Raw genomic sequence first — 57671 nt, forward strand, 5'->3', positions numbered from 1 at the left:
CGCCACGGCGCAACTTCTTTTGCAAAACCACGACGCCATTCGTGTCAATGCCGTGAAGTTGAAAAACAGACTTGGTGAACCTCTCAGCGATTGCTATGCAATCACCTGCCGGTCAACGGATCAATTCCGAGTGTTGTAATATCCATTGTGGATGGCTCCTTCTCTCTGTTGGGTCGTAACAGCACCAGCATGACACATTGCGATGCCGTTCGGGTGGAGCCGTCCACACCATCAGACAAACTCGAACTCGTCTCTACTAGGACTGTGATTTACCACGCCAAGCAGGCGTTATTCTCTAAGAGCGGCGGTGACGTAGCTTTCTAAAACCTCAGCCTCGTAATCAACGGCGCGCCAAAGATAGGGCCGCGCGCCGATTACCCTTAAAAAAATTCCTTCATGTGCCACTGCCAATTGGAAAAAGCACTTAGTTGTGGTCCGTGCCGTCGGCGGATTTCTGAAGCAAACAATGGGCCAAACTGGTTCCACCAAAAACGCTCAGGTCAGTCTCCTCTGACTCCGCCGTTTTCCCCTATGCCGCGCCGGGAATTTGTACTTGGCGTCCGCCCTCTTGAAAATGGTCAAAGCTTTGTGCCCACGTCGTACCCGGCCAACGAACTTGCATTTCACCCAATCGAGGTCGATAGACCGCCGTGTAGATTGTGCCAAAACCTGCATCAAATGCGGTAGAATAAAGGGGGGGTCGCAAAAAAGCGCCGACGAATTTTTCTTCGGGGTCGCGGTGCAAGGTGAGACGTTGCAGCAAGTAACGTTCCCTCTCAACCGTCGCCGTAAACCGCGCATGGCTGACCCATTCAACATTCTGCTGATGGTTCGTCGCAACGGCGGCATGTGTGATTATTGCAGGCCGATCAGGGGCCATCATGGCCGTCAAATAGTGGCGTTTGGCATCCAATACCGTAACATTATAACTCATATGGGTCGGAACGCGGGACAACACCGCTCCAGCCTCTTCCGCCGTGGTGCAGGTTTGCAGGACATAGCGCAGGATCAGCGGTACGCCGAAGCCGTTGCCAACGACACGGCGACCGCCAAATGTCAACGAAATGGCAAGACCGGCATCGTTCATCCCGTCAACCAGCCCCCACAACCCGTCTGACGTACCGATCACCTGCCGCCCCTGCCAACCTGTACGCAGAATCAGGCTATCAAAGGCGTTGGGGTCATAGTCGTAGTTGCGCACCAGCACAGGCTCTTCTCCTGGCCAGATCGCTTGACTGCATCCAGACAAATACGGAGGGGGACAGTAGAAACTTAAGAAGCGTGCGGCCTGATCGCCACCGCCTGCCAGATCACACAAATCATCGTAGAGCGGTATAAGCTCTGGCATGTATTCCTTCAGGGCACGCCGACTTTCTAAATAAGTCGCCCGCGCAGAGTCGCCTTCCTTCAGCCACCAGCGTTTATAGCTGGGCCAATATTCGGCGAAAAGCCCGGCCCATTTAGGGCCGGGCAAATCTTCACTAATAGCACGCCAAATCATGGCTGTTCCTTACATGATCTTGAATGCGGGCTCCGCCAACACAGGTCCAGCACTCGCAACTGGGAGCGGCGTTCCCTCAACGGATTTTTTGATGCCGTGAATCCACTTTTTCGCGCGCTCATTCAACTGAAAGCTTTTCGTCATTGAGCGTCCTCGAGTCACAAGGATGCCAATGTCCGCGCCTTCATAGCGATAATCGCCCGGTTGTAGAATTCGCAGGAAAAACGCTTCGTTTTCGCTTTCAACTGCCCGCCTGTGATAGTCGAACCGATCATAAACGACACTCCCATCTTCCAGCATTTTGTAAATACCAGTTTCCGGACTTGCCGTACAGATATCAACACTATCATCCGTGTGCTTAATCACCATCTGAGACCAGCTATCAATCATGTTGGGATTGGCCCAACGATCATTGAGTTCCGTTGTGTCCAGATCGAATTTCTTTTTGGAGAACTCGAGTAAGTGGAAAAGGAACAAGGGCGCGTCGGCGTGGGCAAACGCCGCATGGTTGGTCATCGAGGACGCCCCTGTGATGCGCGGGTTCAATTCTCCCAGCCAGATATCGCCCGTCTTTTTGTCGATCAAGAAATCAAGCTCGAAGTAGCCGCGATAGCCTTCTTTGCGCAACTGTTCGCCGAATTTGAACGTCAACTCGCGCGCTTTCTGGCGGACTTTTGGTGGGAAAGCTGTGGACAGGATTTCGTTGCCACACCAACCGCCACGATACGGCGTCAATTCACCAAAGCCGACAAGTTCCGTCATCAACGGGCCAACAATCGTCCCTTCCTTGGTCGCGCAGGCCTCGATCGCCGATCCACGGCAATCAATCCGCTTCATGATTTTGATTTCACCTTCACCGATGATTTCGTGTTCGTGACGGCGGAAATCGGCCTCGGTCTTGATAAAGAACGTCGTGTGGCCGCTGTCGCCAAAGGCCGATTGCAGCACCAGATCGTGCCCGATCCCGCCTTTTTCACAAACCTCCCGTAACTGTTCGTAGCTGGTGACCTCGGACAGGATATTCGGAACGGACGGAACCCCCGCCTTGTTGCCAATACGGACGGTTTCGATCTTGTTGTCCATCGCCGTGCGCAGTTTTGCCTTGGGGAACCAGACGTCCGCCCCCAACTCTTTTGACAACCGCTCGGTTTCCTCGTCAAACATCAAGAACACAAACTTGGGCTTGCCACCGCGCCGCTTGATAAAGTCGATGACCTCTTTGTGCTGGAGCAGATAGTTGTTGATATCCTCAATGGATTGGAATTCCGCGTGTGGCTGCTCAGAAGGGCAAAACACATTGGGATGCTTGCCGCCATAACAGTCGATATAGCAGATATACTTGAAGTTTTTCACCCATTCGTCGAGGCCGAGCAGATTGAAATTCGTCGCCGAAATAAAGTAGATTGGGTCTTCGTTACGGTGAAAGAAGCGTCGAATTTCTGAGATATTCTTAAGCACAGTAGGCATAGTGTCGTCCCTTCATTAATTCGGTTATTTCTTGATTTTTTTGGCTTGCGGCAAGGCGGCCAAGGCCTCGGGTGTGAAGACGCGCAGACCGAGATCGGCGCGATACCCGTGTATTTCATTGACATCGAGCGCCAGCATAAACGCGAGAATTTCCTTGCTGATGACCTGCCCTGGTACAAGGATTGGAAACCCTGGGGGATAGGGAATGATGAAACTGGCGGAGACAACCTCTTTCCCTGCCTGAAGTGCATCATTCAGGGAGCCCTCCAGTTCCAGATAGTCACAATTTTTTTCATCGTAGCTGAGGTAATATGCCGTACGAATATCTCCCTCTGGCGTCACATTGTCAGGACGGAAGGAATCGTGGAACCGGCTGAAATCGGGCAATGGCGGATAGTTTTCCGTCAGATTTTTAACGCGACGATCAAAGGATAGCCGCTCCATTTTCGACGCATCATCCAGCAAGTCATCAAGTTCGTTGGCGATCTCAACCAGCACTTCGATCAGATAGGCAACAGAAGACCGCGTTGTGCCGATATTGGTCATGAACAACACAGTATTGCGGGAAGTTTTGTTGATTTGGATGCCGTATTTATCCATAAGAACATCGTTCTTGAACGTGTCCCCATCCCACCCTGTGCCGCCAACGGCCAAGGTCACGCGGGTGGCATCCAGAACAAAATCGTCCTGCTGCCAGCAGTCCCACATGTCGGTCCAGCCTTGCTCATTGTCAAAATAGCTAACCACTCCACTCTGGCGATGGTGCTCGGGGATCATGTCGCCCGCCGTCAGAACCTTGAAGTATTTCTGCAAACGCGGATGCGTGCTGATCGCGCGCCGCATAGACATAGCGGCCTCTATCTGGCGTTGCACAAATTCAAAGCCTTCCAACTCAACCTGACGACGTCCCACATCAAGCGAAGCGATGATCTGGTAGTTGGGTGAGGTGGAAGTGTGGGTCATATAGGCTTCGTGGAAGCTCTGCTCGACCTCGCCCTTAAAGTCCTGATCGCTCACGTGGATCATGGAACCCTGTCGCAGCGACGTCAGTGTTTTGTGGGTCGACTGGGTGGCATAAACACGGATGCGCGCAGTGGGCGGCGCAATAAGTCGTGCGTCCAACAGCTCTTCATCAGTGGCATCGCCAAGGATCTTTTGCTGAGCCTCATAGGCTTCCCTATGTTCGTCCGTCTTTAGGCGCTTGCGCAAATTATTCGCGGTGCGCATGCCCGTACGTTGGCGGTATGTCGGGCTGAATCTCGCGAAAGCAAACCATGCTTCATCCCAAAGGAAGACAAGATCAGGCTTGATCGCCAGACATTCCTCCATGACCCGCTCAACATTATAGACCAGTCCGTCAAAGGTACAGTTGGTCAGCAAAAGCATGCGAACGCGATCAAGCTTGCCGGCGGCTTTTAGCGCTAGCAATTGATGTTTGATTTCACGCAGCGGCACAGCACCATACATGGAATATTCGTTCAGAGGGTAGCTATCTAGATAGACCACCTCAGCCCCCGCAAGGACCATGCCGTAATGGTGCGATTTATGGCAATCCCGATCGACCAGAACGATGTCACCCGGGCGCACCAGCGCCTGTACGACAATTTTGTTACAGGTTGAGGTTCCGTTTGTGGCAAAAAACGTCTGTTTTGACCCAAACGCGCGGCTTGCCAGCTCTTGAGCTTCTTTGATCGGACCATGAGGTTCCAGCAAGCTATCAAGCCCGCCAGATGTCGCAGAGGTTTCGGCCAAGAAAATATTGGGGCCATAGAACGCCCCCATATCCTGAATCCAGTGGCTGCGCGTAATCGATTTCCCCCGACTGATCGGCATCGCATGGAACACGCCTGTCGGTTGTTTGGAGTAGTTCACAAGGGCCGTAAAGAACGGCGTTTTGTTGCGTGCTTCAACACCCCGAAGGATATTCAAGTGCAGCTCCATAAAGTCTTCTTGGTTGTAGAAAACACGGCGACAGATACCCAGTTCAAGCCCTGCGATATCTTCAACCGACCGGTCGGTGACCAGATAGGCATCCAATTCTGGCCGCACCCGTTCAATGAGACGGCACAGTTCTGGGCCATAGTTTTCCGGCAGCATCGCGTCAATTGCGTCGCTTCCCCCTGCTCGGCTCAGGAAACTATGGAGAATTTCATTGTCGAGCTTTGACTTTAAAACAAGGCCGGGACGCACTACGATGGCCTGAATGTTATGATTAAACAGGACTGCAATGAGGGCGTCTTCTAAACTAGGAACAACGACAGCTTCATAGGTGAATGGGTCTTCTGGACGACGCATGCGCGTGACATTGTTTTTCAGCCAGCGCTCCTGTTGGTCGCTGACGTTATCAACGATCAACACCTCAAAATAGGGTTTGGTCATGGCGCGCGCTTCGGGTGACAGGAGAGACTCGTCGTCGTACTCTTCCTTGTCGATACTGTCGCGTTCCAAGGGAATGGAGCGACGTCGATAAGCGCCCGTTGTCAGAGCCCGCGTCACACGGTGAACTGCAAAGGCCAATTCTTCATAGCTATTGTGTTCGAACAAACGACGAAGATGAATAAAGGCCGCCATGCCTGGAAAGGCCCAGTATGGCTCGATCAATGCGAGGGACTCGAATAATTCCTGTGTTTTCGCGGTGTCTTTGGCCGAGATTTTGTTCGGCATATTTCTGGCGAAGGACCCTGTTATCTCCCTAAGCGCACTCCAGTTATCTGTGCGCAGTTGCGTCGCCGAATAATAGTCGCTGACGGAATTCATCGATCGTTCTCCCAGTTGTAATTCGATGTGCGAAGAAGGGTCCGCCGGCCTCCTGCCAACGGACCTCGCAGATCAGCCGATTATTTTTTTGTCAGTAATGGCCGGTTCGACATATTCCGGTGTGGGCATAGCCAACTCCGGTTCCACGTCGAGAATTGCGGGCTCATCCACATACAAGCCCGAACGAGAGCCTTGGAGTGGCACTTCCAGCGGCCCAAGCGCTTTCAAAAAGTTATCGGTTCCGCTGGTCCGGTCATAGACCGAGAAATCCACCGAACGATCGCGAAAACTTTTCAGCACTTGACCCAGGCCTTTGAAGCCGGTTTCGCGCTGGCGGCGCACCATCGACATATCCACCTCGATTGGGAACATATCTTCTTGGCCGCCGGATTGGTGCAGCACCTGAGACGTAGGATCAACAACGCAGGATTTACCGATACCGCCCGCGCCCAAACCATTCACATCAATGACATAGCACTGGAATTGAGCTGCGGTCGCCCGCGCGATCGACAGTTCAGCGTCCCTGTCTGTTGTGCCCGTTAACACTGGGTGCAACAGCACCTCAACGCCTTGGCTGGTCAGTTGCCGCGTCGTTTCCGGAAACCACATGTCGTAACAGATCGACAAACCAAACCGACCCACATCAGGCACGTCGAAAACGCAAAATTCCGTTCCGGGCGTGACGCCTGCCTCGTAGGGTAAAAACGGGAACATTTTGGCATAGCGCCGTACGACAATCCCATTGGGGTCAATCACTAGCGAAGTGTTATAAACCCCACTGTTTTCGGGGTGAGTTAGGAACATCGACCCCGGGATCAACCATATTTTGTACCGACGGGCCGCCTCACAAAACCGGTCAATAACAGCGTTTTCTTGCGGCAGTTTGAATTTTTCCAACGGGCCAAAAGGCGCAAGTTCACTGAAAAGAACCATCTGTGTCCAAGGGAAACGGATCATCAACAAATCCAGACGATGCATCATAGCATCGACATTGGAGTGAAGGGCATTGACGTGCATTTGAATGCCAGCAATAGCGAAAGGGGTCATAGGGATAGTACTCCTTGCAGATAGAGCAGCCCAGGATGAGCTATTAAAGCCTCTGCGATTGGCATGTATTTATGCTCTTACTACCAAGACTGAAATTGGTGATCTGCGCACAACTCTGTCAGCATTTGACCCAATTAGGAATTCCCGCACGCTATCTGGCTTGTGCGACGCCATAACGACCAGATCGCACTGTGTTTCCTCGATCGCCTCCAACACTTTATGGTGGATATTGCCAAAAGCGAGATGCTGTTTGACCGACACGCCCTGAGGGACATTCGCCTTCACAAGCCCGTCCAGCGCTGCACTTGCCGCAGCGATCGCCTTGGATTCAAAGTCGGAGGGAAAGAAGCTTTCAACCATCGGCGTGCCCAAATCCGGAACCACCGACATGACATGCAAAGTGCCTTTTGAAGCCGTCACCAGTTCCAGCGCTTGAGGCAGTGCCTTTTCCCAAGACGCCTTGGTATTCAGATCAAGTGTAAGCAATACGTTTTTAAACATGGTCTGTTTCCTTTAAGCGGTGGCTTGTTTGCGGATCGGGTGCCCAGTGCGGCGGCGTTGCAAGAAGACAACCAAGCCCAAAAGCAGTAAGGCTGGTAAGAACATCAGGTATTTAGAGGGCTGCCCCACGGGGCGCAGCACCTGTAAAACTGTCTGATCCCAGTCTAGACCTGCCGTGGCAGCCGCGCTGCCATACGTCACATCGTCAATCATAAGCGTGTCGCCTTCGTTGCGGAACACAAGTCCCGCATTTTCCAACCGTTCTTCACCCGTTGCCCCGTCTTGAATGGTCAACACGGCAACAAATTCGATCGGATCCCCAAGGTCGTTCACACCAGCCACACGCAGGCGCAAATCATCACCGATCGGCGTGTTCATGGCTGCAGTAGCAATCTCGGACGGTTGCTCATCAACATAGGGGGGAGCGACCATGTCCATCCAGAACCCGGGGCGAAACAGCGTGAACGCGATGAGCAACAAGGCGGCAGTTTCATAGAAGCGGTTCTTCGCCAAGAACCAACCCTGTGTCGCGGCCGCAAACAGCAGCATCGCAAAGGTTGCCACGATAAAGACAAAGACACCTTGGCTCCACGTCACATCAATCAGCAGCAGTTCCGTGTTGAAGATGAACAGGAAGGGCAAAGCGGCCGTCCGCAGGCTATAGAAGAACGCAATCACACCCGTCTTGATCGGATCACCACCAGAAACGGCGGCGGCGGCAAAGCTGGCAAGCCCCACCGGCGGCGTTACGTCGGCCATGATGCCAAAGTAGAACACAAAAAGGTGGACCGCGATCAGAGGCACAATCAGCCCATTTTGCTGGCCCAGCGTTACGATGACAGGGGCCAACAAAGCCGAAACCACGATATAGTTGGCCGTCGTTGGCAGGCCCATACCAAGGATGAGCGACAGGATTGCGGTTAGGAACAAGATCGCAAGGATATTGCCGCCCGAAAGCACCTCAACCACATCCGCCAAGGCCGAGCCAACGCCCGTCTGGCTAACAGCGCCCACAATGATACCCGCCGTCGCCGTAGCGATACCGATGCCGATCATGTTGCGCGCGCCGGTTTCCAGACCGTCGATGAGGTCGAAAAATCCTTCTTTCACTGCGGCTCCAAGACCACTTTGTTTGCGCATCATTGCAGTGAGTGGCCGCTGCGTTAAAAGGATGAATACCATGTAGGTTGTCGCCCAAAACGCCGACAAACCAGGTGAAAGGCGATCAACCATAAGCGCCCAAACCAGCACAACAACCGGCAGAATAAAGTGCAAACCCGACCGGATCGTCGGACCCGGCAACGGCAAGGCGGTGACGGGCGCGTTTGGATCATCCAATTCCAGCGGCTCTTCCTTGGAGGACACATAGAGCAGACCAACATAGATCGATGTAATGAATGCAAAGATGATATAGGCAGCGGTCTCGGGGAAGGCAGGACGTATCCACCCCATGCCGTAATAAACCGCAAAGGAAATGGCGCAGATCACGGCAATAGTAAAAGCAATACCAATCAGGCGTTGCACGATGGGTTTTGGCGTATAGGCCCGTGGCAGGCCTTCCATGCCCGCTTTGAGCGCCTCAAGATGCACAATATAAACAAGGGCAATGTAGGAAATAACCGCCGGAAGAAAGGCGTGCTTGACCACATCAAAATACGGGATACCGACGTATTCCACCATCAAGAAGGCCGCAGCCCCCATAACGGGCGGCATAATCTGACCGTTCACCGAGGACGCAACTTCAACCGCGCCCGCTTTTTCCGAGGAAAAACCAACCTTCTTCATCAGCGGAATGGTGAATGTGCCCGTGGTGACAACGTTGGCAATCGAAGACCCAGAGATCAAACCCGTCATCGCAGACGAGACAACCGCTGCTTTTGCAGGGCCGCCCTTCATATGCCCCATCAAGCTAAAGGCGACTTGAATGAAATAGTTCCCCGCGCCTGCACGATCCAAAAGCGATCCAAACAAAACGAACAAGAACACAAAACTCGTCGAAACCCCCAGCGCGATCCCGAACACGCCCTCGGTGGTTATCCACTGGTGGTTCACGATCTCTGAAAGGCTGTTGCCTTTATGAGCGATAATGCTGGGCATATTTGGCCCAAGCACAGTGTAGACAAGGAAAACCGTGGCCACGATCATCAGCGCAGGCCCCAAGGCGCGACGGGTCGCCTCTAAGAGCAGCATGAGACCAATCACAGCAACCACGAAGTCTTGCATGATTGGCGCGCCAACGCGGCTGGAAATATCACGGTAATAGACGAACAGATAGAGTGCTGCGAGCGCCCCAATAACGGCCATCGCCCATTCCCAAACCGGTACGCGGTCTTTGGGGGACCCTAGGATAACTGCGGCCACAATGGCCAATGCGATGATGGGTATCCACCACGTCGCTGTGCCGTCTTTGGCCCCTGTCATAAACAGGAACGCGAGAAAAAGGGGAACGGTGATCCCAAGTCCGACTTGGAATTTCGTCCTCGCCGAAGGAAAGGCTGCGTAGGCGAGGAAAAGGGCAAAGGCCAAATGGATTGACCGGCTTTCAGTATCGTTGAAGACACCCCAGCCAACAATAAAAGGAATAGGCGAAGCGATCCAAAGCTGAAACAGCGACCAAGACAGCGCCACACATGTTAAGAAAGTCCCAACAGAACCAGTCGAACCGCGACCACCCGTGTCCGAAGATGCGACCAGCGCGTCCAGTTCGGCTTGGCTAAGTCCACCGCGGCTTTCGGCTTCGGCCTCGACGCGCGCATTTTGCTGCTGGTTTGGGTCATTCGTCATGTCGGTCCCCCGTCACCTGCACACGTCAGGTAAAAAATCTGTTGACTAATTATTATAGGTCTCGTTGTGAGATTCCGTAGCAGCAGCGGCCCTTTCAGGCCGCCGCCATTTTGCGCAAGAGTGGATTACATCCAACCGCGTTCTTTGTAATACCGTTCAGCACCGGGGTGTAGCGGAGCGGACAAACCATCGGCGATCATGCCTTCTTCGGTCAGATTTTCGAAGGCTGGGTGCAGGCGCTTAAACCGGTCAAAATTGTCAAAAACAGCTTTGACAACTTGATACACGACCTCATCATCGACTGTTGCCGACGTAACAAACGTCGCCTTTACACCAAATGTGTTGATGTCATCAGGAGACCCTTCATACATACCGCCAGGGACAGTCGCTGCGGCGTAGAAAGGGTTTTCTGCGATCAACTCGTCGATCTCGGGACCCGTCACAGGGATTAGGACCGCATCAACTGTCGACACGGCTTCTTGGATCGAACCATTCGGATGACCCACCGTATAGATGATCGCATCAACCTTGTTGTCACCGAGTGCGGCGGCTTGCTCGGCTGGCTTCAACTCAGACGCTAAAGCAAAGTCGTCCATTGTCCAGCCAAGTGCATCCATGACCACTTGCATCGTAGCATATTGGCCCGAACCGGGATTGCCGATATTGACGCGTTTGCCTTTTAGGTCAGCGAAGGTTTTGATACCTGAATCCGCGCGTGCGATCACTGTGAACGGCTCGCCGTGCACAGAGAATACAGCCCGTTCATCATCGAACTTATTGCCTTCAAACTCCGACGTGCCGTTATAGGCGTGGTATTGCCAATCGGACTGGGCGACGCCCATATCCATATCACCCGCCATAATCGCGTTGATATTGGCAATGGATCCACCTGTTGAGGGGGCTGTGCACTTCAGGTTGTGTTCAGCGGTGCCGCGGTTCACCAGACGACAAATTGATTGGCCTACAACAAAGTAAACGCCAGTTTGGCCGCCGGTACCAATCGTGATGAATTGCTCCTGCGCGGTCGAAGCGGTCCCGGCCATCATGGCTCCGGCAAACGCCACGTACTTTAAAAAACTCATAGTTATCTCCCAATTCTAAAGTTGTGTCACGTCCTCCTAGAAAGAGGATCTGATTTTGAACGACGAAACCCGACAACGATTCCGCACCTAATTGGGACCTAGTAACGGCCCCTAATTCAATTAATTCCCAGTATGTTTGATCACACTAACGAGCGAATATTCCCTGAGACTGACAAAATCGCGCGATTCCTGCAACTGAATTCACAAAAAATCGCCAATTTTGTTTATTATTTTCAACAATCCGATGAATATTGAGCAAAATTCAGGCGCATTCAGCCCGTTCTTTGTCGATATGTTCGTCTGCTATGCCATCGCAATAAGTGTCAGGCCAAAATAACACTGAAATGGTGTAAGTTATTCGTAACATACTGACGATAATCAACGAATAGATCGGATGACCAGCCTTTGCGATCCTGCTGATTCTCAAAATCCACAACAAATGATCCGCCAAACCAACCCATAATCGATCACCAGTGATGCAACTTTTGCGTGCAGCCCTACCCGGACGCGACCCAAAGGGCATCGATGGACACGGTTGTCCATGGCGCCACGAGACAGGTTATCCACATAGCTGATCAATTTAGGCGGACGCAAAAGCCCGCCTAAATTGAATTCTTTTGTAACGCTTATCCGTGCAATTCAGCCATTGCGTCGGTTAATGCAGCTTCAAAGATTGAAAGACCTTCGTCAATGATCGCGTCCGAGGCGGTCAACGGCACCATAATGCGCAACGCATTGCCGTGCATGCCACAGGACAACAGAATTAGGCCCCGTTTGAGTGCGTGTGCGACCACAGATTTCGTAAGCGCCGCATCTGGCGTTGCCGTTTCAAAATCTGTCACAAATTCAACCGCCAACATTGCGCCAAGACCGCGAATGTCCCACATCCGGTAGGGCGAAACACGTGCGCCGATATCCGCAAAGCGTGTCCGGAAGTATTCTCCAAGCGCAGTGGAACGAGCCAAAAGACCTTCTTCCTCAATAGCTTCGATCGCGGCCAAAGCGGCGGCACATGCAACGGGGTTACCGCCATAGGTTCCCCCCAGACCACCCGGAATTACTGCGTCCATCACCTCTGCGCGGCCAATGACACCTGCAATCGGATAGCCACCAGCCATCGATTTAGCGACGGTAATCAAATCGGGTACGACGCCAGAATGCTCAATCGCAAACCATGTGCCTGTCCGACCAAATCCCGCCTGAATTTCATCCGCAATCAACATAATTCCGTGCTGGTCGCAAATTGCGCGAAGCGCTTGCATCATTTCGAAGGGAACGGGCGTATAGCCACCCTCCCCGAGGACGGGTTCAATGATAATCGCTGCGATCCGCTCGGGTTGCGCGTCAGTCAGGAAGAGGTTTTGCAATCCGGTCAGTGCATCCTGCACAGTGATACCGTCGCGAAGGCTTGGAAAAGGCGCGCGGTAAATATCGGATGGAAATGGACCCACATCCTTTTTGTAAGGTGAGATCTTACCCGTCATCCCCAGTGTCAACAGCGTGCGACCATGATATCCGCCTGTGAAAGCAATCACACCCGGCCGCCCTGTTGCCGCCCGCGCAATTTTGACCGCATTTTCGACGGCCTCGGCACCAGTCGTGACCAACAGCGATTTTTTGGCATGATCGCCCGGAGCAAGTTCATTCAGCTTTTCGGCCAAGGCAATATAGGGCTCATATGGCACAACTTGAAAACTGGTATGCGTATAATGATCTTCTTGCGCTTTGGCAGCAGCGACGACCTTTGGATGACGATGGCCCGTGTTGAGAACGGCAATGCCACCCGCAAAATCTACATAGCGATTGTCCTCTACATCCCAAAGTTCCGCGTTTTCCGCATATTTTGCAAAGATCGGTGCCGCAGAAGCCACGCCACGCGCAACGGCGGCCTCTCGTCTGGCAATCAACGACGCATTGGATTGCTTCAGAGGAGCGGCATCCGGTACAATTGCGATAACCGACTTGCGTTTCATTGCCGTTCTGGTCGATTTATTTTTGACTGTATTGGCCATTTAATGACGTCCTTTCCAACGAGTCACCGCTCTCCCAACGAGGGGTGTTTAATATTTCCATACCCTGTTTAATTTAACTGTCAATATCTATTCGCCAAGAAGGAATGGATCGCCTAGGATCAATTGGGCGCATATCATTTTTTTGACCGCTTGAGTTTGTACGCGCAACCGTTGTAGGAAGTTGATCTTCTTAGATAATTGCGGAAATCTGCATAGGGATAGCAAAATGGACATTGGCGACCGGCTGCAAGAGATTCGAAAAGCACACGGGTTGTCGCAGCGGGAACTTGCCGCGCGTGCGGGTCTAACAAATGGCACCGTCAGCCTGATTGAGCAGAACAAAACCAGTCCCTCTGTCGCTTCACTCAAGAGTTTGCTAGATGCGATTCCCATAAGCATTGCAGAGTTTTTCACAACTATTGAAGAGCTTAGCGAACCAAAGATTTTTTTCACTTCTGATGAGTTCGTCGAAGTCGCGCCGCAATTCGGGCCCTCAGCCGTGTCGCTTCGACAGATTGGAGATGCCAGCAGGCATACCCTGCAAATGCTGGATGAGACCTATCCAGTAGGTGCCGATACAGGCCCCGAATTTCTGGCGCATGCAGGGGAAGAAGTCGGGGTTGTTATTCAAGGCCAAATCGAAATCACTGTCGGCGATCAGGTTAAAGTCCTTCAAACTGGCGAGGGATACCTATTTGACAGCCGCAAACCACATCGCTTCCGCAATGTTGGAAATGAGACGTGCAGAGTTATCAGCGCCTGCACCCCTCCAACGTTCTAGATTACAGCACTCGGATCCCACGTTCCAAACTAGTTCTATGTTTGAACTCAGACAGGGACCTTAAATGGGCGAGTCTTGTCACGGTTCAGTTCGATCTCTTTCGAGCACTGTTAGCTATGAAGGAGATAAGAAATGGCACCGAGATACACAGACGTGTTTCGGCGTGATGCGGTCCGCATCGCAACCACTAGCGGCCCGACGCGGCCACAGGTTGCATCAAATTTAGGCGTGGGTTTGTCGACACTGAACAAGTCGGTTCAGAAGCACCAGCACGATGACCTTATGTCTGGGCCTCATCAAGATATCGACAAAGAGAACAAGCGCCCCCGGAAGGCCGCGGTCAGCAATCGCATGAAGCGAGATCTGGCAATGCGCGCGTTGGATATGGCCAGGCATTACGGCGGCCACCCCGTTCATCATACGGCTCGCAATTCCGATCGCATGATTACCAGAAATGCCTGATAAAAAACGGCTTCAAATTATCCATGAGCGGCAAAGGGAATTGCTCCTCCTCTCGGGATCATGCTGCGCATAACCCTGCCGGGCAAGCGACAATTCCATGGTGGAAACATTCTTCAAATCCATCAAGGCAGAAGCCCCTTGGCATTTGAACGAAAGGCCGCATAAATGAGTTGAGAGACCGGAACTGAACAGCCACAAGACCAATACTATTATGACCCGCCTCTTTCCTGTCGCGCAGTGCCCCGGAAAGACGACGCTTACCTGCCTCAAGAAATTCTTTCGACCAGCGGTCATGCAGGCTCACAGGGATGCCTTCGCTGCGGCACAGCACCGAGACGCTTTACTCGTCGCAGACCCGCCAATACACTTAACCACCTTCTCAGCGGCGTCTTTCGATGTCTGTGGCGTCTTCGTCATCTCGATCGCCTAATCGATAAGGTGAACAGAAACTCTCGGTTGTTAAAATACTCAAATCTGTTCATCAGGCGCTGACGTCAGACAATTTTGCCTCAAACTCGATTTTTTCCCAACTTGGGAATTCTGCGAAAGGGTGCCAGCCAAAATCACTTCAGCCATAACTTCACCCATCTCAGGTTGATTTGATGTGGGCTGGAGATTTTGTTCGCTTTTGGGCCACAGTTCAAAGGTAATTCCACCTGCTATCAAAATTACAGCAACGGCTATACTTAACCTCATTTAAAACCCTTACTTTCTCCTAATTCTGGTCCGCTTGCCCCTTCCACAAAGGGGAAGGACACCTTGAACATGACTGCGCCAAATATTGTTTTCAGATGTGCAGGCGCCTTGAAGGTTGCGCGTTTTGAGTTGATGTCAAATCGCACCCGTTGGCTTATTCCCGCCTGAATAGCCTAGTTTGCGGGACCTCCTCTAGGCAGTTTCGAATTGTCGATATATTCATCCATAATGGAATTCCGCAAATCAGACACAGTATCCCGCAAACCGCCATTCCACTGGCTCAGGTTATTTTCGTTGATTGCTATCGGATCGTTTTTGCTGGCGTTGCCACTGCATGCCCAGACCAAAACCACGTCCGAGGAGACTACGGCAAACGTTGAAAAGGTTGATGACGTCTATTTGGCACCTGTTGTTATAGAGGGCGATGAGTTGTTTTTCCTGCGCGGTTCAAGCGCGCAGCCCGCGGTTGAACGTGCAGCAATTGTTGAGACGAGAATACTTGACGTCGCAGGATCCAGCGCAATTAAGAATTTAAAAATGGACATCCGCGAGGATGCGCTTGGACATCAAATCTTTGCTGGCGTAAACCTTATTTCGACTGTGACCCAAGCCGATTCAGATATGGAAAAACTGCCGTTGCCCGTGTTGGCGGGGCTGCATGCTGATGCTATTTCTGAGGCAATTTCAAATTACAGGGCAGACCGGACCGACGACGCGCGTGCTGACAGCGCAATTGAAGTCGGGATGTGGACCTTGGTGTTTCTGGTATTTTGTGGAGCCATGCTGTTGCTGCGTAAAAAAGGCAACAAATGGATCAGTATCGTCGTTCAAAGGCAGTTTTCCTCGTTTGAATTGGCAACCAACAAGATGGTTCAGGTTCGCGCCATTGCCGCACTCATCCTCTTTGGTTTTAAGTTTATCCTACTGATCATGTTTGTTCTGGGCTTATATTATTATCTAACTTTCGTACTCTTTGCCGTTGCCGAAACCCGCCCGATGGCGAATCTTTTGCTAACTCATGTCACGGGCCCCGTCCTCAGAATTGCGCTCGGAATTGCTTCGGTCGCGCCGAACATCGTCACGATCTTGTTGATTGCACTATTGGCACGCTTCCTAATTCGCGGGCTTCGGGTGTTTTTCGATGCGGTGGCCGCAGGTAGTATTACGCTCGGGGATTTCGAAAAACACTGGGTCGATCCGACATTTAATATTCTGCGAGTGGCCGTAATCTTGATCGCGATTGTATTTTGTTTTCCTTATGTCCCGGGGTCGGATTCTTCGGCGTTTCGAGGGCTGTCCCTTCTCGTGGGCGCGATGCTGTCCCTAGGCTCCAACTCGGTGATGAGCAACGTGTTGTCCGGTCTGTTCGTGATCTACCGTCGCAGCATGAATATCGGTGACCGGATCAAAGTTGGGGCCCATGTCGGCGACGTGGTCGAAATAAAGTTGATGGAGACACATATCAAGTCCGTCAAAAACGAGTTGATCAGCATTCCAAATGCGAAAATGTTGAATTCTGAAGTGATCAATTATACAAAGCGCGTGCATGGCAGTGGCCTGCTTTTGCACACCACGGTGGGGATCGGCTATGAAGAGACCCCTGAAAAAATCGAGGCGATGCTGATTGAGGCCGCGCAACGAACTGATGGGTTGAAAAGCCGCCCAGAGCCTTTTGTACTTTGGACCGAACTTGCTGACTTCGCTATAAATTATCAGGTCAATGCCTTCACCACACGAGGGTCGAGCATCCCTAAGATTACGTCCGACCTTCACCGGAATATCGTTGCCGTATTCAATGAAAACAAGGTACAGATCATGACCCCGTCTTACATCGCCGATCCTATTGATCCAAAAATATCGGCCGAGATTTGGGACGGAAAATTAGCACACGCCAGTTGATACTAAATGGCGGCCAACTAGGCGTTAGAAAATAAAATCACGATTGGTTCTGCCTCCCTTGAATGTAGATCGATATTTTCAAAGCCACTGCATTTGTTCAGTCTCGCAGTCCGGTCACGGATCGATGAATCGCGGTGTCGTTTCACGGACATTGTCGTAGGACGCATTCGTTCCATTTGGCGGCGAAACTCTAAACGTGGAGGATGCGGTTTTGGATAAGGTGTCACAAAACAACACCTCTTTTATCTTGCTTTTCAGGAGGCTCCATCCGATAGGGTGACATGTTCAAAAATCGTGCCTTAGTCTTCATTCTCATAACGCTGATGATCGACGCCATCGGTATCGGTATCGTATTCCCCATCATGCCGGACTTGATGGAGCGCGTGGGTGCGGGTGACACCGGACAAGGCGCTTTGTGGGGCGGGTTGCTCATGGCAGCCTATGCAGGCGCGTTGTTCCTGAGTGGGCCTATTGTGGGCAGCATTTCGGATGCTGTTGGCCGCAGACCGATACTGATCGCCGCGCTCGTTATGTTGGCACTAGATTATGTGATCATGGCCTTGGCCGATAGTTTCTGGCTGCTCCTTCTCGGACGGTCCCTCGCAGGCCTCGCTGGGGCGACCTACATTACCGCGACGGCCTATATTGCTGACATGTCTTCCCCGCAAGAAAAGGCTGCGAACTTTGGCCTCATCGGCGCAGCATTCGGGATCGGCTTTGTCCTTGGCCCCGCTTTGGGTGGTATTGCCGCTGAAATCAGCCTCTCTGCTCCGTTCTGGATCGCCGCGGCCTTGGCGGCGGGCAACGCATTGTTTGGGTTTTTTGTGCTGCCAGAAAGCTTGACGCCAGAAAAACGCCGCCCTTTTGGCAAGCGCGACCTCAACCCGTTCAAATCGATTTTCGATGCTTTCCGCTTGCCGGGGCTTGCTGTGCCACTGGTTTGCATTTTCATCTTCGAATTTGCCAACATGGTTTATCCAACGCTTTGGGCTTTCTGGACCCGCGAAGTGTTCGATTGGCCGACACTCTATATTGGGCTTTCGCTCGCGGCCTACGGCGTGCTTTTGGCTTTGGTACAGGGGGGATTGATGCCGGTCTTTATCAGGTGGATCGGGGATTTCCGCACCTTGATGCTGGGCATGATTTCGGCGCTGATCGGGATGATTGGATTTGGCTTCACGGGGTCGATTACGGCTCTGGTGGTCTTTCTTATCCTTGCTGCGTTGTCGGATCTTGTGCCTGCATTGATGACAGCCATGGCATCGAACCAGACGGATGACGATCGGCAGGGGGTCGTGCAGGGCGTTATCGCTTCGCTGTCATCCCTTGCCGCAATCCTGTCGCCCCTTGTAATGACTGGGCTGTTTCAGGCATCCGTGGACGCCGAGGGCACTTACATGCCGGGTGCCCCCTTCTTCTTCGCGGCCGTTCTCGTTCTTGCTATGATGCCGTTGGTCTTTCGCCTACGGGGGCACGCCTCCGTCTGAACGTCGACGTGGTCCAACAAACCGTTAGCCAACCCAAGCTTCACAGATGAAAATGCTGCGCGTCACACGAACGCCCGCTTTTGAAGCAACAGGGTTCACAGGCAGTATCAATTTACACAGAAACCTGGACTGTAACTGACACTTATTGTCGGAGGTGACCATGATCCAGTCGCGAAGGCGGTGACCTTCACAGATTTTGTGTCCAATGAGGAGGTGGTCGATCTGGATTTCGGTCATTGAATTCAGCAGAAAACGCCTGAAGAAACGAACCAGGCGATGTTTGGATTGCTGGGACGGCAGGGTGTGATCTAGGCCCAAGAGCGTTTAAAGAACAAGGAACCCCTTCCAGCTTCGCTGGGGCGATGAACCACCGATGGAGACAAGAATGGTCGATGCAGTTTTTTTCAAAAACCAAGAAGAGTTTACCGATTGGCTGGATGAACATCATGCCCAAGCCAGTGAGCTTTGGGTGGGCTATTTCAGGAAGAAAACTGGACGCGAAAGCCATACGTGGTCTGAATCCGTTGATGTCGCTCTTTGTTATGGGTGGATCGACGGTATTCGAAAAACCATTGATGAACAAAGTTATAAGATACGCTTTACCCCACGCAAATTAACAAGTGTGTGGAGTGCGGTGAACGTAAAGAAGGTCGAAACACTTCTGCAACTAGGGAAAATGAAACCCGCAGGGCTGCACCTCTTTAATAGCAGAACCGATATGCAAGGCTACTCCAGTGAGCACAGAAACGTTCCGCTTGACCGTGAGTATGAGGTGCAGATCGAAGCGAACCAGTCCGCCTGGTCATTTTTCACCAGTCTCGCCCCCTCCTACAAAAGAGACACTATTTGGTGGGTCATGAGCGCCAAGAAAGAAGAAACACGTCTAAAAAGGCTTGGCGTACTAATTTCTTCGTCAGAATCTGGACAAAAAATACCACCCTTTAGAAAGAAGGCATAGTCTCTACAGAATAGTTGCAGAGGTCGCGGGCGCAGCGGCCAACGTTGACCGAAACACAGGCCAACCAACCTGAACGGCCCATTGCTGACCTTGAGCCGTGCGCCTTCGTTTCTGCGCGGCAGTCACATTGCGGACATTCGCGGGGACCACTTCGTTCTTTCAAATTCGGTATTTTACAGCGGCCTTTGTAGCGCTCACTCTTGCGGTCACCCAACCCAAGTTAAAATTTGGCGGTATCAATCAGATCACATATCTTATATCTCAGGCCGAAATCCGGAAAGGATACTAAATGCCTAAACCCAAAAAGCCGAAAGTGAAACGCCCGGGAGCAAATCCTGTCCAGAAACCTGCTTGGTATCAAGCGCTCAAAGGTTCTGGTGCGCAACATGGCGAGCGACCAACCATGACTGGTAAGAAGGCGAAAAATAAATCTGCATAAGCTGGCTACTGTATTTCAAAACTTTTTGATATCAAAGCGGCGTTGGCAAGCCGTGCTGCTAAATGCACTTTATACGCTTCCGTTATGAACGGCCCTAACCGGACTTTGGACTGGTATATGCGATGCCGCGTTGGGCATTCGCGCATCGTGTAGCATCTTCACGGCGGGAAGGTCTACTCTGCGAGAGCAAAGCCGCCGTTCAGAATTTATCGGCTAGGATTGGTGAGCCCACTTAAATTAAGAGATCCAGCAACCAAAGCCAAAAACAATACCGATCATAAGCCTTCCAAGAATGGGGTGTCTTTTCAGCGTTATGTGGAGCCAGTCAATCAATGAGCTTAAGATGATCTCCATGCAGCGCCTGCCAATAAGGCTCCTATTTTGACTGGGCTTGTCACGGGTTTGTGCCGCTCCTCTGACCGCATATTATGCGCAAAAAGAGACCCCCTATGGGAACGAAACGCACAGCAGAATTTAGACAAGAAGCGGTACGCGTTGCTCTAACGAGCGGCTCACCCGAAAACAGGCTGCCGCTGATATTGACGTTGGGTTTGCAACCTTGAGCAAATGGATTCAACAAGAAGGCAAAGACCATGAGAAACCTGCGGTGCAATCTAACCTTGAACGCAAAGTCGCCGAACTGAGAAAAGGGAAGTCCTAAAAAGGTAACAAAGTTCTTCGCGAGCCAAACCAAGAGGCTTAAGTTTATCGGCAGCCCAGCAGTGGATAAACGGTAAGGGAAATTGATACGACAATGCAGCAATGGAAACCTTCTTTAAAACCATCAAGGCTGAACTGGTCTGACTGCATTCATGGCAAACCCGTCGTGCTGTCTAACAGAAAGTAGCCTAAACGAGCACTTCGGGCGGCACATTAACAAAAAAGAGGCTAGAAGATTGCGCCCCTAGCCTCTCCGTAATTCACTGGTGACTGCCTAGCCTAGCAATTATAGACGCCGACTGCGCATCTGCGGACGGTTCTGCGCCCGACACCTGCAATGCTTACTGGGGTCAGGGGACGACCAATTCTGGCTTCCGCTTGGGTAGCAATGCCTTTGACGCCTGGAACATCAAAATGCGCGCCCAGTTCCAATGTTCCAGCAATAAGAACCGCAGAAACGCCAAGTGTTAAAATACGACGACCTAGTTTCATTGTTATTCTCCCATTCTGATGAAGTCTGGCAGTTCGCTGACTTGCTCTTTGTAGTCCTCAATGCTGACTTCGGTGGCCCCATCAGGCGCCATAAAAGTAAACGCATCATCAGCCAAGGTTTCGCCAGTGCGCCAATCGCGGATGTTCAAGCTATATTGCAGCCCTTGTTTTTCACCGCGCGTGGTAATCACATACCGACAAGGATAAGGCTGATCGCCTTGCGCAATCCAAATTTGCAGATCAACTTCATCGGTGCGAAGTCCAAGATGGTCGCACTCTTGGCCAGCAAAAACGCCACTGCCAAAGTCTTTGACATCCGTGACATTCCCCATCAACGCGGCATATGTATCCGTGGTGAGCAAGTCGGCTGCGGGTAATGGCTGACCATAACTTTCTCGCAGGGTATCGACCAATTGATCAATTGACCCTGAAATGGGCAGTTGGGTGTAAACACCCGCATCTTTACCCAAAACGCTGAAATTCGAGCCGTCATAGTTCATGACAATGTTGGTAAACCCACCCACTCTGGTCGCATGAAACTTGTCTGGACGCGCCAAAGCAACCTCGCCAGAGCTGGCAAAGCTGATGATTTGATCCTCGACGGAAACAACATCAAGTGTCGCGTCATAGTCAAAGCTAAACTCTGTGGTCGCGGCAAGATAGTCCGACATCGCCTTGAGAAGGCGATCCGCATCTGCTTCATCCGCCATCGCCGTGGGTGCCAAGAATGCAAACCCCAGCCCCGCTGCGGCAACACCTATGCGCAAGCGTTTAATTTTGTCAGCCATTTATCACTCCTGATTGGTTCGTTAATTCATTGAGCGCGAGTTCAAAAACCGTACGCTCTCCCTTCGTAATTGCAAGGGATTTCCAATTGATTTTCATATCACCTTCGAAACCGCCGATGGTGCCCATTTGCCTGAAATGACATCGGAATAGGGCGCTTATAAACGCATGTTCAATCCATATCCAGCTTTTAGAGAAGGCAACCAGCCTGTTTCTTCCGCAGCTTCGGTGCCTCAGAACGAATGCGAATATCAAGTGACCCGTCAGAATTATACGTTAGCGGCATCCAGCTTGATACTGCGTAGCGGTTCAACGGATTGGCGGTGGGGAAGCCGTCGTTGTCAAAGAGGGAAAGCGACCAAAAAGCTTCGGGGGGGGGGTAAGTCTTCCTTATCGACATGAAGGACATGGGCGTTATGTCCGTCCAATGCATTGCCAACTGCGTCGCTACACAGCGAAATGATCTTGCAACGCATGAACGGCGTCAAAATCCTTTTCACCGTTGGTTTGTGCGCGATCCAATCGATGCAAAGACCATACTCCACATGCCCGACAGGTCGCAACGTAGTATCTTTCATCCGTATCGGGCGCTTGAATGAGGACCGCCCCCTGTGTCAGATCAAGCCACGCCAGGGAATGCAGCGTGTCAAAATTTGGTCGCTAAAGTGTTTATCGGCGCCGCAAGTCCGTTCGCCGCATCCGCGGAATTGAGCATGTTATTTTCGGGTTCGCCACCCGCTTTGGGAGGCGCAAAACTGATTTCGCCCGCGGCGAGTATATCGCCAAAAGGGTAAATGACTGCCCGCTTGTTTGAGCCATTTTTGTTCACCACGGCAACGCTGGAGGCAGTCTTGGTCGAAACCTATCCACTCGTTTGGACAGCCCCCCAATCGCCCATGATCATGAGGGCAGTTAACGCGACTTGCCCCTCGGCCAAGATACTTGAGGCGTCCCAACTCTCATCTTCACTCAGTTTTTTGGCGGCAGGATCCCAGAACTACCTGAACATTCTTTCACTCGACCCAAAATAAATCGCAATCATATCATTGAGCATCCCAATGGTATGAAGCGACGGAATTGGTGCTGAAATATCCATATCATCGAAAATTTCCGACATGTTTGGATCGACCTCTGTGAGAAGCGAATTTGGCATCGTCATCTCACCGCCACCATCAATTGCCGCCTGCCACTTGAGTTTGGCGCATTCTTCAGGGGTCATGAACGCCCCATGATGGAATGCCCAAAGGTTCAGTATTTTTCCCAATGCCCGTCCAGACGGTCGGTGCGGTGGCTGAATCCAAAGTGGGGTCGTTTTTGGGGGAATTGGCCGTTGCGATCCATAGTTTATCCGTGAGCGGGGTCGCAAGCGCACCCTCAAAAGGACGGGCCAAGGTTTTGATGACATCGTTGTGTTCAAGCTGGGTTCCATTCGCAAGTTCACCCGACAGTTTTGGGAAACCGGTTTGCGCGGAGGACGCATCATTGACGGCCCATCCGGGACCATTTCGGGCAAATAGAGGCGCAGTTTGCCCTGCAATGCAATTAGTGGGAACCACTGTAAATGTACTATTTTTGCCCATCAGCTCGGCTGATCAACGTTCTGTTGCGAGATAAATGATATCCGCACGGCTTTTGAACGGCTTAGCTTTGTACGCCACAATTTAAAAAAGCGGGTTAAAAATTGCGTCCAATTGCACAACCCGCAACCGAAATCCAGACCAACCTCTCGCGCGCAATTTCGCAGGAATTTAATGTGGTCGGTGATTGGGGTCGGATTTTTTGGACAAAACCAATCCCCTAAATTTACGTCATCCAGATATCATAGTCTCCGCGTCTCTGTTTAGTCCGTGCATACTCTAAAAAATGCCGCAGCAGCCAAATAGCAATAAACACCCATAGTTTATGGCAAGGGACGACGTTGCCAATAGCCGCAAACCCCATCTGGTCGAGAAAATCACAGGCTCGAGTTGATTCCTATCAATCGGACGATGTTTTTTCAGGCTAAACCTTTGAAAGGAAGCGAGAGTAAAGATATTCACTGTGACTGATGTGAAAACCGCGGTCTGAGCCTTCGTTTTTGTCAGTCTCCTCGGCCAAAACCCTGCTGACACTACTGACCACATGATTGGCAGTTACATAATGACAGAAAATGTCTCTGGTACTGCGCTTTAAATGCCGTGGCGGTATATAACGGCGGCGTTTCTTGAACCGATGATTGGCCAACCGTAAACGCACGCCCGCAACAGTTAAAACACGCACCAAAAAGGGAGGACACGATGTCGGCTCAAGGACTGGAAGTGATCGACCATACAGTTCAACTCACCCATGAATGGATCAACGAATTGCGCGATAGACTAGCTTGGAGCAGCAGCCGCGATGCCCTGCGTTTGCTGCGCGCAACAATGGCGCAAATTCGCGATCACCTGCAACATGAGGAAGCAGTGCAGCTCTCGGCCCAGATGCCTCTGCTGGTGCGTGGCATGTTTTTTGAGGGGTGGAACCTCGCGCATACCCCCCTACGTGACCAAAAGGCGGAACATTTTATCGCGTCAATCGAAGCCCAAGTTTCGGAAGTTCAGGATTGGCGTGGCGCGCAAGATATTGTGGCCGTCTTCAGGACGCTGAACAACAGGATTTCCGAAGGCGAGATCAGGGATGTGAAAGCTGGACTGCCAAAATCTATCTGTGAAATGTGGCCAGACTAACGGGGTTTGAAATGGTTAACAATTTGACAATCGCACCGGATTTCTTGCGCCGGCTCCTCTTCAAGATGCGCGCGGAAACGTTGGGCGATGAAGACACGCCGCGTGATGCCCGCGACAATGCACTCCCAGAATCGCATCATATCACTCTGAACGAAGAAGTTGGTACGGAGCCGTCCCACGAGGAACTTATTGAGGAAATAGACGCAATGATCCTCGATCACCAATACGAGTTGGTTGCGTTGATGTGGGTCGGGCGCGGCGATTTCGGTGAAGCGGACTGGGAGGAGGCCTTGTCCCTCGCAGCAGAGCGCTCCTTCCGACCAACCTCCCACTATTTATTGTCCCACCCTTTGGCCGCTGACGACATCGCCAATGGCCTTGAGAAATTAGGACATGATCACTTGCTCCAAAATGGGATATATTAGCCCGCAAGCTAGTCGGACTGAGAGGCGTCGGTGAGGGCTTCCATATCCAGAACCACCACGGTTTGCGGCGTGTTAAGGGCAATCGTGCCCTCTTTGCGCAGAAGGCTAAACATCCGACAGACGGTTTCGATGGTCAGACCCAGAAAATCAGCGATATCGGCGCGACACATCGGCAGCGAAAAAACGGTATAATTACTGCTCGGCGTGCCCGTCCGCAGAGACAAGACACAAAGGAACGACGCGACCTTTTCCATCGCTGACTTGCACGCGAGCATCATGACATGGTCTTGCATGCAGCTAATTTCACGCAAGGCCGCCTTCATAAGGCGACGGTGTATTTCTAAATCACCCTTGGCACTCTCAAGCTCACTGAGTCGGTGTGCGATGACCTCCGCTGACGAAACCACGTCGCAGTCCGTATGATGAAAATCACCATTGGGAAATCCAACAATGTCACCCGGCAATCCAAAGGCTATAACTTGTCTGCGGCCGTTCGCAAGCACGCGGGCCAAACGCAAAACCCCAGACTTAACCTCATAAACATGCTCAGCTTTATCCCCTTCCCGAAATAAATTCGCACTTGATGGATATCTTCGATTATTTGGCGCATTCGTAAGAATTTTGCGCGGGACTTTGAAAAACGGTGTATATGAAAACGGGTGTTGTTCCATGGAAAATGTAACGTACATGCTAGTTCCCCCCAAGAGAAATGACTTCCCATTTTCGCAGAATATCGTCGCATCCAATCCCGCGGCTTCGTAACGGTTTGTATCAAATTGTATCAAAACCTCGGAAAAACAACCTATAGCTAGCTATTTTCCAGCGTTTTCAGTATTGTCGGTTAATATTCTCAGTCCGAATTATTATAGGGCGTTCTCTGTGATTTCAAAAAATATCCTCGTTGTTGATGATGACCCTAAGGTTCGTGCACTTCTTCGACGTTGCCTCGAAGAGGGTGGATATTCTGTGCGCGAGGCGAGCGACAGCGACGGCGTTCGGGACGCTTTCTTAAAGAGTACCCCCGATTTAATGACGCTGGATCTGAACCTTGGCGCAGATGACGGGTTGGATATTGCGCGCGACATTCGCCGCTCGCACAACGTTCCAATCATTATGGTGACGGGCAAAGATGATGTGATCGACCGCATTGTCGGGCTAGAGGTTGGCGCCGACGACTACCTGGCTAAACCTTTTCATGTCAGGGAAGTCTTGGCTCGCGTGCGCTCCGTTTTACGCCGTTCTGATGGGCAGGTTCCAAGTCATTTGACACCAGAACCGGGCGCGTCATCAAGCACCGCGCCGCTCAACCTTGACGGTTTGACCGTTGACCTTGATCATATGATCCTAAAAGACCGAGATGGCGAAATCTGCGATCTAACAACGGCCGATTTCAAACTCCTCGTCGCCTTTTTGAACCACCCAAAACGTCCTCTATCGCGGGATCGCCTGATGGACCTCATTGACGGGCCACAATGGGCGCCCCTTGATCGAACGATTGACAACCAAGTTGCGCGTTTGCGTAAGAAAATCGAGCGCGACCCCGCCACTCCACTCCTCATAAAAACAGTGCGCGGAATTGGCTATACTCTAACGGAAACTCCCACAGGTAAGAGTTAGTCGTTCTCCAGTACCGCCTGAAGTGCTTCGACTAGCTCGGCTTGACGATAGGGTTTGCGTAGAATTTTAAATTCTTCACGAACCCGCCCCCCCAATAACACGCCTTCCGAGAAACCAGACGTTACCATCACATGCACATCAGGCCTGTGTTTTGTGACGTTTTTAGCAAGGTCATATCCCGACAGTTTCCCGGGCATAACAAGGTCTGTAAAAACCAGATCAATATCGTCTCGGGCCTGTAAAATATCCCACGCGATATCACCCGAAGTCGCGGTAATACATTCAAAATCAAGCGCCAAAAGACGTGTTTGGGACAAACGCAGCACACGCGGATCATCCTCAACCACAAGCACACGTCGACCCGCTCCAATATTTTGAAATTTATGATCAACGGTTTCTGTCAGAGTTTTTAGCTCATCCGCCCCAATCAACGCAGGAAAGTAAAGGTTGATTGTCGTGCCTTTTTTGACCTCACTATAGATCGTCAGATGCCCACCCGATTGCTTCACAAAGCCATAAACGAGTGAGAGTCCCATGCCCGTCCCTTTGCCAACGGGCTTAGTCGTAAAGAACGGATCAATAGCATGGCGTTGCGTTTCGCGCGACATACCCTCGCCGTTATCACTGACAGACAAGCGGATGTAGTTGCCAATTTTCACACCGATTTCCTGCGCCAAATAAGTATCGTCCAGCGTAACATTCCGCGTGTCGATATGAATCCGCCCCCCCTCGGACAGCGCGTCACGCGCATTGAGGGCCAAATTCAAAATCGCAGTCTGAAATTGTGTCTTATCGGCGACCGTGGGCCATAGATTTTCTGCCAAATCCGCTTGGATATTGATGCGCGCAGTGATGGTCCTTTTCAGGATTGCAATGGAGTGTTTGACGACATCGTTCATCGCGATCACTTCGCAGGTCAGGGCACTTTTGCGCGAAACCACCATCAACCGAGACGTCAGGTCCGCCCCCAGTTCAGCGGCCTCTAGCGCATCCGAAATCAACGCCAAACCTTCCTCATTTTCTGACTTCATTTGGAGCAGTTCAAGATTGCCGATCACGACCGTAAGAAGGTTGTTGAAATCATGCGCAATACCTCCCGTCATTTGGCCGATGGCTTCCATGCGTTGCGACCGCGCCAAGGCCTCTTCGGTCGCCTTTCGGCGGGTCAAATCATGCACGATTGCAACGAAAGCGACATCGCCTTGGATATCGGCCTTTCCAATGGAAACATGTAGTGGGAAAACGGTTCCGTTCGCGCGCAGCCCTTCAACGTCGCGGCCAGAGCCAGTGATCTCCTTTTTGGCAGTCTGAAGATAGGTGGTAATAAAATCTTCATGCCGTGCCGCCGTGCCGCCGGGAACAAGAATGCGGGCGTTTTGGCCGATCAGTTTGTCTATAGGCCAGCCGAACATTTCTGCCGCTGCTTTGTTGAGGCGCAAAATGACACCTTTGCGGTCGGATACAATGATTGCATCAACCGCAGCGTCCAGCGTCGCAAGCAGCAAGGCGTGGTCATCTATTGTCAAACTGGGGTACCCCCGACAAGCTTACTGTTAATAAACCAGTGAATAAGCATTTAACAAATCTGCCACGAGACCACCTAGCTTACTAGCCAATTTCTTGCGAAACACGCAAATAAGCGAGTAAATCGGAAAGCGTAATCACACCAACAAGGCCATATTCGCCTGCAACAAGGAATTTGCGGCGACCCGTTTTCAGGATCCGCTCCATTAAGTCGCGCCCCTGCATCTCGGGTAAAACGGTGTTTTCTTCTCTGGTACTTTCGATCACATCTTCCACCGTTGTGTTGGCCCAGTTTTCGCGATCAATACGCTGAACCAACTGAAGATCTACATAACCAAGAAGGGTGTTGTTCTCGATAACGGGCGCAAAGATGATTCCGTGTTCCAAAAAGACGCTATCCACCACCTCCGACAATGTTTGATAGGGCCGCGCCGTCCAAGGGGCGCGGGTCATCAAATCTTCGACCGTCCGCGCGCCCAGTGCAATCTCGGTTTCAAGCCGCGCAAGGGCCGCGCGCGATGTCGCCAGCAAGAAAAGCCCGATCAGGATCGGCCAGAGACCCACAGCCAAATCACCTGAGAAAGCCGCATAAAAACCAAGCATCATAAACATATAGGCAAAAACGGCCGAAACCGTTGTGGCATATCGGGTCGCCGCCAACAGATTGCCTGAGCGTGTCCAAAGCCAAGCGCGGTACACACGTCCGCCATCCATCGGAAATGCGGGCAGTAAGTTAAAGATCGCGAGGACGAGGTTGACGGTCGCCAGATACTGGAAAACCAACTGCGCCGCCTCAGGAAATCCAACAACAGTCAAAAATTGAGCGCCTCCCCAGAACCCCAAGGCGATACACAGACTCGCGATGGGACCAGCAATCGCGATCCAAAATTCACTCCGACCATCCGTTGGCTCGGTTTGCAATTCGGCGACCCCTCCGAACAAAAAAAGCGTAATCCCGTGTATATTAAGGCCAAAGCGTCTTGCGACAACCGCGTGAGCGAGTTCATGAAGGATCAAGGAGCCAAACAGCCCCAGCATTGCGATCACTGCCAGACCCACAAGTGTTGATGGGTCCGCCAAGGGAAGTTTGCTTGGAAAATAGCCAGTCGCAAGGCTCCAAACGATCAATGTCGCAATAAGAAGCCAGCTTGCATCCACTTTGATATCAAAGCCATCGATGCTTGTAATCTTAACACCCTTACCCCACATGCGCGCGCCCTCTCGACCTCGATCGCACAATGGATCTCAACCAATTGGCCATCGTTTTTCGGGCGCATGCGTTCAGTGGCGAGCCTGAAAGCGCGCTAAATCCGACGAGAACACTCATCGACGTTTTCTGGCCCTGCAGAGTTCTCAATCCGTTTTGCATCTGTTTTCTTCCCCGCCCATTGTCCACATGAGCGCGCTGATTTTCGCCTCGCAGTTTGCGCAGGTTTTTCAGTGCCGCAATTGAGCGAGATCAAAACTTTGAACTTTCTGCACCAATACGCGCGAGGAATGAACTGATACAAGAGATTTGAAAAAAACAGGTTTCTTTTGAACTGCGCCCAAATTTGGCGGGCAGTCCTTAAACCAAACCCATAGGTTTTTGCAGGAGATTTGACACTGATCAAGACGAAAACCCAATATCGCTATATTCTGCATTTGCTCGCAACAAAACCCGAAGGAGACCAAAATGGACCGCAAGACCGAAACCTCGAAAAAAACACCAGACGCCTTCGATCCGCTTGCTGCCTTTAGGCCGCTGACCCCCATCAGCTGGATGGGAACGGCATGGTTCGAAAATCTCGCCAGTTTAGGGAATGAGATCACTTCTTTTGTGGCCGAACGCATCAAAGAGGACGTGCAAACGCAGCATGCTTTGTTGCACTGCAAATCAATTTCCGAAGCCCAGCGCGTACAGGCGCAATTTATGCAAAAAGCTTTTGATCAATATCAAGTCGAGACTGGGAAACTGATCGAAATGAGCGGAGAGATGGCCGTAAAGGCGCGCCCCAACAGTACGTCTAAAAACTAGGACCATCGCCGCCACTCCACGCCCCAGATCGAAACGACGGTTGATCCATGTCATAAACGGAAACCTCCGCAGCGATATGGTGAAAGGGAAATGAGGAGTAGGAGACCTGCCATGAAACCCGTCGTGACTTGGGCCGTTCTTGCAAATGCTGAGATCGCGCATGTTATGAAAAACAACGGCCCGGGAAAAGGGTTTGTCAGTGAGGCTGGCAAGACATGGCACGCCGATCCGCCCCTAGAATATAGTGACGCAGCGGGTATGGGCCACAGCAGCCACGGGCATGCTAATGCGGCAAAAACCCGTCGCGATCCTGCGGCCTTGGCGCAGGCCAAATTTGCAACCTTCATTGCCGCCCAACTGGCCCATGGGTATCGCGACCGGAGTTTTGATCGGCTGATCCTTGTAGCAGCGCCGCATATGCTCGGGTTATTACGTGCAGCCTTGCCAGACACCATCAAAGAAACGGTAATGGGGGCGGTGGACAAAGACCTTACAAAAGTCGCGCCCAAAGACCTATCCAAACATCTTGAAAATATCATTGCCGCATAAAGCGAAAGGGCGGCCATTTTCCAAGTATGATCAAGCCTGTAACAGTTGATTTAGATCAACGCCTCAATCCTGTGAAGCGGCATGATAAAAGCAATCCGAATATAAGGAATGCCACCATGAAAAACGCCACACTCCTCGTGGTGGTTGGTAGGTCGGCCTCGTCTGTCGATCTCAAACCGCTCACCGACCCCGCAAGGGAGCATAACCTGCATCTGAGTGTGTTGGTGTTGGGAGCGGTTCCGCCAATTCCCCTTTATACCTATGAGGTTGGAGCGTTTAGCGGACAATCCATCGCCTATGATTGGCATGGCGAAGTCGACAAAACGAATGCCGAACTGGACCAAACGCGCCTACAGATTGAAGAGTACCTCGCGACACAAGGGGTGAGTGCGGATGTGAGTATAGTGAGCGGCGAAGCGGTCACATTGCCCGACACCGTAGCCCGTCGGGCGATGGCTTGCGACCTGATGGTTTTTGCCAATGAATTACGACAGGACAGCGATCTCTTTAAGGGGTTGCTCCGTGTTACCCTTTTTCAAGCGCCAACGGGTGTATTGCTAAACGGGACAGGGAACGCGTCCTCCTTGCAACCCGAAACAGTTTTCGTCGCGTGGAAAGTTGGACTTCCCGCTGCGCGCGCCATTCGGACCGCCCTCCCGATCCTGCGGGCAGCCAAGAACGTGACCGTCGCGATTTTCGATCCAATGACCAATCAGTTGCGCGACGGTGAAAACCCCGGCTCTGACGTCGCGCGTTGGCTCAGCCACCAAGGGTGCAATATTACCATCATGCAATATCCAAGCGGCGGGGAACCCGTCGGAACCGTTCTTCTCAAACGGGCCAAAGAAGCAGGGGCAGACCTGATTGTCATGGGGGCCTACGACCATTCGCGCCTGCGCGAGGAGATTTTGGGCGGTACGACGAAAACCCTAATTGAACAACAAGATTGTGCCGTCCTCCTGAGCCATTGATGCAACCCGCGCACGAAAGGCGACCCACCGATGAAAGACCCTGAATTAGACATTCTCATCAAGGAACTTGAGACGCAAACCGATCTCACCGTGGCCGATTTCGATGGTGTGGCGCATGGGATGGCCTATCTTTTGCCGGACGCCGTTGACACGGATATTAGGCTAGCAGAACGCATTGGAACCACGGATGAGGCGATGCGTATCGCGGATGACGCCTTTCCCGACTGGTCCATAAATTTCCAGGGACCAACGAATGACAAAGACGGCCATTGGACCTGCACATTGCGCGAAAATGATCCGCAGGGCGAGGCACCTATGACCACGGGCCGATCCCCCATTTTGGCGCAAGCGGTCCTTGCCGCGACAATGCGTCTGGCAATGACCCTCAAAAAGGGATGACCCCTCGAAAAACCCAATTCATATTCTGAGCATCAATCGCCGTGAAAAGACCTGCACTCATTGTGCAAATCTTGGGTGAACCCCAATGTTGGGTCTTTGACATACACTCTCGCAAGAGGCCTGCCTCCTTAATTGGCCGTTCTATAGGGGAGCGACGGCGCGTTCGCGGATATGTCACAAGGCCTAAACCTGTGTGAAGCACGGTCAAAGTCGTTCAGCTTATTCTCTTCGGGCGTCCTCCCCAACCTTCCAATCACATCGTTAGCCAACTCTTTCCTGCCATCAGCACTTCCGACAGCTCCGTTTCATCTTTGGACCAACGGAACGGGTTTTTCCGTTGGCTGTCTATGACCATCCCCGGTGAGTAATCCCAATCAGAGGCGCAGAGGGTCGGTAGTCATCCTTGAAGGCACTGGGATATGATTCTTACAAAGGGCCAGTTTCGAACCCGGTAGTTTTGTCGCTCCCTTGCTAGAGGGTTTTTACGCGCGTGGTTCGGGTCATTTCGAACGAAAAACCCAGTACGTTTATACTAGCTGATGGGTACAAAAATCCAATTTTGCCCCAAAATGCTGACCGCGCGGTAGACACGTAAGTTTTGTGGACCGTTTGCTTGTTTGGCCAGCCGTTTTCGCCATTTCCTCCGCAATTGGTCCCAAGCAGGGACAATTGGCTAATTCGAAGTATAGGCGGCTGAATTATATAGAAAAAATGTAGATTTTCGTGGCACTTTCCAACGGGATTCCCGCCGTTTTCCAAGCTAAATTTATGAGGCAGATCGGGGAGGAACCCGCAACGCATACCAAGTTCAACACCTTAATTATCAACTCTATGGAGGAAATTATGAAAAAGATTTTTGCAACCGTCGCTGTTTCCGCACTTCTGTCAGGCGCAGCTTACGCCCAAAACGTGTCAATCGTCGATCAGGGCGGTTGGTTCAACAGCCAAACCACAATGCAGGCTGGGTCTAACCTCGCGATGACAGGTCAGTACGGTCTCGCCAATGGCAGCTTCACTGGTCAAAACGGTTCCGGAAACTTTTCTGGCACATTGCAAGACGGTGCATTCAACGGCTCGGTTACGACTCAAGCTGGTCACCTAAATGCTGCGGGAACCGGCCAGTTTGGCACAGGCCACTATTCCAACACCAATCAAGTTGGTGTCGGCAACGGCTCCCTGACTGTTCAAGTGGACGGCGTTTCGCCACACTAACCGTTAAAATGCAGGGGCGGCATTAAAAATGCCGCCCCGTGTGACCCTATACAAACACGTTTGCCATGCCGAATCGGATCTCTTTAAAATTTTTTTGTTAGGTAGCCAGGCTTTCTAAAGAGAACTGTTCAAGTCAGGCTAACCACAAATTTTATTTCTTTGAAAAAAAGGGAGGATTGACGATGCTCAGGATCTTTATCACTGCGGCGCTGATAAGCGCCCCACTCTCCGTATTTGCACAAAACACGTCAGACACAAATCAGACCGGAGACAACAACGAAGCAACAACAACGCAAGCTGGTGACAATGACGCTCACACAACTCAGGTTGGAAATAATAACAGTGCGGCCATTGGTCAGAACGGACGCTGGAACACAGCATCTATCGCCCAAGTTGGGAATGATTTTAGCAGAAGCGTAGACCAGACTGGGAATTATCAGGGGTACGGAAGTTTTCAATTCTCCGCGCCACAATATTCCGGTTCGTTTTCTACGTACTCTCAAACATGGGGGAGTGGTGGCGCAACGACGACGCTAGAATTCGGAATCAACAACTAGCAGGTCAATTTGATCATTTCTCTAGGCATTTGGTGCATACAAACGAGGTGATCGGTAGGCCGCGTCGGTAAAACTTCAACCGGCGGACAAGTTATGAGTTACCTGGGCGAGCGAATAACAGTGCAAAAACCGTTGCGCCTCGTTAACCCAGGAACCAAATTATCCCGCAAAAAGGGGAGCAGAGAAGATGCCCGTATCAGTTTTGGATATTAACGGCGCTCGTCACCCTTCGTGGCACAAGGCGCTGGTTCTTTTTTTGGTTATCGGCGTATCGACACTTTGCATGATACAAAGGGCAAACGCCATGAGCCAAACAGAAAAATCGGCCTTGGGAGAGGTACAGACAGAGAGTTCCTCTGGGAAACTCCACTGTGAGATAACTACCAAAACGGTGTCGCAGAATCTTCAACTCCGTGGCGTGGTTTGGTCGGGGGACAAGGCCGCGGGGAGTTACAGTTTTGTCGTTACAAAACAGGGAGTAAGTGGCCGCTCCAACATCGCGCAAAGTGGCTTGTTTGACGTCGCACCGGACGAGCGAAAGATTGTCGGAATGGTCATCGTCAATGCCTTGGCCGGAGATCGCTATCTGGCGCGACTATCGGTTCGCTCAGGCGGAAACGAGGCCGCCTGCGACACCGCGCTAGACTAGCCCGGACTGTGATAATCAGGACGGGCTTTCAGCGTTTTAAGGGACGTTAAAAGAGAAAAACAAAACTCAGATTGAGACCCGAGCCGATCATCTTCTTTTTTTGGATCGAATGTGTACGATAGGTATCGCCGTTCCCTGACAAACCAACGGATGATCCCGCCGTGGTTATGTTGGGACTGCCAACCGTTTCAAATTGTAAATACGGTACATCCGACATGTAATCCAAATAACCACCAAAAACGATAATCGCGCCGTTCTCGGCAACATGGGTTAATGCGCCCGTAATCCGACCAACGCGTGCGGTGCCATTCAAGGATTTGCGCTCGCCGGGAATGGCCGAAGCAGACCCCGCGAAATTCACCAGCTCCATCGTTTCAGATTTGGCATTGAACTTTGTCAGTCCAGCTTCCGCCCCAAAATTGATGCTCCAAGCGTCGTTTATTTTTCGCGTGAGGCCCGCCCCCAAAACGGCACCATAGTATTTCCCGTTTAGCTTCCAGTTATCTTCCATTGTTACTGTCGGAATGGAGGAATCCGATCCGCGACTTCCGTCAATATCAATGGTCGTGCGCGTTGTATTGCTGCGATCAAAACTACGATAGTTCGGCCCGATTTTGGGCGACAAAATCCAGTTCTCATCCAGTGAAAAACGCTTACTCAGGTAAAGCACCTGATTGGAAAATTTGATATTTTCCTCAACCGTGGTTGTGATGGTCGTGGTATTGCTTTCATTGCCCGACCCCATGAACGAAACGCCCGTCGAGTCAAACATTCCCCCATAGGACGTGGCGGTGATCGCCTCGCCGTCTGTGGTTAATGCCGCATAAATACCGCCCGCATCCGTCATCGTTGTGGCAAACTGCGCCACTGAGTTTCCGGTTCCGAAAGGCGAAAATGCAGAACTGAAAATGGTCGCCGTATCCCCTGAATTATCTGTGATTTGCACCGTCGCCGCCGCGGTGGGGCCAGTGGCACTGATCTCGGTTGAGAGGTCGATTGTGCCCACGGGGCTTCTTCTGGGCGCATAAACGTAGGCATCGGATCCCTGCATTTCGGTGCTAGACGTGAAATTCGACCCCCACGCCCACGATCCACTCCACTCCAAATAAAACGGTGCAACGTCGTCACTGTCGATTTTAGCAGCAAGTCCGAACCCTACACTGGGGCCCGTCACGTTGAATTCGTCCGATTGGGACATATCCGCAAACCCAAACGTCACGCCGCTTCCAAGGGCTGAAAAGGGACTCAGGAGGTCTTGATCAAAGGTTTGAGAATGGGCCACGGAGCCAGAACAGATCATCGCGAGGACGAAAAATGGGAATTTCAACGATCACTCCTACAGTATCAGGTCACATGCCATCACCAAGGTCCCGCAATGCGATGGACCCAAAGTGACGCCTGCGAGAGGCATTCTACCTCTAGAGTGTCGTCGTGAGTGCCAATCGAGTCAATAACGCAACGAGTTGTGGTTGCCGGTTCGTCTTGGTTTTCTTCATTATCGAACCGAGGTGATTGCGCAGCGTTTGTTTCGCCAAACTCTGCTTTTGCGCACAGTCCCCGATTGTGCACCCCTCCAACAACAGCGAGGCCAATTCGGCTTCGGCATTGGTCAGTTTGAATGCATTCCAAAGTGCGCTGTGACTTAGTTTAAGCGCCTCCGTTGTGTCCTGAATAATCAGAGCCAAGCGAGCACCTTGCTTTTCATACACGTTACGCGGGTTTAGGCGCTGCGTCGAGTTCGCTCCGAGTTTGGTCAACGAAAGAAAGATCTGTTGTGACTTTTCGGCATTGGGCAGGGAAAACAGTTCGGTGCTGTGCTGAACTCCGGCTCCCATCCGGTTCACCATGGCTCGAAACTCCAACTCGGCGTCCAAATTGGTGGCATGAAAGATGCTGTCGGCACTAATGAAAAATGTATCCATCCTGTTGGCCAAAAGTTCGGCGCGCTCATTCATACTGCGAACGCGGCATTCCGTGTCAACAATCAGAACCGGAAACGGAAACAACTCAAGTACATCATTGGCCATTTGTGTGCTCAACGGAAAGCGGCTTTTGAGATACATAATTTTTGCCGCCCGCACGAGATGCGGACCTAAAGTTTCCAGCAGGGCCGTCGCGTCGCGCCGTGATTTCGCGTCTGTTGTTTCTGGAAACCGAATTTCCAAAACCAGTTGTCGGGTGCGCTGTCGATGAAGAACGATCCCTGACGCGTGGACCATTACCCCCATCGTCGCATTCCATATGGTCAATCCACGTGAAGCGATTTGCTCCTCTCGCGACATGAGTTCTGCGTCTTGGTATATCTCTCCGAGCCGTTGGTGCCACTGGCGCTCAAACCACGGATTATCAACGGCCAAGTTCGCCATCGACGCCACGACAGCATTCGTCCCCAGCCCCTTGTGCAACATGAAATTTCCCGGCAGACGCACAGTATCCTGTCCGAACAACACAACCGCCGTCCCTGGCAAGAAATGAGAAACGACATCCAAAATCGTTTCTAAGAGCGTGTTTCGAAGCGCCGAATCGTAAATGCGTTCGAGCGTATCAGATGTGTTTAGAACTAATTTTTTCACAATACATTCCACTTTTTGAACATTTAGAAATGTCGCTCGACACGCAAAAAATAATGTTTCTGAAAACATTGCTATCGATCGTACGCGAGATTTCCCCCAGACTTGCGGGTAAAACCGCAAGCTCCTATATCCGTCAAATAGTTGGATTCATGGGCACATATCAAAACCACCAACGTGCAATCAATGAAAAACGCCGCAGGTTTTCTATGTGGTTACTGTATGAAAAGCTGATTTCGGTTCGAACGTCCCTTGGCCCGAAACACGTTTTCCCTAATCCCCCTTTCCCAATCACCCCAGTACAATCCAAATCCCCTTCAAACCAAAATGGATTCCCCTCCCTTGGTTGAAGCACCTTATTTAACTGCCCTATTTTGACGCGGTCGAATTGATTTGAGTCAACCAAATCGTCTAGATGCCTGCACACGCACCACTCTTTTTTTGAATCTCGACGCGCCAAGGCGATACGCGCGCTTTTCCGCGGGAATCAAAGACAGGGGCACTCAATCGATTCTGAGGCAATTCCAAGCCCGAGAATTAATCGCCCCGGTTGAGACATATCAATCGGCATTCTGATCCTTTCGTTACTCTTAAACCCACAACAATTTGAACGTACCCGCCCATACGCCACACCGCGCCTAATGGTATCATCGGCAAAAGAGAGGCCGCCTAAATGTCTGCATTCATCCAACGACAGGATCACTTAAGCGAGACTTTGAACAAAAATCGTTTTGTTGCCGCGCGGCTCAACGAGGTCGCCGATTTGCTGGATCAACAATGCGCATCGCTGTTTCGCGTGCGGGCCTATCGCGAGGCCGCACATTATGTCGCGGACTTAGCGCAACCTCTTCAATCTATTATGGAGAGGGCTAGTCCGGATCGGCTTCCCAACATTGCTCCTCCCGTCGCAAAAGCGATTGCCGAGCTGCACGAAACTGGAAATCTTAACTTAATAGATAAGTTGCGCGGGAACCATGGCCCAGAAAAGCTCTTTCAAACGATCCCTTTGATTGGCCGACGACTTGCGAAATCCATCCATTCCCAACTGAACATTGATACGCTTGAGGCGCTGGAAAAGGCCACTATTGACGGTCGCCTCTTGGCGCTTAAAGGCGTAGGCGAGCGGCGGGTAAATGCCATTTCACATGCATTAACTGAAATCCTCTCTCGGCGTCGGCCGACGCTGCACAAGGCGCTTGAAAAACAGCCCTCCGTTGTTGATATCTTTGAGATTGATCGCGCCTACAGAGCGGCTATCGACCAAATGCCGACGCTTTCGTCACGTAGGATTCACGCTTCGGGGTCGTTAAATCTCCCGATCCTGCATATTGAGCGCAACAAATGGCATTTGACCGCAATCTTTTCCAACACACCAGCGGCACAAAATTTCCAACGGACGCGCGATTGGGTTGTGGTTTATTTCGAACAAGAAAAACGCGCCCAAGGGCAATGTACTGTGGTCACCGAGCATCGCGGCCCTCTAAAAGGAAAGCGCGTCATTCGAGGGCGAGAAGCTGCCTGCGACGCGTTTTATCCTTGTGAAGCGGAATCCAGATGACGCGCAGAGATTGATGCAAATCAATCGCTTCTCCCGCCTTTGTGCCATTATCTCCCTAATTACACGCTAATTAAAAACAAACTGTTTTTACGCCACCCGAATAAACAACAACTTGGACTTTATGACCACAGCCATTTCTCAAAGCACGTTAAGGCGTGGTCTGTCCCCAAAGCGACCCGTATTTCGAACCAGTTCCGGATTAATCAACACCCCAGTTAGACCATGGAGGCCGCCCCCCCGTCCCTGCCCTGACACCGCGCCCTTCATCGGTCTTTACTGGCGGCCTAGAAAGTCTATTCTAGGCCGCCACGTTATTTAAGGGCCCCTGAAAATCGACAAGAAAACACGGATGCGCTCCCTTGGGGGCTTTATTTCATGGTAATGACAACTTTTCGTGTTTGTCCCTTTCCCGGATAGGTCACCGTCGAGTATATCGTGTCGCTGCCGTCTACACAGAGCAACCCTTGACCATGGGCGAGGTGATCGGGGTTCTCGATAACCACTTCAAGGCGGCCATTTCCGCAATCGAGCACGACTTCGGCGTGCGCCCATGCCGTCGGTAGACAAGGGTCCATTCGCACAGCCCCCCGTTCAGGTCGCATGCCCAAAATACCTTCGATCCCGAGTTGGAATGTCCACCCCGCGGCGCCTGTGTACCAAGACCAACCTCCCTGCCCAGTTTGAGCGCCCACGCCCGATACATCCCCCGCCAGCACATAGGGCTCGCGCTGATAGAGGTCTGCCGCTTGCTGGTTTGTGGCGCGTCGAATGGGGTTGATAATGTCAAAAACCTGATGTGCGAGGTCGCCCTCGTTGATCGCTACATAGGCCACGCCAAGCCAGACTGCCGCATGCGTGTATTGCCCCCCGTTCTCACGAATACCCGGTGGATAGGCGCGAATATATCCCGGATCACGGTCGGTTTTGTCAAAGGGTGGGGTAAGCAGGCGGATAAGCCGGTTTTGGACATCGACAAGGTTCTCATCTGCCGAAGTCAACGCCTTGAGCGCTCGCGCATCCGCAGGGAGACCTGATAAAACCGACCACGCCTGAGCAATCAAATCAATCCGACATTCCTCATTTTCGGACGCCCCCCAAGGCAAACCCTCATCATCAAAAGCGCGTCGATACCAATCTCCATCCCATGCCTGCGTGGACAGCGCGTTTTCCAAATGGCTGGTATGCACACGCCAGCGAGCAACGTCCTCTTCCCGCCCTGTTTTCTGGGCCACAGGAGCAAACGCGGTCACGGTGGCGATTTGAAACCACGCCAACCAAACACTTTCGCCACGCCCCTCGTCGCCAATCCGGTCCATGCCATCATTCCAGTCGCCCGTTCCCATTAACGGCAAGCCATGGGCTCCTGTCTCCATCATCCGGTCCAGTGCGCGGGCGCAATGCTCATACAACGTTCCTATCTCGCCGTGCTCAAACAGGGCATAGCGATCATGCTCTTCGGATCTCAACTCCGGCGCGCTAAAAAACGGAATTTTGACATCCAAAATGGCCATATCCCCTGTCGCGGCAACATAACGCGCGGTGACATAGACCAACCAGAGATAGTCGTCCGAACAATGTGTCCGCACCCCCCGCCCCTCGGGTGGGTGCCACCAATGCAAGACATCGCCCTCTTCAAACTGGTAGCGTGCCGCCAATAAAATATGCTGACGCACGCGTTGGGGTTCGCTGAGTAACAGGGCGAGTACGTCCTGCAATTGATCGCGGAAACCGTAGGCTCCGCCAGCTTGATAGAACCCCGCGCGCGCCATAATTCGACAGCTTCGGTTTTGATAAGGCAACCACCGGTTCACCATCAAATCAAACGCGGGATCAGGGGTTTTCACCTGAACACTCCCCAACCTTTTAACCCAAGTGTCTTGTAATGCGCGCCACGCGTTTTCGACCTCGGTTGGGTCTTGCCAGCGCTCCACCGCTTGGGCCAAGGCGGCTTGATTGGCGACCTCCCCCAAGGCAAAAACAACCTCGGCCTGCGCTCCTGCGGGGATATCAAGATGCACCTGATACGCGCCACAGGAGTCGCCTCCGTGTACAAAACGCCCGCCTAAATCCCAGCGCCGCAAACCGTCTGGGTTAAACACATCGCCTTCGTGGCCCAGAAAATCACTGCGTGACCCCGTCACACTGTGGGGGCCTAACGAAGCCGTCAGGAATGCAACACGTGCGCCGAATTCCGCATTCCATCGATTACGCCCGATAATGGCCTTTAGGGCTGGATCGTACCGGCTGGAGACATGCGGGCGCGCAACGCTGTCGAGGGCGCCGAGCAACCATTCCGCGTAATAGGTCGCCGAGATACGGCGCGCTTGGCCGGACTTGTTGTTAAGGTGCAATCGCACAAGCTTGACCGAACCGTCGACCGGCACAAAAACCGACACCTTTTGCTCCAGCCCATGACTGTTTTGGCGCCACTGCGTAAACCCTGCGCCATGTCGAATTTGACACGTCGCATCCATCCCCATCGGCATGGGCGTCGTGGTCCAAACATCACTGTTTGCCTCATCTCGAAGGTAAACCACTTCACACGGGACATCCGCCACTGGATCGTTGGACCAAGGCGTGAGGCGATGCTCGCCGCTGTTAATGGCCCAAGTTGCGCCCAGTCCTGCTTCGCTCGTAAGGCAGCCAAAATCGTCGTTAGCCAAAACGTTACACCAAGGGGCTGGAGTGTGCATTTCGGGGGAAAGATGGATCACGTAGTCACTTTTTTTAGGATCAAACCCACCATATGCGTTGTCAAACAACAGGTTTTTCGGCCTAGGGATCGCGGATACGGGTTTGTATTCTGGGGCTGGAACGGGTTCGAAAGGCGGCGAAGGATTTCCAACGTTCAAGGCGCGATCCAGCAACTCACCGAGAGATTTGTTTTGATCGCGCAACACCACATGCGCAGCCGCTTCCACGCCGCGTCGAAGCCCCGCTTCCAGTTGGTCCGCCGCAAGCAGATGAACTCCGCCGCGCATCCCCAACAGGCTCGTCGCATTGGTATCGCTCAGGATCGACAAAACCTTCTCCCGCAGCGGCTCTTCGTAACTCGTTGTCGCGTCGCGCAGAATTACGAAATCAACGTGCAACCCAAGATCATGCCAACGGCGATGCCCCCGTAATAAAACATCCAAAAGCGCTGACTCTTCGGGGTGTGAAATCTCAAGGAGAAGGATCGGAAGATCACCCGAAATCGCGAACCGCCAAAGGTCTGATTGCCCCTTCCAAACGTCTGTGTCCTGCGGCGGTGGTGCGCGGAATGTCTGGTGGGCATGCACCAGCAACGAGGACAGCAATTGCAACTCCGGCAAATGCGCAGGTTCAATCCCCAGCTTGTGAACCGCGCGCGCCGTTTCAAACAAAGCGTCGCGGAACGTGCGTTCAATCGCGATCACGGGATAGCGTTTAGCCACTTGCACCACATCCTTACGGGACGTCCCTGCGACGGTGAGGAAGGTCAGCTCCTTTGTCTCCATGGGCTTCAGGCGCACACGCACTTGAAGGGCCAATACCGGATCAAGCGTCCACCCTGTGGTTCCACTTAATCCCTCGCGCAACCCTTGCGGCTTCTGTTCCCTCTGATTGCGGCCCAGAAATCGGCGGCGGTCGGTTTCCCATGCCGCGACTTTGAGGTCAGGATCGGTACTAATCAACTTGTGCAGCAAGGCGGGGGGCCGGGCTTCGGGGCGGCGCGGACGGCGTTTGAAAAACAAGGCCTGCTCCTCTGGAAAATAGGTGCTTTTCACAAAGAGTTTGCTGAAAGCTGGGTGGCGCTCGTCTTCCAGTGGGGGCGCCAAAACCACCTCAGCGTAGGTTGTCAGGTTAATCGTTCGATCCTTATCCCCCTCATTCACCAACGTCACACGCCGAATTTCCACGTCATCATATGGCGCAACAGTCACGTCCATACGCGCAACGATACCCGCGTGCCGGCGCAGGAATTCAACCATGTGCTGGTGGAAAACAACTTTGGTTTCCGCTGTGGTATGGCCCGACGGAGAGGTGCCAAGCGACCAGATTTCTGCGCGATCGGCATCCTCAAGGTAACACCACATTCCGGTTGCTGTGCGGGTAGAATCCGCGCGCCAGCGTGTCAGGGCAGTTTCGCCCCAGCTAAGCCCTCCTCCCCCTTTATCGGTGATCAACGACGCCATGCGCCCGTTGCCCAATAGATGCACCTGCGGAACAACAAAGTCCGGCGACGGCAGCCATGGGGCAAGGTCTGGTGCAGACGGCACATCAGCCTTGTGAGCCCAACCTTCATCCGCACGGCCACGTTCCAAGGGTTCATCCCATGGCACGCGTTCCTGCAAGAGAAGATCCATGGATTTAACCGCTTTTTCCTGCAGGAACCGTTTCACCATAATATCGTCCCGCAACGCATTGACGATAGCCACCTGTACCATCCCCTGATGGTGCGCCATAAAGGTTTCCACAGGCACAAAATCGGCATTTCGAGGGGCGCGATCCGGTGTGTAATCCAAAGCTTCGATGAAGCCATATCGGGTTAGAACCCCGAGTTTTGAAAGCGCGCGCAAGTTTTCAGCCGCCGCTTGCGGCCATCCACACAACGCTAAAGCCGAGCCGTATGGTGCCACCACAAGGTCCTCGGTCAGACCCCTGCGAATACCCAATCCCGGAACCCCGAACGCACGATATTGGTACGTGCCCTGTGCATCAGTGATACCAAAAGCGGATTCCGATATCCCCCACGGCACGCCGCGCGCCCGCGCATACTCCCGCTGAAATTCAACCGCCGTCAACTCGCTTTCTCCCAATAGAGTATCGCGGTAGCTGGGCAAAAAAAGCGGCGGCATGAGGTATTCAAACATTGACCCGTTCCACGACAGAATGGACGGTTTTCCCTGAAGGCGGGTGATGGGCCGCGTGAACGCAAACCAATGCTCAATAGGGGCATCATGTTTGGCAATGGCGAAATAACTGGCCAAGCGGGCTTCGGTCGCCAAAAGGTCGTAGTGGCTGCTGTCCATTTTTCCGAGACTGTGATTGTAACCAATGAAAAAAAGGCGCGACGCAGAGTCATACAGAAATGTGAAATCCATGCCGTAGGCCATCTCGCCAGCCTTTTGGGCCAAATCCCCCAACGCGGCGTGCAACGCGTTTTCCTGCGCAAGCCCCGCGTGAATAGCCTGCTGCATCTGATCGAGCCACGCTTGGGTCTTGGGGTCAACATTCGGGTGCGCCGATCGCCACGCCTCCAAGAGATCGGACAGGGCCTTTGGTGCATGCGGTTTCCCATTTTGCCCTTTTGAGGGGTACATCATTTCCGCCACTTCCTGTGCACTGGGCCTAATTTTCGCGGGCACTTCGGCAAGCAAAGAAAGCCACGGCAGGAAGGTGTCGATATCGCGCGCAATCGCGTGCAAGTCGTGGTGGAACCGTTCGAGCCACGTCGTAATTTCGCTCACTTGCGTTTGGGGCAAATCAGTCGCGTCCTCGATCGTATCGCGCACAGTCGTTTCCAATTCCTGCCAGAGCGGGTCACCGAGCGTGTCGAGGATGGTTTTCCAAACCAGCGGAGATGAAGCGGTCTGGGCTATCAGGCGCCGGATGGCCCGCTCAGTATCGCGCAGCGCGCGCTCATTTACGTCTGGCACCTCGCGGAGGGCCTCGCACAAAAGGTCGAGGGTTGTTTCAAGAGAGCCAAAACTACTGCTCTCAAATGCTGGGCGCGCCACAAGGTCCAGACAGCCTTGTTTCAGGGCGATTAACGCAACCGCAAGATTTCCGCTATCGACGGTCGAAACATATTGCGGCTCAAGGGGGGCAAGGGTTTGGGTGTTGTACCAATTCAGCAGATGCCCGCGATACCGCGTCATCCGCTCCAGCGTGTCGAGGGTGTTGCGACTGCGGGCCACGAAATCGCTGACGGTGATAAAATTTAGATCACGTGCCGCCAGAGCGGAGGTCAGAAACATGCCGATATTGGTGGGCGAGGTGCGATGCGCGATCTCTTCTTTGTCGCCAAATTGATAGTTATCAGGGGGCAACCAATTGTCGTCTGGCCCAACAAAGGTCTCAAAGAAATGCCATGTGCGCCGTGCGACCAACGTCAGGAAGGCACGTTGGGTGGCCTTTAGGGACTGGGTGCGGAAATACCGCGGGCGTGCGGTCCACACAGAGATTTCTGGTGCAAGTAACCATAGGATTAGAACCGGTATCGCAGACCAGAAACCACTAGGATTATTGAGGGCTAGATGTCCCGCCAAAATCGCCGCAAGCGCCGAAGAGGGCCACATCAGGTTCCAAGAGGCCCTCCGAATACTTTGGCCATAAAGCCTGCTGGACACATGCGCCGCCGAGGTCCATTCAAGCCGTTTTTTGCCCGTCACATAGAGCCGCCAAAGGGTGCGAAAAATCGCATCAAGCGAGATCAAGGTGTCGCTGACCAGAAACGTGATCGTAAAAAACCAGCGCCCACCCGTGGTCTTGATTTTATGGATCGCGGTGCCCATCGCCCCCCGCCGGATTCCCCCTGTTGCGATGGCGAATAATTCTCCGGCCAGATAGCTACCCGGGGCCGCAATAACCAAAACGGTCCAAACCAACGCACTACCCGGCAAGACCAGCCACGCCCCCAAAAAGAGCAACAACAACGCGGGCGACGTCAGACTTCGGCGTAAATTATCAACCATTTTCCAACGATCCAGCGCCGTCAACGTCGTGCGCATACGTCCTCCCTGCGCATCGGGGACGCGGCGCCCGAGCCAAGGGACAAGCTGCCAATCCCCCCGCATCCAACGGTGCTGACGCTGCGCGAATTCCGGATAAGTCGCGGGCATGTCTTCATACAAAACCAAATTACTCACCAACGCCGCGCGCGCGTGCAGCCCCTCAAAAAGGTCGTGACTGAGAATGGAATTTTCAGGAACCCGCCCCGCTGTGCTGCGATGCAGGGCCGCAATGTCATAAATCCCTTTGCCGACGTAAATGCCGGTTCCAAACAGGTCTTGATACACATTCGACACCGCACGGCTATAAATATCAACGGCGGTATCTCCACCATAAAGGTGACTAAAATGCGTGTTTTCCTCAAGTTTAGGGAGGATTTCGATCCGAGGTTGCAAGATGGCATAGCCTTTGGTCACGCGCCCGCTTTGCGGATCAATGACGGCTCGGTTAAGGGGGTGCGCAATAATTCCAATGAGACGCGATGTGGTGCCTGGTGGTAATTGGGTGTCTGCGTCAAGCGTGATCGCATAGCGCAGACCGCGCAGGCTTTCGACGGGACCGGCAACCAAGTTGAAAGCATCAACACCCTCCCCCAACACGAAGCGGTTAAACTCCTCAAGCTTGCCGCGCTTGCGTTCCCACGCCATCCAGCAGCCTTCGGATGGATTGTGCTGACGTGCCCTGTGTAGCAAAATGAAAGGGGCTTTGCCCAGTTTTCCATACCGAAGATTGAGCGCCGCGATCCGGCTTTGAAATGCGATTTCGATCAGGGGGTCGTCGGGCATTGTTTGTGTCGGCGCGTCGACCGGATCGGACAGCACCACAAAGGTGAGGGCCGGATCGGGATTGGCGAGGCGCAATATCTCCAGCTTTTCGGCAATCCCCTCGACCTCGGCCTCAGACGCGACAATTACAGGAAGCACGATGGCCGTGGAAAATTCTGAGGGAATGGCTTTTGAAAAATCCAGTTCAGGGAGCGGCTTGGGGCGGCTCAGACGGGTGATAAGCCAATGCCCGACCCACACGCTTGGGATTGTGGCGGGCAACAACGTTGCCGCGACACCGATAATCCATTGACCCCACGTTGCATCATTGACCCACAAATAGACGACGGACACCATTAAGGCGGCCACCACAAGCAGCGAGAGCCCCAAAGCATAGAGCGCGCCCCTAAATCCGGACAATTGGCGCTGAAATGCAGAAATGAGGGGCGGGCGATACTCAATTGCAGCTTCCAATGCGGGTAACCCGTCCCCTATGAGCCAATAGCCAACATGATGCCGCAGCGAGTCTTGGCTTTCTTTCTGGGACAATACCACCGCCTCGCGCGCGATTTCGGACTCGGAGGTGTTGGTGCGCCTCCCCAACCGCTCAACGGTTTTGCGATAACTATCACGGGTTTCGAAGGTCATTTGCGCATAAATATGCGCGGGATCCTTGGACAGTTCCGCCTCGATACAACTCACCTCATCAACGAAATCCGCCCATTTGATCGTGTCGATGGTAACCAGATTGGCAATCACCCGTGCTATCTGATCGACGGGTCGCGCCACGGGCGTGGCCAGTGTTTGCTCGCTTAGGTCGACGCTCAGCAACAACTCGGCGTTCATCGCACCGATCGCATGGATCAACCGTTCAATACACACAAGGCGAAGCATCGACGGTATCGCCCACACCTCAGCATTGGTGAGCGGCGTCGTCATTTGAAAAGCATCAATATAGCGCACCAGATCGGTAAAAATAATTTGGGGGGTCAGCTCGTCATAAACCGCATTTGATACCGCGAAAACGCGCGGAATCCTTGCGCCGTTTGTGCCATCCATAGCGGGGAGTTTGAGGTAAAAATCGGGGGGCATACCCTCTTGCAACCGCAGCAACGCCCGCTTGACCTGATAGTCATTATCCAAAAGCCATTCGGCCGCCCGTTCATGATTGGCGGCAGGATCGGCGCAATACGTTCGGACCTGCTCAAACCAGTCAGACAGACGGGGCAACGCCCGATAGCTATCGAGCAGCACCGGAGGCCCCGCATCAATCGCATAGTTTATCGGGGGGCGATTAATACCAGGTGACGCTTTTTCGGCGGCATTCATCCGTCCGTACCCACAGGTTGCCGCACCCCCTTGGACGACACCGTATTGAACGCATGGACATTATCTCGAGTGTGTTTGTGGCGTACCATCAACACCGGAATTTCCGCTCTGTCCAAAATGAAACGGGCGACATCTCCGGTGGCAACATCGCCGTGTCCGCTTTGTCCGTGCGTCGCCATGACCAGAAAATCAACGGCCTTCTCGGACACAAAACTCAGGATGGCGCGCCGTACATCACCGACGTGAACAATGCTTGTGGATACTTTCAGACCGTTGTGTGCGAGGCTTTTCTTGATGCTACCTAGGTGTCTTTTACCTGCCTGCTCATTCTTGATTGCCACCATTTCATGCAATTTTTCAGACTTTTTATCTTTGACGCCAAACGCGGTCAAACCCACGCTCGGGACAACATAACACAACAAAAGTTCGGCGTTTTCCGCTTTAGCCAACAAAACAGCCTTCGGGAGGGCGGCCTCTGCGCGGACCGATCCATCGAGGGGCACCAGAATTCGGCGATAGCGCTTGTCTTGCCCCCCTTTCGCGCGGGAAGGAATCATAAGAATTGCCGCACTTTGCGACAGCAAAACACCACAAGCGGTATCACTCGATTGCCAGCCAAGACCATCCGTTGACCGCAGTGCGGCGGCGATGCCCCCCTGCCGATGGTCCACAAAATCGGAAACTTGGCCGATACACTGCCCTTCGAGCAGTTTTACTTCGCATTCTGGCCCATCCTCCCCTGCAAAGGGGCGGGCGCGTTCAGCAAGATCCTTCATGATTTTTTGCTTTTTGATATTCCAATCCACGGGGTCAATCGGGCCCTTCCCGTCGTGAGGATCCGCCATAATATGCACAAGTACGACTTTGCCAGAAAACGCATTCGCGACCTTTTGGGCATGGAACAGCGCGGAGGTCTCCACGTGTGCATCCTCCAGAAAAATCATGACGTCACACCCTTTGTGGCTATCGGGTACCTGTAAAGGAGAAGGGGTGAAGTGTGGATTCGTGGCCATTTTCGCGATTTCCTTTGGATACAGGTTTTCTGACATCGAGACAGAAGCAATTCTTGAGGAGGATCAGCGGGCCTATCGGCGGTGCGATTATGGCGCAATCCAGATGAATCCCTCCGGCGCACGGCACCTTTCTCCTCCGTTGTCGGCGAAAAAATGGTGCCACAGTTGAGGCAAATCAATCTGGCGCTGGATCAGCATTTATTAGCCGAGGCAAAACTTTGGGGTTCAATGAACTTAGCTATGCTCCCCGTTTTGCGATTTGGCAGCCTAGCAAGAAGAGCGAGTCCGTTTTTACGACTGCCAGAGTTGATTTGTATCAATTCTGACGGTGGCGCGGATGCTACATTTTGGAAAGGCCTTCGTATACTCAAACCGCCAAGCGGGGAGCAAAGCCTACCATGCGATCTGCCTTTCAAGTCTTTGATTTCTTAACAAAGGTGCCCCGAAATGGATTGGTTTTGGAAATATTCATTTGACCAGATGCTGCAACCATTGTTGCAGAATGGATCGCTACATATTGTGATGCCCGATGGCGAGAAACGCATCTATGGCGATGCGACTGGCAAACCCATTTTGGTGTGCATTCACAGCATGGCCACGGTCCGCAAGTTGGCCCTCAGCCCTGAATTGGCCCTTGGGGAAGCTTATACGAATGGGTCGCTAACAATTGATGGCGACGACTTACAATCCTTTTTGGCGATGCTTGTTCTTAACGTCGATCCCGCTGGGGCGAATCGCGTTTGGTGGCAAAAGCCTGTGATAAAAATGCGGGCAATTTTGCGTGGTTTGAAACAGAATAATATGGTGCCACAGGCGCGCCGCAATGTAGCGCACCACTATGACCTTTCAGGGCAACTTTATGATCTCTTTCTCGACGAAAGCCGCCAGTATTCCTGCGCCTATTTCAAGGATCCCTCCGACACATTGGAGCAAGCGCAAGAGCAAAAAATTAACCACATCGCCCGCAAGTTACTGATCGAACCGGGCATGCGCGTTTTGGATATCGGTTGTGGCTGGGGTGGGATGGCGATGACCTTGGCGCAGGATTATGGCGCAAATGTTGTCGGCATTACACTGTCCAAAGAACAGCACGCCTTTGCAACGGAGCGCGCAAAACGGGCCGGGCTTTCGGATCGCGTAGATATCCGCCTTTGCGACTATCGCAATATCGACGAGCAGTTTGACAGAATTGTCTCTGTTGGAATGTTTGAGCACGTTGGCTTGCGCCACTTCGACGAGTATTTCACCACTCTTCGCAACCGCCTATCCCCCGAGGGGATCGCCTTAGTACACACAATCGGTTGGTCACGCGCGTCAAAGGACACAAACCCCTGGATTGCCAAACATATTTTCCCCGGCGGCTATGTTCCTTCGGTCTCGGAGACAATGGCGGCAGTCGAAAAAGCGCAGTTTTGGGCCACAGATATTGAGTGCTGGCGCCTGCACTATGCCTATACTTTGCGTCAATGGTACGACCGTTTCATCCAAAACCAAGACGTGGCTCGCAACATTTATGATGACCAATTTGTGCGGATGTGGCGCTTTTACCTCGCCGCCAGCGAACAGACATTTCGGCATGGGTATCAAGCGGTCTATCAGTTCCAACTGTCCCGCAAAATTGACGCGGTCCCCCTTACCCGCGACTATCTATATTTGCGCCCAAACCAAACCCATTCACCACTCATCAGCAAAAAACGAAAACCTGATCTCGTCACCCTATCGGGCATTCCGGTACCGCCAAATCGTAAACGCAGACCGGCTATCACACCGCATAAAGGAGCTGCACCATGAATTACCAATAGCCACGCACTGTACTGCGTGGCCGCTGTCAGGTCGGCAATTAGGCGTGACCGTGAATATGCCAGATCGTGCGAAGCTCCGAAACACAGCGCCGAGGGATCATGTGGTAGCGCGCGATCTCGGCGTCAGACAACCCAAGATCGGTCAGGGCCTCAAGGCTTTGCTTTGGGAAAGGCCCAAGGATATCAACATATTCGCTAAGCTGGCTTGGCAACTCGGGCGCGAGGTCCCTCGCCAATGGATGAGGATCCCTGTTGCCCGATTGTAGCTTTTGGATGTGTGGTTGAATATATTTGTAGTCCATCGGTTTCACCTCTCGCTTACCAAAAGAACGTGACAGAAACGTTAGGTAAGATTTCACCGAAACACCAAAGTTCGATTGACGCAGATCAATTGCCTTTGGAGAAGCGTGTCCAACGGCTAAAAATTGCCGACATTGCGTCCCTATTATAAAGGAGCGGTCATAGTATCCGGCATAAATCTCGGTGGTAAAAGGGGTATTCAATCAAATTGGCGTTCGCTGGCGCGAAGCACGGCAACCCCCTAGCCGCTCACCACGACCAACGGTATCTTATGCTAAATCAACAGACGGGCGCTAGAAAATATTGGGCACAACGAGGTCCGGTGGGCGATGACCGTCGGCAAATGTTTTGATATTAATCATAACTTTCTCGCCCATTTCGATCCGCCCCTCCCGCGTCGCCGATCCAACATGCGGCAACAAAGCGACGTTATCGAGGGCGCGCAAACGAGGGTTAATGTTCGCTCCGTCCTCAAACACATCAAGGCCCGCCCCCGCAATCTCGCCCGCACGCAACATCCGCGTCAAAGCGTTCTCGTCGATCACTTCACCACGGGACGTATTGACGATCACCGCCGTCGGTTTCATTAATTTCAACCGCCGCGCATTCATCAAATGAAACGTGCTGGGCGTATGCGGACAATTGATCGAAAGGACATCAACGCGCGCAACCATCTGGTCCAAACTCTCCCACCATGTCGCGCCAAGCTCGGCTTCGACCTCGGGATGCAACCGTTTGCGATTGTTGTAATGTATCTCCATTCCAAAGGCTGCCGCACGCCGCGCAACCGCACGGCCATTTTGCCCCATGCCCAATATCCCCAGCTTCTTGCCCGCAATCCGTCCGCCCAACATCGCCGTCGGTGTCCATCCGCGCCAACCGCCTTCCTGCATCACACGAAGCCCCTCGGGGATTCGGCGCGTAACGGCAAGAATGAGCATCATCGCAATGTCGGCAGTGTCTTCGGAAACCACACCGGGCGTGTTGGAAACAAGGATTCCGCGCTGACGCGCCGTTGCGACATCAATATGATCAACCCCTGCGCCGTAGTTCGCAATGAGGCGCAACTGCGCGCCAGCCGTTGCCAGCATCGCGGCGTCAATCTTGTCGGTAACCGTAGGTACCAAAACATCCGCATGCTGCATCGCCGCCAAGAGTTCCTCGCGAATCATCGGGGTATCATCGACCCGCAATGTTGTCTCAAAAAGCTCCTTGAGGCGTGCTTCGACAACTGCAGGCAACCGTCGCGTTACGACAACACTTAGACGTTTAGCGGGCATGGTGCGCTCCCTTTTCTTTTCTTTTCCAGCTCTCAAGACTATGGTGGCCGAGTTGACGATCGGGCACAAGAACTCGACGCACAGAAGCAGAAAATAAGTCAGGCAATCGCAAAATGCGTTCCAAAAACTTTGTTCGAGCCCTCCTGTCGGTGCTCCTTTTTGCGTCCATGACGCCTTCGTCTTTTGCCGAAACGCGCGGGGCCGTAACAAATCTGCCAATTCCGCGATTCGTGTCGATGAAAGCCTCGGAGGCCAATGTGCGTCGTGGGCCCAGCCTGACTCACCGAATTGACTGGGTTTATAAGCACCGCAACATGCCGCTGGAAATTACCGCCGAATTCGGACATTGGCGCCGCGTGCGGGACATGGACGGCGTTGGGGGCTGGGTGCATTTCACCCTGCTTTCGGGGGTGCGCACCGTGGTGATCACCAAAGACCTGACCAAACTTCTCAGCCATCCCAAAGACAACGCCCTTCCGACGGCGGAATTAAAAGCGGGCGTCATTGCCCGCCTTCAAGACTGCAATCCCGACTGGTGCGAACTCAATGCAGATGGCTACAAAGGGTGGGCTCCAAAGTCGAATTATTGGGGCGTCGGAGTGGGTGAAATTCGCGATTAAACGGACTGTTTTCAGACCAATCCACGCCCCTTCAAAAGGGCATCTACCTTTGGCATCCGGCCCCTGAATTGAAGATACAACTCTTCTGAATCCTGCGACCCACCTGTGGAAAGAATGAATTTCTCCAACCGCTTAGCTGTTTCTGAATCAAAGGGGTCTCCCGCTTCCTCAAAGGCCAAAAACGCATCCGCATCCATAACTTCGGACCACATGTAACTGTAATAGGCACTAGAATATCCGTCACCGGAAAACACATGCGCAAACCCGGGCGTCGCATGGCGCATTCGAATGGCATGCGGCATGCCAATACTGGCCAAAATCTCATCCTGACGGGCCATTGTATCCGCCGGAGCATCCCCGTTGTGGAAGTCCAAATCCACGAGGGCTGAGGCCACATATTCCACGGTCGAGAACCCCATATTGTAGGTCTGTGCCGCCAACAGTCGGTCAAGTAACGCACGCGGAATGGGCGCGCCCGTCACCGCATGAAGAGCGTGTTTTTCGAGAACTTCAGGCACTTCAAGCCAATGCTCGAACAACTGGCTCGGCAACTCAACAAAGTCGCGCGAAACGGAGGTTCCCGAAACACTTTCGTAGGTCACATCCGACAACATTTGGTGCAGCGCGTGGCCAAATTCATGGAAAAGTGTCCGCGCATCATCATAGGACAAAAGCGCAGGCTCGCCCGCCGAAGGTTTGGCAAAATTACACACATTCACCACAATCGGGCGTACTTCCCCGCCCAGTTTTTTCTGACTGCGCATCGCCGAACACCACGCGCCGGACCGTTTAGAACCTCGAGCAAAATAATCCCCAATGAACACCGCCACATGCACGCCATTCCGGCTTATTTCCCACGCACGGCAATCGGGATGATAGAGTGGAACGTTCAATGGTTTAGCCTCAAGCCCAAACAGTCGATACGCGCAATCAAACGACGCCTCAATCATCCGGTCCAGTTGGAAATAGGGTTTTAATTCCGCCTCATCCAAATCATGCTCCGCCAAACGACGTTTTTCCGAATAATAGCGCCAATCCCAAGCCTCAAGCGGGCCATTCACGCCATCCTTAAGCATCATGCTCTCAAGAATAGCCGCGTCTGCCTCTGCGGCGGGTTTGGCCTTATCCCAGACCGACATCAATAATTCTCGCACGGCTTCTGGTGTTTTCGCCATTTCCGTTTCAAGCTTATAGGCTGCGAAATTGTCATAACCCAACAATTGTGCCCGCGTTTCGCGCAGTTTGAGCGTCTCGCTTGTGATTTTACGATTATCCGTCTTTCCGCCATTCGCGCCCCGCGCAACCCAAGCTTCATAGGCGAGTTGGCGCAAATCTCGACGTTCCGAGAACTGCAGGAAAGGCACGATCAGCGAGCGTGAAAGGGTTACGACAGGTCCGTTGGCCTTTTTTTCAACGCCTGCGGCCCGCGCTGTGGCGACCACAAATTCGGGCAATCCCGCCAAATCATCGTCTGATAGCGGCAGAAACCAGTCGCGCTCGTCGGCCAAAAGGTTCTGTGAAAACTCCGTCCCCAAAACCGCAAGGCGCGCCTTCACTGCGCGATGTTGGTCGCGTGCGTCGCCCGATAGCTGTGCGCCAGACCGTACAAATCCACGGCGAGTAAGTTCCAAAACACGCAACTGCTCATCGGTCAAATCAAAGGATTTACGATTATTCCACACGGAGTCTATCCGCGCGAACAAGGCCGCGTTCATACTGATATCGCTGGAATACTCTGCCAATAGCGGGGAAAATACGCGCTGTAATTTTTCGCGTGTTTCAGAACTATCAGCCCCCGCGAGGTTATAGAAAACACTCAAAACACGGCCAAGGTTTTCATCCGCCTGCTCAAGCGTATCTATCGTGTTGGCGAAAGTCGGCGTGTCTGGATTTTCTGAAATCGCCGCAATCGCGGCCCGCGCTTGCGCCATGGCATCCCGAACCGCTGGCTCAAAATCGTCATCAGATATTTCAGCAAAAGGTGGAAGCTTGAAGGGTGTGTCCCAAGCAGCGAGTAACGGGTTGGTCATAGAATGTCTCCTTTGACCATAAGCTAGTCACGAAGGCCGCGGATCACCACCCTTTCAATGTGAATTTTCACCGCAAATCGGACAATCTTTGCGTCGTTTTACAGAAATTTTGCGCGCTTGCGCATAAAGCCCATCATACATCAACAACTGCCCTCGCAACCCCTCGCCGGCACCAGTAATATCCTTTACGGCTTCTAGCGCCATCAGGGAACCAATGATGCCCGGCAACGGTCCTACGACTCCTGCCTCTGCACAGTTGGGGACCAAACCCGGCGCCGGGATTTCGGGAAAAACGCATTGATAGCAAGGGCCACCACGCGCAGGATCATAGATTGAAATCTGGCCTTCCCATTGCGTCATAGCCGCCGAAATAAGGGGCTTCCGAAGAAGAACTGCGACCTCATTCACCATATACCGAGTCTCAAAATTGTCCGTGCCGTCCATAATCACATCGTATTCCGCAAATAATTCGACAGCGCCTTCTCGATCTAAACGTCTGAAATATGGTCGAATTTCCACGAAAGGGTTTTGCGCACGAAGCTCTTGCTCAGCGGAAAAGACCTTGGGCATATCAATGCTGGCGTCTTTGTGGATCACTTGGCGTTGAAGGTTTGAATTATCCACAACGTCATCGTCGACAATTCCAATTGTCCCCACCCCAGCCGCCGCCAAATATTGCAAAACAGGCGCTCCCAATCCGCCAGCGCCAATAACCAAAACCTTCGCGTCTCTTAGGCGTTTTTGCCCAGCGCCGCCGATCTCGCGCAGAAAGATGTGGCGGGAATATCGATCAATTTCAACATCCCGAAATATCGCGTTAGGGCCCAAGGTTTCCGCATTTTTCGCCACTTTGTGCCGCAACCAGAGAATCCACCTTTGAAAACCAAAAACACTACCGATGAGAATTCCAACAAGCGCCCATTCCCCCCAAACCTGGCCAAAATATCCGCGCATTGCATTTCCTTCCGGCAAGGCAAAATGGGCCAGTAAGCCGACCACGTATATACAGAATATCAACAATCCACGTAGGCTGCGCGGTGCCTTCAAATAGCCACCCCCGAACCAAATTGCCGCCATTAGAAAGAGCGGAAAGATCATCCGTCACGCTTTCCCGTTGAGCCGAAACCACCAGCCCCACGCTTGGTTTTCGAAAGGGTTTCTGTTAGGGAAAACGACGCTTGAATTACGGGAGCCACAACCATTTGAGCAATCCGGTCTCCGTGAGAAATAAGGTAATCCGTGTCGCCAAAGTTTACGACAATCAGGCCTAAGGGACCGCGATAATCCGAATCAATCGTCCCCGGAGTGTTTAAAAGCGTGATCCCGTGTTTGAGCGCAAGTCCTGAGCGTGGCCTAATTTGAACTTCAAATCCCTCAGGAAGCTCCATAGAAAAACCTGCCGGAATCAGGGCCCGTTGATTGGGGCACAGCACAAGCCCGTCACGCTGTTCGGCAGGGAAATTAGCCCGCACATCCGCCCCAGCAGAACCGCTGGTTTCATAACTTGGTAAAGCTATGGACTGATCAGCGCCATCGACAAATTTCAGGGAAATTATGGTCTGTTCCATTTTCAAAACACTCGCATTTTATGAATTTAATGTCTGTGCGATCAATCCAGCCAGTTTCTTGGCGACTTCGGTTTTGCTCATACGCGGCCAAGCCTGCGCGCCCTCCTCCGTCACAAAGGTTACTGCATTTTCACTGCCACCCATAATGCCCGTTTCGGGCGAAACATCGTTGGCGAGTATCCAATCACATCCCTTGCGCAAACGTTTGGCCGTAGCGTTTGCGACAACGTCATCGGTTTCCGCGGCGAAGCCAACGACCAATCGAGGCCGCTTAGCACTTGCACAGACCGTCGCCAAAATATCGGGGTTTTCCGCAAATTTAAGGTCAGGCATTCCATCTTTGGTTTTCTTCATTTTGGAGGCCCGCGCGTTTTCAACATGCCAATCCGCAACCGCCGCCGCAAAGACCGCAGCATCCACGGGAAGGACGCGCTGAACTGCGGCCATCATCTCGCGGGCGGATTGCACTTTTACAACTTCCACGCCCGTAGGAGGCGCGATATCCGCTGGACCTGTAACAAATACAACATCGGCACCAAGTTGGGCGAGCGCCGAGGCAATGGCCGTTCCTTGCGCTCCTGACGACCGGTTTGCAATATAGCGCACTGGATCGATGGGCTCGTGCGTGGGTCCCGAAGTCACAAGAATGCGCTTCCCCTTTAGGGGGCCAACGGCCAATTTTGCTTCGATAGCAGCAACGATTTCAAGTGGCTCTGCCATACGGCCAAACCCAAATTCTCCGCACGCCATATCGCCCTCGTTGGGGCCAACCACAGTGCCGCCATCCGCAATAACTTGCGCAATATTGCGCTGAGTGGCGGGATGATCCCACATCCGAACATTCATTGAGGGCGCGTATAGAACATCTGTATCCGTCGCCAAAAGGAGCGTGCTCGCGAGATCATTGGCAATTCCTGTCGCGGATTTGGCCATCAAGTCCGCTGTGGCTGGTGCGACAACAATCAAATCTGACGCGCGGGAAAGCTCAATGTGTCCCATTTCCGCTTCATCGGTAAGGTTAAACAAATCTTGATAAACCTTATTACCCGACAAGGCGGATATAGAAAGCGGCGTCACAAATTCCGCAGCCGACTTGGTAAGGACAGCGGTCACCGACACTCCGCGCTCACGGAGCTTTCGGATTAAATCCAAAGCCTTATAAGCCGCGATACCGCCGCCAATAATTAAGAGAACCCGTTTTTGTGCCAGCATGATCGGCCCTTTTACTCAACCTACCTTATTGCTATTGCGCAAACGCTCCAATTGCCACCCTTAACCTACGCCAAATAGTTTGCTAGACCCATTCTAGGAATAGAGGAAATTGTTATGCTGCCTAAATTGAGCTTTATTTTGGGAGGGGCTGCCTCAGGGAAGTCGGCCTATGCCGAGAGTCTTTTCGCTGTGCACGCGGGGACACGAACCTATCTCGCGACGGCGCAATCCTTTGATTCCGAAATGGAAAACAAGATATCGCGCCATCAAATCATGCGAGGCGAGGGCTGGGACACCATAGAGCGGCCGATGGATATTGCGCCCGTTTTCTTGGAGGCGCAGCCAGAGTCGGCAATCCTTTTCGACTGCGCGACTCTTTGGCTTTCTAATCTGCTTCTAGCGGACAGAAACGTCGAGGAAGCGCTGGAGAACCTCCTTTTTGCGCTCAATTCCTGCGCCATTCCCGTTGTCATTGTGAGTAATGAGGTCGGTG

46 protein-coding genes and 3 pseudogenes (1 of these 49 running past the window's edge) are annotated in these 57671 nt (G+C 52.6%); 20 read left to right on the plus strand and 29 right to left on the minus strand.

What is annotated here, in order from left to right; all coding sequences use genetic code 11:
* Nucleotides 1–306: 306 nt before the first annotated feature.
* The 9 genes and pseudogenes from AB9F27_RS17940 to gabT all read right to left on the minus strand — a co-directional run.
* Nucleotides 307–494 (minus strand): annotated as a pseudogene (locus AB9F27_RS17940) (DDE-type integrase/transposase/recombinase); the annotation flags it as partial.
* 35 nt (nt 495–529) lie between these two features.
* Complete coding sequence (locus AB9F27_RS17945) at nt 530–1501, minus strand: C45 family peptidase (RefSeq protein ID WP_335586565.1); 972 nt, start codon at nt 1499–1501, stop codon at nt 530–532.
* A gap of 9 nt (nt 1502–1510) precedes the next feature.
* Nucleotides 1511–2968: a biotin carboxylase gene (locus AB9F27_RS17950; protein ID WP_335586564.1), complete on the minus strand. Its 1458-nt coding sequence runs from the start codon at nt 2966–2968 to the stop codon at nt 1511–1513.
* Nucleotides 2969–2992: 24 nt separating this feature from the next.
* Nucleotides 2993–5725, minus strand: coding sequence for an aminotransferase class I/II-fold pyridoxal phosphate-dependent enzyme (locus AB9F27_RS17955; protein ID WP_335586563.1), 2733 nt, complete (start codon nt 5723–5725; stop codon nt 2993–2995).
* Between the two features lie 72 nt (nt 5726–5797).
* Entirely contained in the window at nt 5798–6772 is a 975-nt protein-coding gene (locus tag AB9F27_RS17960) for a carbon-nitrogen hydrolase family protein (RefSeq protein WP_082802238.1), read from the minus strand.
* Between the two features lie 69 nt (nt 6773–6841).
* Entirely contained in the window at nt 6842–7273 is a 432-nt protein-coding gene (locus AB9F27_RS17965; protein WP_039001562.1) for a universal stress protein, read from the minus strand.
* A gap of 12 nt (nt 7274–7285) precedes the next feature.
* Nucleotides 7286–10057, minus strand: a complete 2772-nt coding sequence (locus tag AB9F27_RS17970) for a TRAP transporter permease (protein WP_335586562.1) — start codon at nt 10055–10057, stop codon at nt 7286–7288.
* Nucleotides 10058–10182: 125 nt separating this feature from the next.
* The gene (locus AB9F27_RS17975; RefSeq protein ID WP_039001560.1) at nt 10183–11139 is read right to left on the minus strand and encodes a TAXI family TRAP transporter solute-binding subunit; all 957 of its coding nucleotides are present in this window, start codon (nt 11137–11139) and stop codon (nt 10183–10185) included.
* A gap of 626 nt (nt 11140–11765) precedes the next feature.
* Nucleotides 11766–13112 (minus strand): 4-aminobutyrate--2-oxoglutarate transaminase, encoded by a 1347-nt coding sequence (gabT, locus tag AB9F27_RS17980; protein WP_369757998.1) that lies wholly within the window; start codon nt 13110–13112, stop codon nt 11766–11768.
* 265 nt (nt 13113–13377) lie between these two features.
* Between gabT and AB9F27_RS17985 the strand changes: the two genes are divergently transcribed.
* Together AB9F27_RS17985 and AB9F27_RS17990 are read left to right on the plus strand one after the other, a co-directional pair.
* Entirely contained in the window at nt 13378–13932 is a 555-nt protein-coding gene (locus tag AB9F27_RS17985; RefSeq protein ID WP_039001558.1) for a cupin domain-containing protein, read from the plus strand.
* A gap of 303 nt (nt 13933–14235) precedes the next feature.
* Nucleotides 14236–14536: pseudogene (locus AB9F27_RS17990) on the plus strand (hypothetical protein); the annotation flags it as partial.
* A gap of 326 nt (nt 14537–14862) precedes the next feature.
* Here AB9F27_RS17990 and AB9F27_RS17995 read toward each other — a convergent pair.
* A complete protein-coding gene (locus tag AB9F27_RS17995) occupies nt 14863–15090 on the minus strand; it encodes a hypothetical protein (protein ID WP_335586560.1) in 228 nt (75 codons plus the stop codon).
* Between the two features lie 294 nt (nt 15091–15384).
* Here AB9F27_RS17995 and AB9F27_RS18000 point away from each other — a divergent pair, with 294 nt between their 5' ends.
* The 4 genes from AB9F27_RS18000 (at nt 15385) to AB9F27_RS18015 (ending at nt 19873) form a co-directional block, all read left to right on the plus strand.
* Nucleotides 15385–16989 (plus strand): mechanosensitive ion channel domain-containing protein, encoded by a 1605-nt coding sequence (locus AB9F27_RS18000; RefSeq protein WP_335586559.1) that lies wholly within the window; start codon nt 15385–15387, stop codon nt 16987–16989.
* Nucleotides 16990–17270: 281 nt separating this feature from the next.
* Nucleotides 17271–18476, plus strand: a complete 1206-nt coding sequence (locus AB9F27_RS18005; protein WP_335586558.1) for an MFS transporter — start codon at nt 17271–17273, stop codon at nt 18474–18476.
* A 385-nt stretch (nt 18477–18861) separates the two neighbouring features.
* Nucleotides 18862–19434: a YdeI/OmpD-associated family protein gene (locus tag AB9F27_RS18010; RefSeq protein ID WP_335586556.1), complete on the plus strand. Its 573-nt coding sequence runs from the start codon at nt 18862–18864 to the stop codon at nt 19432–19434.
* 289 nt (nt 19435–19723) lie between these two features.
* Nucleotides 19724–19873: a hypothetical protein gene (locus AB9F27_RS18015; RefSeq protein WP_156477440.1), complete on the plus strand. Its 150-nt coding sequence runs from the start codon at nt 19724–19726 to the stop codon at nt 19871–19873.
* Nucleotides 19874–20812: 939 nt separating this feature from the next.
* Here AB9F27_RS18015 and AB9F27_RS18020 read toward each other — a convergent pair.
* The 6 genes and pseudogenes from AB9F27_RS18020 to AB9F27_RS18045 all read right to left on the minus strand — a co-directional run bounded on the left by AB9F27_RS18020 (nt 20813) and on the right by AB9F27_RS18045 (nt 23391).
* Nucleotides 20813–21025, minus strand: coding sequence for a hypothetical protein (locus AB9F27_RS18020; protein ID WP_335586555.1), 213 nt, complete (start codon nt 21023–21025; stop codon nt 20813–20815).
* 2 nt (nt 21026–21027) lie between these two features.
* Nucleotides 21028–21813 (minus strand): DUF2092 domain-containing protein, encoded by a 786-nt coding sequence (locus AB9F27_RS18025; RefSeq protein ID WP_335586554.1) that lies wholly within the window; start codon nt 21811–21813, stop codon nt 21028–21030.
* Nucleotides 21814–22001: 188 nt separating this feature from the next.
* Complete coding sequence (locus AB9F27_RS18030) at nt 22002–22244, minus strand: DUF1214 domain-containing protein (RefSeq protein WP_369757992.1); 243 nt, start codon at nt 22242–22244, stop codon at nt 22002–22004.
* Between the two features lie 14 nt (nt 22245–22258).
* A pseudogene (locus tag AB9F27_RS18035) lies at nt 22259–22459 on the minus strand (DUF1254 domain-containing protein); the annotation flags it as partial.
* 349 nt (nt 22460–22808) lie between these two features.
* Nucleotides 22809–23030 carry a hypothetical protein gene (locus AB9F27_RS18040; protein WP_369756396.1) on the minus strand — a complete coding sequence of 74 codons (222 nt, stop codon included), beginning with the start codon at nt 23028–23030 and terminating at the stop codon, nt 22809–22811.
* Nucleotides 23020–23391 (minus strand): hypothetical protein, encoded by a 372-nt coding sequence (locus AB9F27_RS18045; RefSeq protein WP_335584059.1) that lies wholly within the window; start codon nt 23389–23391, stop codon nt 23020–23022. The genes AB9F27_RS18040 and AB9F27_RS18045 overlap by 11 nt, the downstream gene beginning before the upstream one ends.
* A 696-nt stretch (nt 23392–24087) precedes the next feature.
* On the opposite strand from AB9F27_RS18045, the gene AB9F27_RS18050 reads away from it, so the two are divergent.
* Complete coding sequence (locus tag AB9F27_RS18050; RefSeq protein ID WP_335584060.1) at nt 24088–24516, plus strand: DUF2267 domain-containing protein; 429 nt, start codon at nt 24088–24090, stop codon at nt 24514–24516.
* 11 nt (nt 24517–24527) lie between these two features.
* Nucleotides 24528–24941, plus strand: coding sequence for a DUF3775 domain-containing protein (locus tag AB9F27_RS18055; protein WP_335584061.1), 414 nt, complete (start codon nt 24528–24530; stop codon nt 24939–24941).
* Between the two features lie 8 nt (nt 24942–24949).
* Here AB9F27_RS18055 and AB9F27_RS18060 read toward each other — a convergent pair whose 3' ends face one another.
* Nucleotides 24950–25630, minus strand: coding sequence for a helix-turn-helix domain-containing protein (locus AB9F27_RS18060; protein WP_335584062.1), 681 nt, complete (start codon nt 25628–25630; stop codon nt 24950–24952).
* Nucleotides 25631–25820: 190 nt separating this feature from the next.
* Between AB9F27_RS18060 and AB9F27_RS18065 the strand changes: the two genes are divergently transcribed.
* The gene (locus AB9F27_RS18065; protein WP_335584063.1) at nt 25821–26558 is read left to right on the plus strand and encodes a response regulator; all 738 of its coding nucleotides are present in this window, start codon (nt 25821–25823) and stop codon (nt 26556–26558) included.
* On the opposite strand, the gene AB9F27_RS18070 is transcribed toward AB9F27_RS18065, so the two are convergent.
* A complete protein-coding gene (locus tag AB9F27_RS18070) occupies nt 26555–28084 on the minus strand; it encodes a PAS domain S-box protein (protein WP_335584064.1) in 1530 nt (509 codons plus the stop codon). The genes AB9F27_RS18065 and AB9F27_RS18070 overlap by 4 nt on opposite strands.
* 82 nt (nt 28085–28166) lie before the next feature.
* A complete protein-coding gene (locus tag AB9F27_RS18075; protein ID WP_335584065.1) occupies nt 28167–29291 on the minus strand; it encodes a site-2 protease family protein in 1125 nt (374 codons plus the stop codon).
* 466 nt (nt 29292–29757) lie between these two features.
* Between AB9F27_RS18075 and AB9F27_RS18080 the strand changes: the two genes are divergently transcribed.
* From AB9F27_RS18080 to csgH, 7 genes are all read left to right on the plus strand, one after another.
* The gene (locus AB9F27_RS18080; RefSeq protein ID WP_335584066.1) at nt 29758–30099 is read left to right on the plus strand and encodes a phasin family protein; all 342 of its coding nucleotides are present in this window, start codon (nt 29758–29760) and stop codon (nt 30097–30099) included.
* A 111-nt stretch (nt 30100–30210) separates the two neighbouring features.
* The gene (locus tag AB9F27_RS18085) at nt 30211–30648 is read left to right on the plus strand and encodes a host attachment protein (RefSeq protein ID WP_335584067.1); all 438 of its coding nucleotides are present in this window, start codon (nt 30211–30213) and stop codon (nt 30646–30648) included.
* A gap of 116 nt (nt 30649–30764) precedes the next feature.
* Nucleotides 30765–31619, plus strand: a complete 855-nt coding sequence (locus AB9F27_RS18090) for a universal stress protein (protein ID WP_335584068.1) — start codon at nt 30765–30767, stop codon at nt 31617–31619.
* Between the two features lie 30 nt (nt 31620–31649).
* Nucleotides 31650–32018 carry a hypothetical protein gene (locus AB9F27_RS18095; protein WP_335584069.1) on the plus strand — a complete coding sequence of 123 codons (369 nt, stop codon included), beginning with the start codon at nt 31650–31652 and terminating at the stop codon, nt 32016–32018.
* A gap of 843 nt (nt 32019–32861) precedes the next feature.
* Nucleotides 32862–33230: a hypothetical protein gene (locus AB9F27_RS18100; RefSeq protein ID WP_335584070.1), complete on the plus strand. Its 369-nt coding sequence runs from the start codon at nt 32862–32864 to the stop codon at nt 33228–33230.
* A gap of 182 nt (nt 33231–33412) precedes the next feature.
* Nucleotides 33413–33787: a curlin repeat-containing protein gene (locus tag AB9F27_RS18105; protein WP_335584071.1), complete on the plus strand. Its 375-nt coding sequence runs from the start codon at nt 33413–33415 to the stop codon at nt 33785–33787.
* Nucleotides 33788–34091: 304 nt separating this feature from the next.
* Nucleotides 34092–34436 (plus strand): curli-like amyloid fiber formation chaperone CsgH, encoded by a 345-nt coding sequence (gene csgH, locus AB9F27_RS18110; protein WP_335584072.1) that lies wholly within the window; start codon nt 34092–34094, stop codon nt 34434–34436.
* A 46-nt stretch (nt 34437–34482) separates the two neighbouring features.
* Here csgH and AB9F27_RS18115 read toward each other — a convergent pair whose 3' ends face one another.
* Nucleotides 34483–35763 (minus strand): hypothetical protein, encoded by a 1281-nt coding sequence (locus tag AB9F27_RS18115; RefSeq protein ID WP_335584073.1) that lies wholly within the window; start codon nt 35761–35763, stop codon nt 34483–34485.
* A 91-nt stretch (nt 35764–35854) separates the two neighbouring features.
* The gene (locus AB9F27_RS18120; RefSeq protein ID WP_335584074.1) at nt 35855–37009 is read right to left on the minus strand and encodes a helix-turn-helix transcriptional regulator; all 1155 of its coding nucleotides are present in this window, start codon (nt 37007–37009) and stop codon (nt 35855–35857) included.
* A 670-nt stretch (nt 37010–37679) separates the two neighbouring features.
* Here AB9F27_RS18120 and AB9F27_RS18125 point away from each other — a divergent pair.
* Nucleotides 37680–38564 (plus strand): helix-hairpin-helix domain-containing protein, encoded by an 885-nt coding sequence (locus AB9F27_RS18125; RefSeq protein WP_335584075.1) that lies wholly within the window; start codon nt 37680–37682, stop codon nt 38562–38564.
* Nucleotides 38565–38932: 368 nt separating this feature from the next.
* On the opposite strand, the gene AB9F27_RS18130 is transcribed toward AB9F27_RS18125, so the two are convergent.
* Nucleotides 38933–47353, minus strand: coding sequence for a GH36-type glycosyl hydrolase domain-containing protein (locus tag AB9F27_RS18130; RefSeq protein ID WP_369757993.1), 8421 nt, complete (start codon nt 47351–47353; stop codon nt 38933–38935).
* Entirely contained in the window at nt 47350–48366 is a 1017-nt protein-coding gene (locus tag AB9F27_RS18135; RefSeq protein WP_335584077.1) for a universal stress protein, read from the minus strand. The genes AB9F27_RS18130 and AB9F27_RS18135 overlap by 4 nt, the downstream gene beginning before the upstream one ends.
* A gap of 447 nt (nt 48367–48813) precedes the next feature.
* Between AB9F27_RS18135 and AB9F27_RS18140 the strand changes: the two genes are divergently transcribed.
* A complete protein-coding gene (locus AB9F27_RS18140) occupies nt 48814–50157 on the plus strand; it encodes a cyclopropane-fatty-acyl-phospholipid synthase family protein (RefSeq protein ID WP_335584078.1) in 1344 nt (447 codons plus the stop codon).
* Nucleotides 50158–50206: 49 nt separating this feature from the next.
* On the opposite strand, the gene AB9F27_RS18145 is transcribed toward AB9F27_RS18140, so the two are convergent.
* On the minus strand, nt 50207–50470 hold the full coding sequence (locus AB9F27_RS18145) for a hypothetical protein (RefSeq protein ID WP_335584079.1): 264 nt from the start codon (nt 50468–50470) through the stop codon (nt 50207–50209).
* 291 nt (nt 50471–50761) lie between these two features.
* On the minus strand, nt 50762–51748 hold the full coding sequence (locus AB9F27_RS18150) for a D-glycerate dehydrogenase (RefSeq protein WP_335584080.1): 987 nt from the start codon (nt 51746–51748) through the stop codon (nt 50762–50764).
* 113 nt (nt 51749–51861) lie between these two features.
* Here AB9F27_RS18150 and AB9F27_RS18155 point away from each other — a divergent pair, with 113 nt between their 5' ends.
* Nucleotides 51862–52368 (plus strand): SH3 domain-containing protein, encoded by a 507-nt coding sequence (locus AB9F27_RS18155; RefSeq protein WP_335584081.1) that lies wholly within the window; start codon nt 51862–51864, stop codon nt 52366–52368.
* Nucleotides 52369–52379: 11 nt separating this feature from the next.
* Here the strand turns inward: AB9F27_RS18155 and AB9F27_RS18160 are convergent, their stop codons facing one another.
* Genes AB9F27_RS18160 through coaBC form a run of 4 tightly spaced genes read right to left on the minus strand, consistent with a single transcriptional unit; the run spans nt 52380 to nt 57178 of the window.
* A complete protein-coding gene (locus AB9F27_RS18160) occupies nt 52380–54398 on the minus strand; it encodes a M3 family metallopeptidase (protein WP_335584082.1) in 2019 nt (672 codons plus the stop codon).
* A 54-nt stretch (nt 54399–54452) separates the two neighbouring features.
* The gene (locus tag AB9F27_RS18165) at nt 54453–55496 is read right to left on the minus strand and encodes a molybdopterin-synthase adenylyltransferase MoeB (RefSeq protein WP_335584083.1); all 1044 of its coding nucleotides are present in this window, start codon (nt 55494–55496) and stop codon (nt 54453–54455) included.
* Nucleotides 55493–55966, minus strand: a complete 474-nt coding sequence (dut, locus tag AB9F27_RS18170; RefSeq protein ID WP_335584084.1) for a dUTP diphosphatase — start codon at nt 55964–55966, stop codon at nt 55493–55495. The genes AB9F27_RS18165 and dut overlap by 4 nt, the downstream gene beginning before the upstream one ends.
* A gap of 18 nt (nt 55967–55984) precedes the next feature.
* The gene (coaBC, locus tag AB9F27_RS18175) at nt 55985–57178 is read right to left on the minus strand and encodes a bifunctional phosphopantothenoylcysteine decarboxylase/phosphopantothenate--cysteine ligase CoaBC (RefSeq protein WP_335584085.1); all 1194 of its coding nucleotides are present in this window, start codon (nt 57176–57178) and stop codon (nt 55985–55987) included.
* A 114-nt stretch (nt 57179–57292) separates the two neighbouring features.
* Here coaBC and cobU point away from each other — a divergent pair, with 114 nt between their 5' ends.
* A protein-coding gene (gene cobU, locus AB9F27_RS18180; protein WP_335584086.1) for a bifunctional adenosylcobinamide kinase/adenosylcobinamide-phosphate guanylyltransferase crosses the window boundary here: on the plus strand, nt 57293–57671 show its 5' portion. 152 nt of this gene lie beyond the right edge of the window; 379 of the gene's 531 nt are visible here — the first part of the coding sequence; its start codon is at nt 57293–57295; its stop codon lies off the right edge, out of view.

Origin of the sequence: Falsihalocynthiibacter sp. CO-5D18 (genome assembly GCF_041205445.1) — a bacterium.
GTDB lineage: Bacteria > Pseudomonadota > Alphaproteobacteria > Rhodobacterales > Rhodobacteraceae > Falsihalocynthiibacter > Falsihalocynthiibacter arcticus.

Coding starts and splice junctions, on each gene's coding strand:
- AB9F27_RS18095 (WP_335584069.1), top strand. CDS start 31,650: ATGAAAGACCCTGAATTAGACATTCTCATCAAGGAACTTGAGACGCAA.
- AB9F27_RS18055 (WP_335584061.1), top strand. CDS start 24,528: ATGGTTAACAATTTGACAATCGCACCGGATTTCTTGCGCCGGCTCCTC.
- AB9F27_RS17995 (WP_335586560.1), bottom strand. CDS start 15,090: ATGAGGTTAAGTATAGCCGTTGCTGTAATTTTGATAGCAGGTGGAATT.
- AB9F27_RS17960 (WP_082802238.1), bottom strand. CDS start 6,772: ATGACCCCTTTCGCTATTGCTGGCATTCAAATGCACGTCAATGCCCTT.
- AB9F27_RS18025 (WP_335586554.1), bottom strand. CDS start 21,813: ATGGCTGACAAAATTAAACGCTTGCGCATAGGTGTTGCCGCAGCGGGG.
- AB9F27_RS18015 (WP_156477440.1), top strand. CDS start 19,724: ATGCCTAAACCCAAAAAGCCGAAAGTGAAACGCCCGGGAGCAAATCCT.
- AB9F27_RS18020 (WP_335586555.1), bottom strand. CDS start 21,025: ATGAAACTAGGTCGTCGTATTTTAACACTTGGCGTTTCTGCGGTTCTT.
- AB9F27_RS17975 (WP_039001560.1), bottom strand. CDS start 11,139: ATGAGTTTTTTAAAGTACGTGGCGTTTGCCGGAGCCATGATGGCCGGG.
- AB9F27_RS17985 (WP_039001558.1), top strand. CDS start 13,378: ATGGACATTGGCGACCGGCTGCAAGAGATTCGAAAAGCACACGGGTTG.
- AB9F27_RS18135 (WP_335584077.1), bottom strand. CDS start 48,366: ATGGCCACGAATCCACACTTCACCCCTTCTCCTTTACAGGTACCCGAT.
- AB9F27_RS18005 (WP_335586558.1), top strand. CDS start 17,271: ATGTTCAAAAATCGTGCCTTAGTCTTCATTCTCATAACGCTGATGATC.
- gabT (WP_369757998.1), bottom strand. CDS start 13,112: ATGAAACGCAAGTCGGTTATCGCAATTGTACCGGATGCCGCTCCTCTG.
- AB9F27_RS18090 (WP_335584068.1), top strand. CDS start 30,765: ATGAAAAACGCCACACTCCTCGTGGTGGTTGGTAGGTCGGCCTCGTCT.
- AB9F27_RS18085 (WP_335584067.1), top strand. CDS start 30,211: ATGAAACCCGTCGTGACTTGGGCCGTTCTTGCAAATGCTGAGATCGCG.
- AB9F27_RS18010 (WP_335586556.1), top strand. CDS start 18,862: ATGGTCGATGCAGTTTTTTTCAAAAACCAAGAAGAGTTTACCGATTGG.
- AB9F27_RS18140 (WP_335584078.1), top strand. CDS start 48,814: ATGGATTGGTTTTGGAAATATTCATTTGACCAGATGCTGCAACCATTG.
- AB9F27_RS17950 (WP_335586564.1), bottom strand. CDS start 2,968: ATGCCTACTGTGCTTAAGAATATCTCAGAAATTCGACGCTTCTTTCAC.
- AB9F27_RS18165 (WP_335584083.1), bottom strand. CDS start 55,496: ATGATCTTTCCGCTCTTTCTAATGGCGGCAATTTGGTTCGGGGGTGGC.
- dut (WP_335584084.1), bottom strand. CDS start 55,966: ATGGAACAGACCATAATTTCCCTGAAATTTGTCGATGGCGCTGATCAG.
- AB9F27_RS18075 (WP_335584065.1), bottom strand. CDS start 29,291: ATGTGGGGTAAGGGTGTTAAGATTACAAGCATCGATGGCTTTGATATC.
- AB9F27_RS17945 (WP_335586565.1), bottom strand. CDS start 1,501: ATGATTTGGCGTGCTATTAGTGAAGATTTGCCCGGCCCTAAATGGGCC.
- AB9F27_RS17965 (WP_039001562.1), bottom strand. CDS start 7,273: ATGTTTAAAAACGTATTGCTTACACTTGATCTGAATACCAAGGCGTCT.
- AB9F27_RS18100 (WP_335584070.1), top strand. CDS start 32,862: ATGAAAAAGATTTTTGCAACCGTCGCTGTTTCCGCACTTCTGTCAGGC.
- AB9F27_RS18060 (WP_335584062.1), bottom strand. CDS start 25,630: ATGTACGTTACATTTTCCATGGAACAACACCCGTTTTCATATACACCG.
- AB9F27_RS18130 (WP_369757993.1), bottom strand. CDS start 47,353: ATGAATGCCGCCGAAAAAGCGTCACCTGGTATTAATCGCCCCCCGATA.
- coaBC (WP_335584085.1), bottom strand. CDS start 57,178: ATGCTGGCACAAAAACGGGTTCTCTTAATTATTGGCGGCGGTATCGCG.
- AB9F27_RS18050 (WP_335584060.1), top strand. CDS start 24,088: ATGTCGGCTCAAGGACTGGAAGTGATCGACCATACAGTTCAACTCACC.
- AB9F27_RS18105 (WP_335584071.1), top strand. CDS start 33,413: ATGCTCAGGATCTTTATCACTGCGGCGCTGATAAGCGCCCCACTCTCC.
- AB9F27_RS18155 (WP_335584081.1), top strand. CDS start 51,862: ATGCGTTCCAAAAACTTTGTTCGAGCCCTCCTGTCGGTGCTCCTTTTT.
- AB9F27_RS18145 (WP_335584079.1), bottom strand. CDS start 50,470: ATGGACTACAAATATATTCAACCACACATCCAAAAGCTACAATCGGGC.
- AB9F27_RS18030 (WP_369757992.1), bottom strand. CDS start 22,244: ATGCATTGGACGGACATAACGCCCATGTCCTTCATGTCGATAAGGAAG.
- AB9F27_RS17955 (WP_335586563.1), bottom strand. CDS start 5,725: ATGAATTCCGTCAGCGACTATTATTCGGCGACGCAACTGCGCACAGAT.
- AB9F27_RS18080 (WP_335584066.1), top strand. CDS start 29,758: ATGGACCGCAAGACCGAAACCTCGAAAAAAACACCAGACGCCTTCGAT.
- AB9F27_RS18150 (WP_335584080.1), bottom strand. CDS start 51,748: ATGCCCGCTAAACGTCTAAGTGTTGTCGTAACGCGACGGTTGCCTGCA.
- AB9F27_RS18045 (WP_335584059.1), bottom strand. CDS start 23,391: ATGGGCAAAAATAGTACATTTACAGTGGTTCCCACTAATTGCATTGCA.
- csgH (WP_335584072.1), top strand. CDS start 34,092: ATGAGCCAAACAGAAAAATCGGCCTTGGGAGAGGTACAGACAGAGAGT.
- AB9F27_RS17970 (WP_335586562.1), bottom strand. CDS start 10,057: ATGACGAATGACCCAAACCAGCAGCAAAATGCGCGCGTCGAGGCCGAA.
- AB9F27_RS18125 (WP_335584075.1), top strand. CDS start 37,680: ATGTCTGCATTCATCCAACGACAGGATCACTTAAGCGAGACTTTGAAC.
- AB9F27_RS18040 (WP_369756396.1), bottom strand. CDS start 23,030: ATGACCCCTGAAGAATGCGCCAAACTCAAGTGGCAGGCGGCAATTGAT.
- AB9F27_RS18160 (WP_335584082.1), bottom strand. CDS start 54,398: ATGACCAACCCGTTACTCGCTGCTTGGGACACACCCTTCAAGCTTCCA.